This window comes from Arthrobacter sp. LAPM80, from assembly GCF_046736435.1.
Lineage (GTDB): Bacteria > Actinomycetota > Actinomycetes > Actinomycetales > Micrococcaceae > Specibacter.
Genome location: NZ_JBCHVD010000017.1, coordinates 1 through 57,266, shown reverse-complemented (window position 1 = coordinate 57,266; position 57,266 = coordinate 1). Strand labels below are relative to the sequence as shown.

Below are 57,266 nucleotides of genomic sequence, written 5' to 3'. Positions count from 1 at the left end.
GCTGTGGCCACCGGCAGGGTCGTGGTGGTTGACGCCGATCACGAGGCCGAAACGTCCGGCCCGGCCTGCTTCCACCCCCGCCAGGGCATCTTCGACGACAACGCTTCGGGCCGGGTCCACGCCCAACAGTCGGGCCCCTTCGAGGTAGCTGTCAGGGGCGGGCTTGCCTGCAAGGTGGCACTCCTTCACCACGTGACCGTCAACGCGCGCGTCGAAAAGGTCGGCTATCCCGGCAGCCTCAAGCGCGGCTGCCGTGTTCTCGCTGGCGGACACGACGGCGGTGGGGATCCCCAGCAAATTCAGCACCTTCACGAGTGCGATGGCGCCGTCATAGGCTGGGACCCCGCCGGTCTTGAGGGCTTGAAGAAGCAGTTCGTTCTTGCGTTTGCCGAGTCCGTGGACCGTGCGGGCGTCCGCAGCATCTCCGTCGGTCCCCTCCGGGACGGTGATGCCGCGGGCGGCCAGGAAGTTCCGCACCCCGTCCGCGCGTGGTTCCCCATCAACGTAGCGCTGGTAGTCCGTGCCCGGATCGAACTGGGTGAAGACCTGGCCGCTTCGGGTACCCTCGTCTTTGAGGAACGCGTCGAAGGCCTGCTTCCACGCGGCGGCGTGCACCGAGGCGGTCTTCGTCAGGACCCCGTCGAGGTCAAAGAGCCAGGCATCATAGGCGACAAGGTCCACTGGTGGGTGTTCTCGGCCCTTGGCTGTTTCCGGATGCGCAGTGTTCATGGCGTTTCTTTCCATGTGGTGGTCCTGCCGTGTTCACGGCGGGGGAGTGGTTCGCGGCCTGTCGGCTGGGTGGGGTGCCCGGCTTCGCCCGGCAGCGGCCGGGATGGCGAGGTCGGGTGCGATACGGGATTTTTCATAACGGTGACTTCCTCGCCGAAGTGGAGTATCTGCAGGGTGTCACCGACCAACAAGCGGTAGTTGGTGGCGTCTGGTGTGGTCTCGACCTGCAGGCACCGTCCGCGAAAGAGAAGGCGGAAACAGAGCCGGGTAAGGCCCTCGGGCAGGCGTGGGGCGAAGCTGAGGGAACCGTCCCGCTCGCGCATGCCGCCCAGGCCGGCGACCAGGGCGATCCAGGTGCCGGCCAGCGAAGCGATGTGGACGCCGTCGCGGGTGTTGTGCTCCAGATTGTCCAGATCCATCAGGGCTGCCTCGGCCAGGTAGTCATAGGCTAGGCCCAGATGGCCGACCTCGGCGGCCATGACCGCCTGGGTGCAGGCGGACAGGGAGGAGTCGCGCACCGTGAGGCGTTCGTAATAGCGGAAATTCGCGGCCTTCTGTTCCGGGGTGAAAGCCTCACCGCGCAGGTGCATGGCCAGGACGAGGTCCGCCTGCTTCACCACCTGCTTGCGGTAGAGATCGAAATACGGGAAGTGCATCAACAAAGGGTAGTGTCCGGGGTCGGTGCCGGCGAAATCCCATTCCTGGTGCGCGGTGAAGCCCTCCGCCTGCGGATGGATCCCAAGTACCTCGTCGTAGGGGAGCATCATGTCCCGTGCGGCGTCGCCCCAAGCCGCCATCTCCTCATCATCGATTCCCAGTTCACGGGCCCGGTCCGGATTTCTCTTCGCGATGGCGACGGCGGAGGCCAGGTTGTGCTGGGCCATCAAGTTGGTATAGGTGTTGTTGTCCGCGACGGCACTGTACTCGTCCGGTCCTGTGACCCCGTCAATGCGGAAACGGCCCTGGTCATCGTGGTGGCCCAGGGAGCGCCAAAACCGTGCGGTCTGGGCAATGAGTTCCAAGCCGAAGGTCCGCTCGAAGTCCGCGTCTCCGGTGGCACCCAGGTAGCGGACGACGGCGTCGGCGATATCCGCGCCCACATGGAAGGCCGCCGTCCCCGCCGGCCAGTAACTGGAGCATTCGGCTCCTGCGATGGTGCGCCAGGGAAAGGCGGCCCCCTTCATGCCCAGCTGGGCCGCCCGTTCCAGGGCCGGCCCCAGGGTGGAGTGCCGCCAGGTAAGGGCATGGGCGGCAGCACCTGGCACGGTGTAGGTCAGCACGGGCAGCACGAAGGTTTCCGTGTCCCAAAAGGCATGGCCGCCATACCCAGTCCCTGTCAGGCCCTTGGCCGGAATCGCGCGGCCCTCGGCCCGGGCCCCGGCCTGCAGCACGTGGAAGAGGGCGAAGCGGACGGCCTGCTGGATCTCGGCGTCGCCGTCAACCTCGACATCTGCCCGTGCCCAAAAATCATCCAGATAGGTGCGTTGTTCGGCCAGCAATCCGTCCCAGCCGCTCTGGCGCGCCCCCGTCAGTGCGGCGTCAACCTGGTCGCGCAACGCCTGGCGGGTTCGTACCTCGGACCAGCCATAGGTGACGAACTTGACCACGCGCAGCCGATCGCCCCGCTCCAGGGTGACGGTCAGGCTGACCCGGCCCAGATCGGGGAAGCTCTCGGCCAGCACCTGCGTGGAAGCCGGGCCGTCCACCAGATGGTCCATGCCCGCAGCCACGCACAATCCGCTGCGCTCGGTGCGGTGCACCAACTCCGCCCGTGCGCCGTCGCTGGCGTACATCTCTGACCGCAGCGGAGACTCCAGCACGGCCGCCACCCGGGGGTCTCCGTTGGCCGGGGGCAGCGGCTCGTTAACGACCAGCTCCGACTGGACCACCAGGCGAACCGGGCCATCGACCGCCTCCACCTGATACTCGATGGCCGCGACCGAGCGCTGCGCCAGTGACACCAACCGGGTCGATGAGATGCGGACCGTGCGCCCGGCTGGGGAGGACCACAGCGCGCTGCGGCGCAGCACGCCGGCCCGGAAGTCAAGGACCCGCTCGTGGCTGTGAAGCCGGCCGTACCTGACGTCGAAGGGCTCGTCGTCGACCAACAGCCGGATCAGCTTCCCGTTGGTGACGTTGATCATGGTCTGGCCCGATTCCGGATAGCCGTACCCGGCCTCCGCATATGGCAGCGGGCGCAACTCATGGACCCCATTGAGGTAGGAACCCGGCAGCTCGTAGGGGGCGCCCTCATCCAGGTTGCCCCGCCAGCCGATGTGGCCGTTGGACAGCGCAAACACCGACTCGCTCTGCGCCAGCACGTCCAGATCCAGACCAGTCTCGCGCAGGCACCACGGCTCGCAGCCAAACGCCGGATGCGAAATCACGGGGACGTCGGATTGTTTTGGACCAGATCAGCCAAGACCGCGGCTTCGCTGATGTCCACCTGCCTGGTGGCGGTCAGCAGCACCAGGTTTCCATGCCGTGCCAGGGCCCGCAGGTGTTCAAGGGTCCCGGCGCGTTCAGGCTCTTCAAGTTCGGTCCGGTACCGGCGGCCGAATTCTTCGAAGCGTTCCGGATCGTGGTCGTACCACTTGCGCAACTGTGTTGAGGGGGACACCGTCTTGCACCACTCATCGAGATCCGCTTTTTCCTTGCTCAGGCCGCGCGGCCAGATACGGTCCACCAGCACACGGGAACCTTCCCCATACACCCTGGCCTCGTAGACGCGGCCCGCCTTCACTTTGTGAACATCTGCCATGATCCCGCCTTTCCTCGCCTCGGCACCAGTCTCGCAGTTCCAGACACCCGTGGCTAGGGAGCTTGTTCCAGTGCCACTGTCCCGCCGCCAGCCAAGGACAACAGGCAGCGTGCGTCCCCAGGGACGATGAAGTGATCCGGGATGTGAATGCTGTGGAGTTCATCGCCTCATCGCGGCGTTCTGCGATTGTTCCGTGCCGCAATCATCAGCGGCACGCGCCGTCTACTCGCGCAAGGGCGGCCCTCTCCATCAGGCTGGGACCCTACCGCAAGCTGTCCAAGTGATGTGAGCAGTAGCCGAACCACGACGGACCCGATGCGGCGAGTGAAAACTCGTTGCAGCGGGGCCGTTGTCATGTGTCCACCAGGGAGTACCCGGGTGAACGGTTTGGATACTCGATAGTATGGCGTATGGCGTATGCGTATGGCCTCTGGTGGTAGTGTCCGGCTGGCGTCCCTGGATACCTGAACATCCGTTCCGGCGGGCCTGCCCGCAATGCCTGACCGATCCCGGCAGACAGAGTCTGTTGCTGATGTGGTAGTTGTCGCTGCTGCTGAGCTGCCCGGCGCACGGGTGTCTGCTGGAGTCGTGCATCGGATTCCTGGAATCTATCTTGAATGGGCAGACGGGAACAATGTTCCACACCCCGCGGACGAGCAGATCCGCGCGATGGACCAGTTGACCTGGTAGGGTCTCGTGACCGGGAAGGTCCGGTTCCCGCCGCGCCGGAGCGTTCATGCGGGACTCTGGTTCCGCCTGCTGCGCAAGGGGCAACCCGAAACCAAGATTGGGGATCTGTGCACAGAACGTGGTATCACTCGCCAGACCCTCTACCGCCATGTCTCCCCAACAGGGGAACTACGGCCCGACGGTGAGAAGGTCCTGACCCCAGAATAGCCACCAACTCGGAAATGAGCCTGGGTGTTGAGATCCGCTGATGGTGGTTTCTTTGGTGCTCAGGTTTCTGGGAGGAAGATGTCTTCGATCGTCTGGTTGAAAGTCCGCGCGATCGCAAACGCGAGGGGCAGGCTCGGGTCGTATTTTCCGCTTTCAATGGCGATCACGGTTTGTCGAGTGACATTCAACTTCGCCGCCAGCTCAGCTTGGGTCAGATCGTGTTCGGCGCGCAGCACGCGAAGGCGGTTCTTCATGGGCGGTACCTCTGATTGACGACTACGGAGCCGATGGCCCAGCACACCCCGTAGGTTGCGAACGCCCATATCCAGGACAGTGTGGGTGCACCGAAACTGTCTAGGAGGCCATAGCTGAGGACAAGGGCCGACCCTGCAGAGAATCCGATTGCCAATGATTCGGTGAGTTGGCGTCTGGCGAACTCGTCGGCTTCTCGACTGAATTGAATGGCCGACCAGGCAAGGAAGAGGACTGCCGGGATGGGGATGAGTCCCAAGAGAACGCGTTCCGGACCCTCGGCTACGGTATGGGTGATAAGCAAGGCAATTGTTAGCAGAATCATGTAGCTCACCATGCCGATGGCGAACCTCACGGCATAGCGCTTGCGAAATTGGGGTTTCATTTCTCTCCTGTTCATAGCGGTTGTTGCAACTGGCCATCACGAGTAGGGAAGACCAGGAGGGATATTATCGGTCAGCCAGTGAGCGTGATCAGCTGGCGGACGCGTTCACGCCGGAGGTAGAGCGCACCGAGCAGCACACCAACTAGGGTCATGGTGATCACGCGCGTAGCTGCGGCCTGCGGTGAAACGAGGCTGGATGCCCGTGCTGCAGTCCAAAGAAGCGCCGTGCGAAGCATCAGGAGTCGGAACAGCAGTGCACTGGGCGCGTTGGCGGCTGCGGACGAGTAAGGTGTGTCCGCGACATGGACGGTATTGACGGTGCAACTCTCATATCATCATTGTAAATGATACTTTACTAAAAGTATAGTAACCTATACATAAAGTACGATACTCTATACATATAGAGCTCCTTCGGAACGCAACGAATGCAGTCGAACAGGACGACGGTGAGCTGGCAGTTGAGATCCAGCGATGCGTAGACCGCCATCGCATCCCGGAGGAATTCGACACCCCACGCGAGTTGGATAGTCCTCGTTCGGCCTGTCGGCGCAATGCCCCTGTGTCAACTGCAGCAGGAACCCACCCGTCACCTGCATCGAAGCTGCCACCGGTCCGTAACCCGGACGTCCGGTCACGGATGGGCGAGCCGACGAGTGTTGCCGCCGTTGACCCCGGGTGGGCTGGCGCCTCAACAGAAGCGATCTACACTCCGGACCCGATGCCCAATCTTGGGTTCGTGTCACCTAATGCAGTCATCGGACTGGCCATGACGGAAGTCGGCGCCATTGACGCACGGCTGGCCGGATAGCAACGGGGTCTTGGCAGTAAAGGAACAGAAATGAACGGTAGCTCCGTATGTCGGTTTGGGGTGTACCCGAGAGAACAGGTCGAGACCGCTACGGAGTTCCGTCTATCATGGTCTGGTTCGGCTATGGTTAGACATAACTGACGGAGGGTCTAAAGTATGGCTGGACACAAGGGGCAGGTGGTGGGTTACGTGCGGGTCAGCGCCGCCGACCAGAACGAGGCACGGCAACTCGAAGCACTCGGCCCCGTCGACAGGCTGTTCTCCGAGAAGGTCAGCGGTAAGAACACTGACGACCGGGCACTGCTCCAGGAGATGCTCATTTACGTTCGTGATGGGGATACGGTCCGGGTGAAGTCACCTGACCGTTTGGCACGGTCCACGACAGACCTTCTCGCTCTCGTGGAGCAGCTCAATATCAAGGGCGTTGCCTTGGAGTTCATCGACAACCCGGCCCTGAACACTGATACACCGCAGGGGGAGTTCATGCTCACGGTGCTGGCCGCCATTGCGCAGTTGGAGCGCAAGACCATCCGTGAGCGTCAGGCCGAGGGCATTGCCATTGCCAAGAGGAACGGTGTCTACGACCGGGTCCCGAAGCTTGCACCGGAACAGATCCAGCTCGCACGCGAGCGGATCGCCCAGGGCGTACCCAAAGCCAAGGTGGCCCGGGACCTTGGCGTCTCGCGGCAGACGCTGTACGCAGCACTAAACGGCAGCGGTAAGTACGCCGATTTCAGCTTATGAACGACGGTGATGGAGATGCGCCCGATCCCGCTGCAGGAGCCGGTTGAGGCTGTTGAACCGGGTACATTCCTGACGCTGACCGCTTACAGTACACCAGGATTGAAACCGTCAGTATGAGATCCGAGACCCGCGACAACACCTGTCAATAAATTGAAAAGGACTTCATTCTGACGGGTTGGAAGGCATCATGCCTGACGTGTGTTTGGGTACACCCCAACCAGAATCACAGAGCTAGCGTTCAATCCTGTTCAGTTACTACCCCCCCCGTTTCATTGATAGCTACCCCGATAGGCGGGGTAGCTATCAATGCAACGGGCAGTTCACACCTTCGGCAGCCCGGGGATAGCCCTAAAGTTCTTTAAGCGCGGTAGAGCGTTGTCTCCCGGCTCTCGCCATAAGGCACGGTTTCGTCGAGTCGGAGCGTGTATCGGTTGGAGTCGTGACGTGTCACCATGATGCCTCTGAGGTTCTGAGAGTCCGTTCCTGCGAGCCTTTGCGCTTCGATCGCCGAGCGCAGAACTGCTTCGGCTTCGTTCAAGAGAGCATATTTATCTTCGGAAGGGTCAACGATGACTTCCAGATTTTGGCGAGTAGGTTGAGGCATTGCGGTATTCCTTGTCGAGTGGGTTCTGAAGTATTCAATTGGGAATGGCGGAGTGCACATTTTCCTCGTCGTTGGCTACGATGAGATTTCTTGGTGGCTAGTGGATTCGCCTGGATTTTCCGGGTGGTGTCATCGGAGCGTGTATTTGACCAGTGCCTGTTCTTCGATGAGTTCCCAGTCCAGGTCTACGCCCAGTCCGGGCTTGTCTGATGCCCTGACAAGTCCGTTGGAATCTATGCGGATCGGGTCTAATGCGGCGTACTCCATTGGCTCCAATGGCATGGCTTGTTCAAAGTAGCGGCAATTGGGGTATGCGAGCATGAGGTGAAGGTTTGCAGCTTGGGAGAGGGTGTAGCCCCAGGACTGCAATTCGACATTCATTGAGTGTGCTTGTGCGGCGGACATGATGCGTTGGGCTCCGGTGATTCCACCGGCGAGGGTGGCGTCGATGCGGGCGTGGTCCCAGCTTCCCATGGACATGCCGGCCTGAACTAGGCCCAGTGTCACCAGCTCGTTCCCGGCCGGGATGATTTCGATGTCCAGCTTGCTTCGAAGCCAGCGATAACCTTCCAGATCATTGTCGGGCAGGGGCGCCTCGAACCAGGTGTATCCGAGTTCTTCTAGCCGGCGGCCGACCCGTAGGGCTTCGTGGCGGGTGTAGCGCCCTTCAACATCGAGCATCCAGGTGACATCCAGATCACCGTATTTATCTGCGACGGCGTTGACCAGTTCGAGGTCCTTGTCGGGGTAGCACCAGGTGTGGAATTTGATGGCTTGGTAGCCTTGGTCCAGATGCTGGGCGACCATGTTCAGGTATTCCTCGATGGTCTCGAAGAAGGGGGTGCTCGCATAGGCGGGGATTTCATCGCGGTGGCCACCCAGGAGTTGATACAGTGGTGCATCAAAGGTCTTGCCGGCTAGGTCCCACAACGCGATGTCCAGGGGCGCTAGGGAAAAAGGCAGCATGGAGGCACACCTGTTGGACATCATCTCGTGGAGGAATCCCCGGTTGAGTGCGTTCTGGCCGATGAGGGAGCTTCCAACATGTTCGATGGCCCTCCCCAAGGACGTGTCCACTCCACCTTCGGTCCAGGAGATGGCCCCTCCGACGCCGAACGTGTCGCCTGCGTTGATGCGCACCACCGTGTTGGTGATCTGCAGTTCGTCGTAGTGGGCAGAGGTCCTGTACCTCGCCTCGGGATTTGTTAGGACAAACACGTCCACTGAGTCGATCCGCAGGGATTTCATACGGGGCTTCCCACGGACATTTCCACCCGATATTTCGCAATAAGGTCCTCATCAAGTTCAACGTTCAGACCGGGGACATCCGATACCGGGACCTTGCCGTCGACCAGGGTGATGGGATTGGTGACAAGGTCAAGGGATAGGGGACTGGTGCTTTGGGAGAATTCGATGAGTTCTCCGCCGGGGATGCTGGCTAAAAACTGCACGGTGGCGGCCATGAGGATGCCGGTGCTGAAGCCATGGGGGACCAGTTCGGTGCTAAAGCTTGTGGCGATGCCGTGGATTTTTCGCATCTCCGTGATGCCACCGCAACGGGTGATGTCGGGTTGGATGATGTCCGGGCGTGATTCGCGGATGAATTCGGAAAATTCTGCCACGGTGGAGAGGCCTTCGCCGCCGGATATCCGGGTCCCTGAGTTTTCCGCCAAACGGCGCAGGCCCAGATGGTCGTCGCTGGGCAGCGGCTCCTCGATCCAGTCCAGGTTGAATTCTGTCATCCGTTCGCACTGGGTTTTGGCGTAGCGGTAGTTCTTCCACTGGTACACCAGGTCGATGGCGAGCCCGGTATCCTCGCCTGCGGTGTCTCGGACCACCCGCATGACCTCATGGTCATGGTCCGGGTCGGCGCCGAACAGTCCTCCACCCAACTTTAGGGCGGTGAATCCTGAATCGAGAAGCCCTTCGACAAGATTCGCATTGTCCCTAGGGCTGTCCTTGGGAATGAAGGTGCCGTAGGCGGCAATCTCATCACGGACCTTGCCGCCCAGGAGTGTATGGATCGGCACACCGTAGTGCTGGGACGAGATATCCCACAAGGCGATGTCGATCGCGCTGATGGCATGGATGGCTGCCCCGCGCCGACCCATGTAGGAGGACTCGTGGTACATCTTGCGCCATAGCCGGTCAATGTCCAGGGGGTTTTCCCCCAGCAGGATTTCCCTCAGTCCGCGACTTGTCGAATGCGACGAGGGAGTCTCAACCATAGCCTTGAGCACGGCAGGGGCACTGTCGGATTCGCCAATTCCAGTCAGCCCGGTGTCGGTGTGGACCTTGACAAGAAAGGCGTCTTCACCCCATTCGCACTTTTCACTGAACGAGGGGACTCGCAACCAGATTGCCTCGATGTCGATGATTTTCATGGTCAGACTAATCCCTTCGGGGTCACTGTAACTTCCGACTGTTTGGCATTGACAGGGATCAGCAGGCCTGTTTTCATGTCGATGCGGTTTGAGTCTTCCCGCAGCCAGCGGATCAGTCCCCAGACTTGCACGACCAGCAAGAAGAGGAATGGCACTGCCGTCAAGGTCAGTCCGGTCTTCAGCGTGCCCAGGTCGGCGTTGATGGCCAGCATGGCCATCGGAACGGCAGCCAACATGACAACCCAGAACAGTCGCAGACTGCGTGCCGGATCGGTCCCGTGCGGCAGGTTGCGGGTGCTGACGGCAGCGACGGTGAACGAGGTGGCGTCCATGTGCGAGGCGAGGAAAACTAACATGATCAGGAAGTACACGATGGAGAAGAACCCACCGAAGGGCAGGGTGTTCAGAAGATCGGCAACGGCGGTGTCTCCGCCCTTGCCAGCCAGGACCTGTGGGGCGTTGACGGTCCCGTGGTTCATCTGGTGGATGGCGTAACTGGAGAGAATGCCGAAGAAGAACATGGTGCCTGCGCATCCGCCCACCATCAGGCCAAGGACGGTCTGTCGGATGGTGCGTCCCTTCGATACGCGGGTGATGAAGATGGCTACCCCGGGCAGGTAGGAAATCCAGTAAAGCCAGTAGAAGACCGTCCAATCCCGTGAGAACGAGCCCCCACCGTTCGGGTCGGTGAACAGGCTCATATGCACGAAGTTTTGTGCCTCCAAACCGGCGGCGTTCACGATGTTGTCCATGATGAATTCGGACGGGCCAATCAGGAACACCACGGCGGCAAAGACGAAGGCAGCCACGATCGCGGTTTTGGCCAGTTTCTGCAATCCCTTGTCGATACCAACGAAGGAACTCAGTCCGTATAGGACGGTGGACACGGCGAGAATGAGGGCCTTTAGCCAGAATGCGTTCTCAATGCCTAGGAGCCCGGCGACTCCGGCGGAGACGGTGTTGACCGTCACGGTCACGGTGAGGATCAACCCGCCAAAGGTGCCGAAGAGGAACAAGAGGTCAATGATGCGCCCGCCGACGCCGTCGGCCTTGACCTTCTTGGTCACAGCCTCGATGTTGCCCGCGTAGCTGAGGCGCTTGCCCTTCCGGACGTGGAAGTAGTAGGCCATTGAAATTCCAGCGACGACGTACATGGCCCACGGGATGGGACCCCAGTGGAAGAAGGTGTAGGACATGCTCACATCCAGGGCCTCGCGGGATTCCGGTTGGATATTCAGTCCGGGTGTCTGGAAGTAGTATGCCCATTCCATGAAGGCCCAGTACATGGTGGCTGATCCCAGTCCTGCGGCAATGAACATGAAAAGCCAGCTGGAAGTTGAATACGCGGGCTTGCCTTCGCCGAGCTTGATGCGTCCGAACTTGGAGACGGCCAGGAGGACTGCCAGCAGGAAGCACCCCAATCCGAGGACCTGAACGGGCGCCCCGAAAATCCTAGTGGAGCCGTCGAACAGGGCGCTTGCTGAGGACTGCGACTGGCTGGGCCACAGTAGAAGGGCGGTCACGACAATGGCAACAACTATGATCGCACCAATGACGAGCACTTTATCGATGCGAGGTTTCGGTGGTTGAATGCTGCTTTGCGCCGTGGTGGCGGCCTCTGTCTGAATCATCCTGGCTCCTTTGTCAGTGAAATTCTTTTTGGGGGTGTTGCTAGTGGTTTTCATCGAGCAATCTCAGATGGGGTGTATTCGTTTCGGTGATGTGGGATTCGATGGCGGCGACGCTGGCAGGCACGTCTCCCGTTCGAAACACGTCAACAAGTCGCCGGTGGTCGTCGAGGAATTCCGCGAGGGCGCCGGTACGTCCTGTTTGGAGCGCGAAATGCATCCTTATGCGCGGATGGATGGAATCCCAAATGCCTCGCGCGGAGTCGATCGGACAGGCGTCGACAATGATCGCGTGGAACTGCATGTCGGCCTCATTGAAAGCTTCGATGTCTTCGTGGTGAATCGCTTGTTCCATTGCGACCAGTACGCGTTCAAAGGATTCAAACGTGTCCGCGTCGAACAGCGGCATGCCCTCCTTGAGTGCGTACTGCTCAATGTGAATGCGTATGGGGAGGAGCAGCTCAGATACCTCGGTACGGGAAATTGAGGCCACCTCGGAACCCTTGTACGGCGTAGAGACTATGAGTCCCTGCAGTTCCAGCACCAACATGGTTTCCCGCACCACCGCACGGCTGACACCGTACTCGTCCGCCAGGTCCTGCTCCGTAAGGCGGAAATGAGGAGGAAGGGCGCCGGAGAGAACCTTCCGGCGAAGCTCCGCGGCGAGCCGATCCTTCATAGAGATTCGTTCCAATTTGGCCACAATCCAACTCCCTAATCAATAGTCGATTGTCGACAGTCTACCACAAGTGATTTTTCTTACATTTCCAGGACAATTTTCCCTTCGTAAACTTTCGAGCCCCCGCGTTTCAGAGCCCTTCCTGATATGGGCAGTTGCCCATCGTTCAGCGGCCGGTTGTGTGCTCGTGGCCCAGTGCTGAAAATGGTTAATGCGGACTCGCACGGCTCAATGGGGCGGACCATCGGTACAGTGGTTGGCGCTAAGGGTGTGACCGTGGTCCCCAATGCCGAATGTCGTACCGCAAGTGCAGAATTACAGGGTGAATAAGTTTGATCCCGATTCAGTCGCATTCATGCTTGCGCTGGACGCCGCCATGGCCGATCACCCCGAGCCAGGGGCTGGGCCATGGCATCGGTTCTCAATGTGGGCAGAGCCAGACGTCATGGTGATGGTCGTAGGGGACAGGCTGTGGCCTACACACGCAGCTTTGGCTTGATGAGAATTGCCGACAGAGACGGCAATTCTGCACTTGAATGGCACCCGGCCCAGAAGATCGAATGAGTGAACCCCACAACTTAGCTTCACGGGGCATACGACAGGCAACGTACACAAACAAAGGGCCGGCCAATTGGCTGGCCCTTTCTTTGTGCCTGGTGGTGGTGAAGATCCGCGGGGGAGTCGGGGTTGAAGGAGGCGGGGTACTCGCAAGCTCCCACCCCGCTATTGGCCGACCGCTACGCGGCCGACTCTTTCTACGTCTGCGCGTTTTTTGGTTGCTGTCCTTATGTTGTTGGTGGGTGGTTCCGCGGCAATTGTAGTGTCGTTGCTACCCGGGGAGCGGGTATGGCTGTGGTTGCTGTGCCGGACGATCTGTTATGGCTTCGAAGGATTGGCCGCCCGCTCCCACCTGGATGACTCGACCGCTGAATGAGAGACGCGACATGGTGATCGCTGTATAAGGACCTGACGGCGTGGTTATCCGCAGGGTGCACCTATTGGCGAGACGATTGGAGGCGGCAATGCCGCAGATATGGGCCGGAATTGATGCCGGCAAAGCTCATCACCACTGTGTGGTCATTGATACTGAAGGGACCCGCCTGTTGTCCCGGAAAGTGGCCAACGACGAGGTGGAACTGCGGGGGGTGATTGCCGATGTTGTGAAACTCAGTGACGGTTCTTCCCTGACGTGGGCGACGGATCTAAACCATGGCGGATCGGCGCTGCTGATCGCGTTATTACTCAATCATGAGCAGGTACTGCTCTACATTCCTGGCAGAACGGTCCATCACGCCTCGAAGTTGTACCGCGGTGACGGAAAGACCGACGCGAAAGACGCGGCCGTGATTGCTGATCTGGCCAGGATGCGCCGTGATCTGCAGCCGTTGCGTACCGGGGATGAGACGAGTGTTGGGTTAAGAATTCTTACCGCGCGGCGGGCTGATAAGGCCGCTGACCGGGTCCGGGCTATCAGCCAGCTCAGGGCCCAGCTGTTGGAGTTCTTTCCCGCTCTTGAAAGATCTTTTGATTACAGCCGTTCCAAGGCTGCACTGCTCCTCTTGACGAGGTATTGCACCCCGGACGGGATACGTAAGGCAGGGCAGAGCAGGATTCGCACCTGGCTCAAGAAGCACGGCGCCAGATCTTCCGCTGCCATCGCCCAAGCGGCCATCGACGCCGCGAAGGCGCAGGTCACCACGGTGCCAGCGCAACGCATCGGGGAACGGATGGTCCAAGCCCTCGCTCAGGACGTGATGGACCTAGAAGTAGCGCTGAAGGAACTGGATGTACTCATTGGGCAAATGCTGGCCCAACACGCACACGCGAAAGTGCTGTTGAGTATGCCGGGGTTCGGACCCGTGCTCAGTGCCGAGTTCTTGGGGGCAACGGGCGGAGACCTGTCGATCTTTGAGAGCGCTGACCGCTTGGCGGGTGTTGCCGGGCTTGCACCGGCGCCCAGGGACTCAGGACGAATATCGGGCAATCATCACCGCCCACGACGCTACGACCGCCGGCTCCTACGAGTCTTCTACATGTCTTCAATGTCGAGTTTGAAGAGCTGCACAGCATCACGGACCTACTACGACCGCAAACGCCTCGAGGGAAAGACTCACATTCAAGCGATCTTGTCCCTCTCCCGGCGCCGCCTGAATGTCCTGTGGGCCATGCTCCGCGACGGAGCCGTCTATACCGGAGCCTGACCTCCACGGGACCAGCCGTTGGCGCCAAGCCAAAACTACTGGCGTGGGGGTTCATGGGAACAGTACCCCGTAACACGCACCATCACCGGACGGACCACCGAACGGGTGAAACGGGACGGTCGGCAGCCAGCGTTGGTAACGACGCAGATCAGGGGCGGGGTTGTCCGGTTGCGGACCGACTTGCGGGATATCTGGCTAAGGCCAAAATACGGCCGGGAATGCTGACTAACAGCACAACGCACAGGAAACACACAAAGCGTGTGCGGTGCCCACCGGAGGATCGGCTTCGGGGTGGCTCCGTGTTCCGAAAGATGTTCCCGCTAAGGACAGGCTCTGGGGGATGTCCATTGGCAAGGTGTTGCGATGACCGCTTGAACCTGATGTACGATTTATGCCGTTTTCTGCGCCGACCCCATTTTGTGCCGGCCAGCAGACCCGAAAGCTCGCGGGGCGGACAAGGAGTGCGTAAAGATGCTCTCAACTTGCCCGCCCCGTGTTACCGGTGTTGCTCTGGCCCTCTCAAGCTGTCCGAGGACCAGATGTTGCTGGTATTGCTGTGTCCGCCTCCTCCTGCTTGACGGTCCGGTACTGCTGCTACTGCTGCTGGTGTTGCTCTGGCCCTCTCAAGCTGTCCGACGACCAGGTGTTACTGGTGTTGCTGTGTCCGCCTCCTCCTGCTTGACGGTCCGGTACTGCTGGTACTGGTACTGCTACTGCTGCTACTGCTGGTGCTGCTACTGCTAGTACTGCTGGTACTGCTACTGCTGGTGTTGCTCTGGCCGTCTCAAGCTGTCGACGGCTAGGAATTACTGGTACTGCTGGTGTTGCTCTGGTCCTCTCAAGCTGTCGACGACCAGATTTTACTGCAACGGTGCTTCCCCCTCTAGAAAAGCAACTACAACCACTGTGGGCGGGGGAACTTCCGTTCTCTATTTTCTTACGAGAAAAAATATAGCCACTCTCTGAAATCTCGTCAAGTCAACATGGGGCGGTCTGATTTCAGTTGCCTTTATCGTTGGCACGGTACCTACCTGGTGGCTCGCAATCGCTGGGCGGCACGTCATCGAAGCCCTCTGCCTTGCCGGTTGGTCCCGGCCCCGCCCTCGTTCCTGGGCTGCTAGCGGCTCCGGCCCTTATGCAGGGGTTTTCACCGCACCGGTTCTCCCGCGCGACTTGCATGCCCTGGATGTCTTCCCGGAGGCCTTGACCACGACCGCGCTGGGCAAGATTCCTTGGCCTTGATCGGCACTTAACCGCTTTCTGTAACAGCCTCCCCATTGGCCACCCCGTCGAGACAGGCAGACAGCCCTTCACCTCGCACGGCCAGATCGTATTTGAGGCCAGCCTCATCACGCAGCGCTTCGCATCAGCCTGTTTTCTTCGGCCGCGTTCTACTAACAGCTCTGGTCTCCCGGACGGCTTCAACCACCACCAGGGTTGCCCGCCTCGTTTCCACCCATCCCGCAGAGCGTTCCCCAGTGGAACTAGTTGTATCCAGGGTTTCCGCCGTTACCTTCGTTGCCTCCTAAACGTCGTTTGTCGTACCAATTGGCTCCGGCGTAGCGCCTCATGCTGGAGCCCCGGAGTGGAGATTTCCTGCTACCGCAGGTAAGTAATCTGCACAGATCGTGGCTTGACAACATCATTGAGATTCCTTCGGATTCTACGTGTCCGCTCCACGCCGTCTAGCCCCTCCTTCGTCGGGGCCTACGGGTAGGAAATTGTGTTCCGGCGCTTCGCTTATTTCCTCCACACAATTCCCCGCCCTTGCCCTGGCGGGTAGACAGGGCTCCGTCGGCCACGGCTACGCAAGCTTCGCCAGCAACCAAAAAACAACGGGGAAAGAGAAAAGGCAGCTGGCAAGATTACGCGGCTCACTCACCCCACATGAGGACAAGGAAAAACGACGGGTTGACACAGCAATTTCTGGATACGGCAAACAGGGTTCTCGCACGGTGACGCCCCCAGCCCGTCACCTAAATTGTCCCGGCGCCAGCATAACAACGCCGAGTATTGTCCACTACTGACCGCCAAATCCGCGGACACCTTGACTACGCGCGGTCTGGAAACGCTGCCTCAAAACTCAAGCCTGCTATCGCGTGGAGTCTGAGGTGGCTGAACAAATGGCACGCCGGGTGCTGGCGGTCGACAAACGCCACCTGTTCGAGGCGGAGATGACGGAAACCCGTCGGACCCGCGGGCTGGCACATCATGAGGCGTTGGCGATGGAAGGGCTCGGCTCCTAAGACGATTGAGCGATCTGGGGCTTGTTGATCTGCTGGCTGGGGGCCGTCAGGAGTCGAGGATTTCCTCGAATGCTTCCTTCACCTTGGATACGAGCAAAGGGTTGGGCGTGTCTGCGGCGTAGATGAGGCTGACGGTCGAGGTGGCATTGGTGTCCTTTATATCCAGGTAGACCAGTCCGGGGATGGTGAAGGCGCGCATTGATTCGGGTACGACGGCTATGCCCAGGTGGGCGGCCACGAGGCCGAGGATGGTGGGGAACTGGACGGCTTCCTGTGTGATGGTGAAGTCCACTCCTACGGCGTGGAGCAGGGCCGAAATGTGGTCGAAGAGGGATGAGATGCGGCTGCGCGGGAAGGCGATGAACGCTTCGCCCTTGAGTTCCTTCAAGGCGACATTGGACCGGCCGGCCAGGCGGTGGTCGGAAGACACGGCGACCACAAGGGACTCGTGCCGGAGCACTGTGGCTCCGATACCTGGCACGGTCCGGACTTCTCGTGCAATGCCCGCGTCCAGCATGCCGGTTGCAATGAGTTCCAGCTGCACATCCGTGGTCTCCTCGCGCAGCTGCAGCTCGATCCCCGGCCACTGGGCGTGCAGGTGCCGGACCAGCCCCGGCACCATGGAGATGGCTGCCGAGGAAACAAAGCCCAGCCTTAACCGTCCCAGTTCGCCATTTTTGGCGTGCGCGAGGGCGGCTTCCATGACCGCGTACTGGGCCAGGACCCTGCGGGCGTGCTCCAGCAACACTTCGCCTTCGGCAGTCAGTTCAACGTTGCGTGAATTGCGAATGAACAGGGCCGTCTTGCATTCTTCCTCCAGCTTGCGGATCTGCTGGCTCAACGGCGGCTGTGCCATGTGCAGGCGTTGGGCCGCGCGATTGAAATGCAGCTCTTCGGCAACAGCCACGAACAGTTCAAGGCGTCTCAGGTTCATGCAATCAAGACTAAACGCATATTGAATCACGTCAAATAAATATTTCACCTCACCACGTGACACGTCTAACGTTGTTGGTGAGAGAAGTCACAGTGTTGAACGCAGCAAAGGAATAAAAAATGCCCGTCATGACTAAGCCCGCCAGCAGCTTCATCAATGGATCCTGGGTGGAGGGGTCCGGAGAGTTCGTCTCCCGCTATAACCCGGCAGCGCCGGAGGAAGCCGTGACCAGCTACCACCAGGCCGGTTCCGCAGAGCTGCAGAAAGCTGTTCAGGCCGCGGCTGCCGCAAGCGCCGCCTGGGACGGACTGGGCATCTTGGCCCGTGGCAGGGTATTGGCCGCCGCCGCAGCCGCCATCCGAGAGCGGTCCGAGGAAATTGCCGCCGTCATGACCGCCGAACACGGTAAGACGATTGCTGAATCCCGCATGGAGGTCGATGCGTCCGCGGACACTTTTGACTACCATGCAGCCTCTGCCCGTAATCCTGTGGGCACTGAATTCCCGTCCAGCCACCCGGAGGAACGGATCCTGACAGTGCGGCGTCCGCTGGGCGTGGTCGGAGTGATCACCCCGTGGAACTTCCCGCTGCAAATTCCGGCCTGGAAGATCGCACCGGCCATCCTGCACGGAAACACCGTGGTGTGGAAATCGGCCAGCAACACCCCCGGGGTTTCTGTCCTGCTGATGGAGGCATTGGCGGCAGCGGGCCTCCCCGCCGGGGTTGTCAACTTGATCCTGGGTCCCGGCCCGCTGGGCTCCGAGCTGGTCTCCAACCCGATGGTCGGGGGAGTGACCTTCACCGGATCCGTGCCTGTGGGCCACCACATCCGCGGGATTGTCTGCGGGCGCGGTGCGAAACTGCAGCTCGAACTCGGCGGACACAACGCCACACTCGTCCTGCCGGACGCGGATGCCGAGCTGGCTGCCACCAGCGTGGTGAACGCGGCCATGGGGTCCACAGGCCAGAAGTGCACGGCCACACGCCGTGTCATCCTGGTCGGCGGCGGACACGAGGACTTCCTGGCGAAGGTTCAGGAGAAGGTCTCGAAACTGGTTCTGGGACCGGGCACCGATGCCACTGTGCAGATCGGCCCCGTCGTCTCGCCCGGAGCCCGCGACGAAATCAATGCTGCGATCGAACAGGCCCTGACGGAAGGCGGTGAGATCCTGGCTCAGGCGGCCCTGCCGGCGGGGGAAGGCAGCTATGTTGCCCCCACCGTGCTGACCGGACCGCGCTCCATGACCATCTGTCAGGAGGAGGTCTTCGGCCCCGTGACCACCGTGTTGCGCGCCGACACCCTTGAGGAAGCCATCGAGCTGGCCAACAGCACGGCCTTCGGCCTCACCGCCGCCGTCTTCAGCAGCGACGAACGTTCCATTCGCCGCTGTGTTTCCCAACTGCAGGCAGGCCTAGTCAAGGTCAATGCCCCGACCACAGGCTCGGAGCTCCATGCACCGTTCGGGGGCATGAAGGACTCCACGTTTGCCGGTCCCCGCGAACAGAACAGTGCCGCCGCCGCCACGTTCTTCACTCACGAAAAGACCGCCTACCTGCGCCTAGCACCCAAGAAGGCATGACCATGAACCTCATCAGCGAAAAAACCCGGTGTGATCTGCGCGCCCCCGACGCCGTGCTCTGCGGCTCGGACATGAACGGCGCCTGGGGCACCCGCCACAGCTTTGCCCGGACCATGCTCCGCCGCGCGGCGTCCCACCAATGGCAGGTAGCCAAGACCCGCCTAGACCTTGATGACCTGGGCCGGGGGACCGCGGTCTTCACCATTGACGCCGAAGGGCATGAGCTGAAGTTCATCGCCTTCTGCCAGGCGCTTGAAGAAAGCGAACGCACCGACAGGGTCATCGCCCACGCCTGGGACGTCACTGCGGCACTTATCGAGGGTGAACTGACCCCGGAACGGGAAGAGGAGCTTCGGCGCAACGTCACCGTCCAGGAACTCGGCCGCACCGACCCGGAAACCATCATCATGACCCGGGCCAACCGCAGCGCACGCTTCTTTGACTATGTCAGCGACGCCCTGGCCGCAGGGACGCAGCCCGACGTCGCAACCATCGGCCCGAGCCCCTACCTGATCCGCAGTACCGCGTTTTACGGCAACGGGAAGTTTGGGCTCAAGGAACTTTCCATGTTCCCGGCAGGCCACCCCTTATCCGTGCCCTACCGTTCGCAGATGCTTGCCGCCTGGTTGATGCGCGAGCTCAGCATGGACCTGGTGGAGCATGTTGCCAGGGCCAAGGCCCAGGCTGCCGGGACAGTGGCGGTCCCGCTGGATACCGCATGGGGCAGATATTTTGGGCTGGGCAACGCCACCGGGCTGGGCATGGTGCCGTTCTTTGTCAACCACCCTGGCTACCTGGACGCCTGGTGCAAGCTCCGCGAACTGCCCCTGGCTGCAGGGCTTGCCGCCTTTCACGCACCGGAGCACCCCGATCTCGAGCGAATTGCAGGCCTGCTGGAACGGGCGGACAGGCACTTGGCCGAAAAGTCGGCGCTGAAAACGGTGCCGTTCCTTTCCACGGAAGCGATCCGGCCTCAGCTCGCCCAGCTGCGGCGCGAGCTCCAGGACTTCCGCAACTCCGCCAGGAAGGCAGAACCGGTGCTGGCGCGCCTGCACGAACTGGCCGCCGGCATGAGCCCGGAAACCCGCGGTCTCTTCGCTTCGATCGTCATTGAATTGCAAAGCGACTTCGATGCCGAGGCCGAGGACCTGCTCACCGTGCCAGCCACAGGCCCGTTCAATCCCGCCATGAGCTGCGGCGAATTAGGCGAACTGCTGAAACAAAACTACGGCTGGACGAGCAGCTACGACTTTGCCGCCCCTGAATGCTCGCGCTACTACTGGTACACGTCAGCGGACAGTGAAGAGCCACGCCGGGAACAGCGGGCCAAGATGCCCGAGGGCACGGTGGAGCACTCCACCGACGTGGCACGGCGGACCAACGCGCTGGCCGCTGACCTGGCAACGTTTGGCGCCGAGGCAAGTGTGGCCGAATTCCTCTTGGTCCACCCAAACCACCGCTTCGCTGCCGGGCGCGTCCAGGAGACCAGCCACTACCATTACGGCGACCTGCAGGACAACCTTCTGGATGCCCAATTCCTGCCGTTGAGCACACAGCGTTTCCAGCTCGCCACGTATGGGATGAACAACTTCAGCCCGCAGTCCACCGACTGGGTGCGCGTCACCCTGTTCAGCGGGGCCCCACGGGTTGCGGAGGTCATGACCGGACACGACGACGACGACTGGCTGTTTCCGCTGGCCCCCGAAGGAGAAAGCAAATGAACGTACACCAGCAGGCAACCGTCGTAGATGGGCTGCAGATCAGCAACTGGAGCCGTCCGGTCCTTGAAGAACTGCGCACCGGCGGCGTGAGCGCAGTCAACGCCACCTGCGCCGTCTGGGAAAACGCGGCCGAAACCATCCGTTCCATCGCCCAATGGCTCGAACTGGCCAACCGCAACCAAGACCTCTTCTTTCTGGCCGGAAGCGGCTCCGACATTGAAAAGGCAAAGCAGGAAAACAAGATTGCCGTTTTTCTTGGCTTCCAAAACACCAGCCCTTTCGAGGATGACTACCGTTACGTGGAACTTTTCCACCGCCTGGGCGTTCGCATAGCCCAACTGACTTACAATAACCAGAATCTGCTCGGTGGGGGCTGCTTTGAAACCGAGGACTCCGGGCTCACACGCTACGGCCGTGTGGTGGTGTCGGAAATGAACCGCGTGGGCATGCTGATCGATCTCTCCCACGTCGGCTACAGGACCTGCCGCGACGCGATCGAGGCCTCCAGCGTCCCCGTCGCCATCACCCACTCGAACCCGCTGTGGTTTTTCGACACCCCCCGCAACAAACCTCACGACGTGATCCAACCCCTCGTGGACGGGGGCGGTGTGATCGGCTGCTGTCTCTACCCGACAGTCAGCGGCGGCGAACACGTGACCATCGATGGTTTTGCCGCCATGGTCTCACGCATGGTGGACCAATACGGGCCCTCCCATGTGGGACTGGGCAGCGACTGCACCCGCGGATGGGACCACGAGTTCGTCGGCTGGCTCCGCAACGGACGATGGCAGCCCACGGCACCGGAAGACTCACCCACGTGGCCGGCATGGCCCAACTGGTTCACCGGGCCCGAGGATTTCCCCCGCCTCACCGAGGGGCTTGTGGGCGCCGGACTCACCGATGACACCATCGCAGCGGTCCTGGGCGGCAACTTCAGCCGCCTCTTCACGGAGGTCATGGACACCAGCAAGGAGAAAGCGCATGTCTGAGAACACCACGGCCATCGCCGGTTTCACGGAGCGTGAGCGGGACACCGCCCTCGCGTCCGTCCAGCCCCGGGAGATCACCGAATCAGCCTTCCGCGCACTGTGTGCGGCAGGCGCAGAACCCGCCGAGGCCCGGGAGGGGTCGCTGGCCGTACTCCGAGCCGAAGTCGACGCCCGGAACGGGCTGGCCCTTTTGGAACTGCTGCTCGACGCTGCCTGGGCCCAGCCGGTGAGCACCGCCGCCACCAGGTCCACCGAGTGGGCCGGTGTTACGGTCCATGAGCTGGACTGCCCGGATCAGCCGACGTTGCGCTCGGCGCTGGAGCTGATCGACCTTGCCGTCAGTGGCAGCCCGGGAGAGACCCGGGTCAGCCGGACCACCGCGACGGGGATACCGCGTGAACTGTGGAACGATCTGCTGATGCGGCGCAGCGCCAGCCTGGAGCGCACCATCATCGTCGCCGTGACAACTGCCGCCGGAACCCAATACCTGAGCATCGACGACGGCGCCGTCGCCTCGGCCTCCGCACCCCCCAGCACCGCCATGGCCGCGTCCCTGCTCCCACACTCCGAAGGTGACAACACCGTCGTCGTGGTCCTCCCCGGGACCGCCGCGCTGGAGACACTGGATGCCAATATTTCCCAAAAACCCCTGAAAGTACGTGAAAACGAATGGCTTCGCATGTACCAACTCTCCCGGAACTACCTCATGGCGGACCAGTGAGCGAGATTAAGCGCACCCAATTCTCCGACGGCAAGCCCCGGCCCTACTCGGCGACGGCGACCGTCAACGACATCATCTTTGTCTGCGGCCAGGTTCCCACCCGTGCCGACGGCACCACCGCCGTCGACATCGCCGACCAGCTGAACCAGGCCTTCGACAACCTCGAAAGTGCCCTGCTGGCAGCACATTCAGACCTCTCTAGCCTTCTCAAGCTTACCGTTTACCTCGCCGATCTGGACGAGTTTGACGACTATAACGCCGCCTACCTGACCAGGCTCAGCGGCCATCCATTGCCTCCGCGGACCACGGTGCAGGTTGCCGGTTTCCGCGGAGAAAAGCGCATCGAAATTGATGCCGTCGCAGCCGCAACAGCCTAGCCGACCCACGGTCGCGGATCTGTTGGGCAACCACCGTCGCTTTCCCTTAGCTCAGATCGGAACCATCATGATCTCCCACTCACCAGCCCCAACACCAGTTCCCACACCCGCCGGGCTGACCATTGATTCAGCCCCCTTGAATTCGTTCCACAAGCGCCTGACCCTGTTTAGTTCAGGAGGGCCGTTCCTAGACGGTTACATCCTGGCCATCATCGGCATCGCCCTGGTCCAAATCATTCCCCAGTGGCACATGAACGAATGGTGGAATGGACTGATCGGTGCCTCCGCGCTGATCGGTGTGTTCGTCGGCGGTCTGGTCTTTGGCAACATCACGGATAAAATCGGGCGCAAGCTCATGTACACGATCGACCTGGTCGCGATCATCGTGTTCTCGGTCGCGCAGTTCTGGGTCAACGAGCCATGGCAGCTTTTCACCCTGCGCCTTCTCATCGGCATTGCCGTGGGTGCCGACTACCCGATCGCCACCGCGCTGGTGGCCGAGTTTGTTCCGTCGAACTGGCGGGCACGGCTGCTTGGCGGCTTGAACGCCATGTGGTTTGTGGGTGCCACGGTGGCCGCGTTCGTCGGCTACTGGCTGTTGTCGATCCCTGACGGCTGGCGTTGGATGCTGCTCTCCTCCGTGGTTCCGGCCGTCCTAATCCTGATCGCCCGGGCAACCATACCCGAATCCCCGCACTGGCTGGTTGGCAAGGGCCGCCACGACGAGGCCCTGGCCATCTTGAAAAAGACCATTGGCGAGGGTGCCACGTTGGAAGGGATCACGGCTCACGATCCCAATGCCGTGAAGCTCAGCAGCAGGAAGGCCTTTAAGCTGGTGCTGACCGGCGGCTACCTCAACAGAGTCATTTTCATCTCCATCTTCTGGACGTGCACCATCGTGACGCTGTTCTCCATTTACGCCTTCGGGCCCCAGATCCTGGCCTTGTTCCACCTTGAATCCGGAAACGCCGCCAACATCGGCTACGGGCTGATCAACTTGTTCTTCCTAGTCGGCAACGTGGTGGCACTGCTGGTCGTGGACAAGCTGGGACGTCGTCCCGTCCTGATCTGGGGATTCATCCTCTCCGGAGTCGGTCTGCTATTCCTGGCCATCTTCCCCACGGCGCCGTTGGGCCTGATTGCCCTGGCATTCGCCTTCTACGCCATTTTCAACGGCGGCCCGTCCATCCTGGAATGGATATACCCCAACGAGCTCTTCCCCACCAGGGTCAGGGCCACCGCCGTCGGACTGTGCACCGGCACCAGCCGCATCGGCGCAGCCATCGGCACCTTCGCCACACCGCTTGCCCTGACCCACCTGGGCCTCTCGGGCACCATGTGGATCGCCGCCGGCATCGCGCTGGTCGGGGCCGGAGCCAGCTACTTCATGGCACCGGAAACCAAGGGCAAAAACCTCGAAGACGCCGCTTCATTGGAGTACGCCTAAAAAACTCTGACTTGATGCAAGTTTGATGCAAGCCACCCGATCATCCACAGAGAAGGAAACACCATGACGTCACCGAACGTCACCGTCCATGCCGAGGGCACAGACGCCCCAATGCAAAAGGGAACCACCACCGGGACTTCTTCTGCCACCAGTACGGCGCCAGTCCCGCGCTCCGCCGGTCACATCATCGTCGACTCACTGGTTGCCCACGGCGTACAACGGGTTCACGTGGTCCCGGGGGAAAGCTACTTGGAAGTGTTGGACGGCCTGCACGCATCGCAGATTGAGACGATCGTCTGCCGGCACGAGGGCGGTGCCAGTTACATGGCGGAGGCCGATGGGAAGATGAACCAGCTTCCGGGCATTGCCATGGTGACCCGGGGCCCCGGGGCGGCAAACGCCCATGTCGGACTGCACACGGCCTGGCAGGATTCAACACCAATGGTCCTCTTCGTGGGTTTGATCCCTTTTGGGCACCGGGACCGGGAGGCGTTCCAGGAATTCGACATCAAGGCCTGGTTCGACACAGGAGCCAAGCGTGTCATGGTCCTGGACCATGCCGAACGAGCTTCGGAAATCGTCGCAGAGGCCATGTTCGCGGCCATGAACGGCCGTCCCGGACCCGTCGTCGTTGGCCTGCCCGAGGACGTCATCCGGGAACACGTCAACCCCACTCTGCACCCGCCCATCCCGGTCGCGGCAGGTGGCATGACCGGGGAGGACTCCAACGCCCTGGCGAAGGCGCTGGCGGCCTCGTCCCGGCCGTTGTTCGTCACCGGGGGCAACGACTGGACCCAGGAAGGGGCGGATAAGTTGACGCGGTGGCTGGAGCGCCACCACATCCCGGCGGCGGCGGAGTGGCGAACGGAAGGCACCGTTCCCTTCGATTCCCCGTCCTATGTGGGGCCAATCGGATACGGCCGGCCCCGGCCCACCCATGACCTGCTGGAAGAGACTGACTTGCTGGTCTTTGTCGGCACCGTGCCAGGAGACGTCATCACGGACGGCTTCCTTAACCGCCAGGGCTGGAATGAGCTGAACTTCATCGTCACCATGGATCCGTCCCTGCGTGGACGCTCCGGGGGAGTGTCGCGCCAGATTGTTGCCAAACCGGATGCCTTTGTCCGGGACCTGGAGCGGATTGAACTGCCCGTCAAGGACGAATGGATCGCCTGGACGGCCAAGATGCGGGCGCAACAGGAACAATTCGCAGCACTGCCCGAAGCCAAGCCCGGAGCCGGTGCTGCCCGGATGGACACCCTGATGGCTAATCTGGTGCCAACGCTTCCGTTGGATGCCATGGTCACCTTCGGCGCCGGCGAACACACCAACTGGGCCCACCGCTACTTTCCCACCCACGGCTACGCCTCCATGCTCAGCGCCCGCAACGGTTCCATGGGCTACTCCGTCCCGGCCGCCGTCGCCGCATCCCTGGCCCACCCGGGCCGGCGGGTGGTAACGATCGCCGGAGACGGCGAGTTCCTCATGAACGGCCAGGAATTGGCCACCGCCGCCCAATACGGGGCCACTCCCTTGGTGATCGTCATGGATAACCAGGAATACGGCACCATCCGCACCCACCAAGAACGACACTATCCACACCGAATCTCCGGCACCCAGCTGAAAAACCCCGACTTTGCCCTGATGGCCCAGGCCTTTGGCGGGTACGGAGTCAAGGTCACCCACGAGCGGGACATTCCCGCAGCCCTCAGTGCGGCACTGCAGGCCATCGACGAGGAGAAGGTATTCGCGCTCATCCATCTCGTCGTGGAGCAACGCGTGAAAGCCTACTGAGACCAACAATGTGTCCGCCCCGGGGCACTGCGAACAGCCCTGCCCGCCTCTCTGCCTATCCCCATGAATGGAAGAACCGCATGCCTGTTTCACTCAAGGACGAAGACCGATTGTTGTCCACCGTTCCAGCTGGCTTGCTGATTGATGGCAGCTGGAGACCAGCCGCTTCGGGGAAGACTTTCGACGTCGAAGATCCCGCCACGGGGAAGTCGCTGATGGCTGTTGCTGACGCAGGCCCCGAGGACGGGCTGGCAGCCCTGGACGCGGCCGCCGCCGCACAGGGGTCCTGGGCACTGGTCCCGCCGCGGGAGCGCGGGGAGATCCTGCGCCGGGCATTCGAACTCGTCACCGAGCGCGCGGAGAACTTCGCCCTCCTGATGACCCTGGAAATGGGCAAGCCCTTGGCCGAGGCCAGGGTGGAGGTCAAATATGCGGCGGAGTTCCTGCGCTGGTTCTCCGAGGAAGCCGTGAGGACGTTCGGGCGCTATTCCATCGCACCCGAAGGCGCGTCCAGGCTGCTCGTGACGAAGAAACCCGTGGGCCCGTGCCTGCTCATCACGCCTTGGAACTTCCCACTGGCCATGGCCACCCGCAAGATCGCCCCGGCCGTGGCCGCCGGCTGCACCATGGTCCTGAAACCGGCAAACCTCACCCCGCTCACTTCACAGCTGTTCGCAGCTCTCATGCAGGAAGCCGGGCTTCCGGCCGGAGTTCTGAACGTCATACCCACCTCCACCGCCGGGGCCACCACCGGGCCGCTCGTCACGGACCCCCGCCTGCGCAAGATTTCCTTCACCGGCTCCACTGATGTCGGGCGCCGGCTGATGGCCAACGCCGCCGAGACGGTGCTGCGCACCTCCATGGAGCTTGGTGGCAACGCCCCCTTCGTGGTGTTCGAAGACGCTGACATTGACGCCGCCGTCGACGGTGCCATGGCGGCGAAGATGCGCAACATGGGAGAAGCCTGCACCGCAGCCAACCGCTTCATCGTCCACGAAACCGTCGCCAACGAATTCACGGAAAAATTTGCTGCACGCCTGTCCGAACTGACCCCGGCCCGCGGCACCGAAGCACATTCAACACTGGGGCCACTGATCGACGCCAAGAGCCGGGACAAGATTCACCAGCTCGTCACGGCCGCACTCGACGCAGGTGCGATCGCAGTGACCGGCGGTGCCGCCGTCGAGGGCCCCGGCTACTTCTACCAGCCCACCATCCTCACGGGGGTTACGGCAGGCGCCCGGATCCTTTCCGAGGAAATCTTCGGCCCGGTGGCCCCGATCATCACCTTTGCCACCGAGGACGACGCCATCCATCTGGCCAACAACACCGAATACGGACTCGCCGCCTATGTCTACACCAACGACTTCAACCGAGGCCTGCGCATGGGCGAACGCCTCGAGACCGGCATGCTCGGACTGAACACCGGCGCCATCTCCAACGCCGCAGCCCCCTTCGGCGGCGTCAAACAATCCGGACTGGGCCGAGAAGGAGGACTGGAAGGAATCCACGAATACCTCTACACCCAATACATCGCCATACCCGACCCCACGAAGGTCAACTAGCCAGCCGTGTGTAGGCGACGGTGCCTGGGCGGTGCGCCACCAAGGAAAGAAAACGGACACCCGACAGTCCACGGGTCAAGAACGGCCATGGCATCTCGCCTCCGCGCGGGGAGATGCCAACAGGCATCCACCGCCCCACCAGCTCTCTGCCAGGGTCGGTGACGATGCCGTCGTACAGCGAACGCAACTTGTTGCCGCCCGCTCTGAAGTCGTCGAGGAATTCGAGCAGGTGGAGGGAGTCGCGGCCGAGCCGACCCAGCATCTTGTCCAGACCGGGGTCGACTGGCCGTGGTCCCGGAGATCCTAAGGTGGGGATAAATTCGTTCGCAGCCGACGGCTCCCAAGTCTCTGATCTGCAATGCGGTGTCCTAGTCAGCGACGCTGACCCGGGCGAAGCCAAACCGGGTCCTTCGGTTCCCGGCCACCATCCCATCCAAGGCTGATACCCAGTGATGATGAGAATCTCCGGGTAAGACACATTGGTGAGACAGGCTGGAGGTCCGCACGCCCCTACTCGGGGCCCAAAGTGGCGACGCCCGGTCGTCCGGTCAAAGGTTCCTTTGGTGGGATTGGCTGCTGATCCTGGTTTAGATGTCGTGGTCGTCGGGCCCGTAGATGAAGGCTTTGGCGTAGTCGACTGCTTTTTTGAAGGCTTGGTTGCGGAGGATGACGTGCTGAGTTGTTGGGGATTCCAGATAATCGGTGCTGCCGGGGCGGAGCAGCCAGATATCTCCTGCTGGTGGCAGATAGAAGGTAGCAAAGGAGCGGTTGTTTTCATCGTCGGTCCAGACGGGGACCACGGCTAGTGCTGCGCCGGTGTCGGCGTTGATCCATTGCGCCCGCGGGAGGGGTTGTGCGTGTATTTCAGGATCAAGGAAGGGTGCTGTGCCTTTGCCCCAACGTTGTTCAAAGCGTTCGTTAAAGGCTGGCAATAAGGGGGAATCGTAGCGGCGCCAAGCACTCATTTAACTGCACCTCCTGGGCGGTGGTTCCCACTGCAACGGACCGACGCGTAGCGGGGGTTGAGCGTGGGTGGATGTGAAGCGGGGCTCTCGCACGGTGTTGACGCGTGCTGGTTCCGGCGAGGATCGCTGTTGTTGTTGGTCGTAGCAGGCGCGTTGGGCTGGGTCGGAGAGAATGGCATAAGCGTCCATGATCTGCTGCAACTTTCTCCGATCCGCTAAAGCATCGATTGGTACGGCCGTTCTGGACGGGAGAGTGTCAGGGTGGTATCGACGGAGCAGAGCCCTGTAAGCCCGGCCAACGTCAGCGGCTGTAGCTTCCGGGACAATATGGAGTGTCGCGTAGAGATTCGGTGCTTCTTCCATGACGCTTCGCTCTTCACTCTCTCGGCCCCTTCCTCTTGCTCGCGGTAGTAGTTGAGTGTGAGGATCCCCAGCCGCGTGGCCGGGGATCCTCACACGGGGAGGAGTGTAGCGGCGATGTTTGTGGGTGCGCACGGTCCGCTGTGGCGTACTGGCTTAGCGTCCCTCTATCACCGTGGTCACTGCCTCTGCACTGATGTACCGCTCCGGGAAAGGAAACAATAGATTCTTGATTGCTCTTGATTGGTTAGGCGTTGATGGCGTCGCGCTCCTTTTCGGTGGTGGCGATGGAGATTTTGCGTGGTTTGGCTTTCTCCGCAACCGGGATGCGCAGGGTCAGCACGCCACTGTCATAGCTGGCTTGGATGTTCTCCGTGTCCAGATTCTCACCCAGAACCAGCTGGCGGCTGAACACCCCGCGTGGCCGTTCGGATGCCAGCATTTCCAGCTTCCCGTCCAAGGCTGGCCGTTCGGCCCGCACGGTGACCACGTTGCGTTCTACATCCAGGTTGATCGAGTCCGGGCTCACACCGGGTAGGTCAAACTCAACTTCGAAGGTTTCCCCGTCCCGCCAAGCATCCATGGGCATCGCTGCGGGCCGGTTGGCGGTACCCAGCACCTGCTGGGCGAGCCGGTCAAGTTCCCGGAACGGATCTGTACGCATCAACATGGTTAGTCACTCCTTGTCAGTGTCACATCATTCTTCGTTTATAACCCCCCGCGATGATCTGTGTAAGCGGGTATAGATTTTTTATAGCATGACTGTCAAACTGATGCAAGAGAAGTTCTCATGAACCACCCAGTACCCATAAGAAAGGACCACGCGCATTGACGGAACACCAACGAGACCCTAAGAGAGGGACTCGTGCAGTGCCCGAGCAGCCACGAGCCCGCGGCGTGTACGGTATCTCCGTCGCGGCCGAGATCGTGGGGATGGGTCAGCAAAACTTGAGACTCTATGAGCGCAAGGGGCTCTTAGAACCGCACCGCACTGATGGCGGCACCCGCAGATACAGCGAAAATGATCTTGCACGACTGCGCCGGATTGCCGAACTGCTCGCGTTAGGACTCAACCTCTCCGGGATCCGCCTAGTCATAACGCTGGAAACCGAAAACGCGACCCTCAAAGACGAACTTCGGCACCACCGTGCCGGGCCAGGAACGTAAAACGCACCTCGCCCGGCAGAGACACGGTTAACAGCGCTTTCTCATAGCACTCAAGCCATCTGAAGTTCTCGTTGGCGTCACTATGGGAGCGGGGACGGTCTTTCCCTCGCTCCCTCGTTGGGATGGCTGCGCATCCGCCGCGTGAGCCCTGCAAGCGTCAGGATCTTTGGTGGAATCCCATCGTTCAGGAGACTGGTTATGAGTGAAGTGATCGAACCTCTGGACCCTGCGGACGCGGCGGCCATTGCCGAAGGGGTGATCGCCCCCCAGGACGCCCGGTTCGTGGACGAATTCGGCACAGACACCGACCTGGACAGTGAACGGTTAGTGCTCCTGGACGACCGTGACAGCACGGAAGTGGGCTCGGTGGGAGATTCCGAGAACGATCTGGATCTCCATGGCGACGGACGCTTCGGATCATTAAATTCCCACGACACCCCCATCCGGGTCAGCCCTGAGGTATCCGTTGCGGCGTTCGCTGGACCAACTAAAAAGAACGCAGCCGTTCAGTAGCTATGGAGCCCCCGGTGGGTGTGTGCGCCGGCTCGTGAGGAACGCCCAGTTGCTGGTCCTCGGGCCAGTTCACGCCTACCTGCCATAGCAGGAAACAGGGCACAGGCAGGCTCTTGCGCGCTACAAGCCCTGCATGTAGCGCTGCTTCGCGCCGCGTCAACAGCAACCCGGGCGGCTTATTCCGGGGAGGGAAAGATTGTTCCATCGGGACTCATCCAAGATCCTCGTCTATACCCCCTATTGACGCTGCGTCGCTGAAAGCTATGCTGAAGGCATCCTGGCGATAAGGACCGGCAGGACTAGCAAAGGGAGGTGCAACATCATGGGATTAGGCGACAAGATCAAGCACACCGCCGAAAAAATCGGAGGTAAAGGCAAGGAAGCTACCGGTAAAGCGACCGGCAACGACCAGTTGAAAGCCGAAGGTAAAACGCAGCAGGTCAAGGCCGATTTGAAGCAGGCCGCGGAGAAAGCCAAGGACGCTTTCAAGAAACATTGACACGAAACTGGCCTCCAGATCCGGCACGGCGGGCACTGTTGCCCGGGTAGGCATGCGATTAAACGCGGCCCCCGGGCAACCTCGCCCCGCCGTCCGGCCTCTGTATCGACGCTAACACGGAACAAATGTGTGTTGACGATCCGTGAACAAGTGAAATATCAGATCTACTTTCCCGGAACGATAGCTTTCACACTGGATCCCAGAGCAGGAACTCGGTGTCGGTGACCGTCCGATGGAACAGCCGTCCAGCAAAGGTTGTCGGAACGGAAATGTGGTTGCCTTGGTAAAAGATTCTTCCCTGTTCCCGCATCCCTTCGATGACCATCTGATTCGGTGCAAGCCCCGCGGTGGGCGGCGCACCCAGGATGTCTACGTCAAGGATTTCTCCGGTCTTGGATACCGTGATGTTCACCTTTCCGAGCTCGGCCCGACGCATATTGCTGACCCGGCGGTATTCCCATGCTTTTGCCTCAAGGGCGGCCAGCGGTAGCGGTTCGATGGCTGGCGTGCGTTCCAGCATGTCCCAAGCCATTTGGGAGGTGGATTGATTCAGGGATTGGTGCGGCCGGCGCCGGTTGTAGTGTTCACGGTAGTGCTTGAGCCGGATCTGCAACTCGGCAAGGTTGTGGTGTTTATTCGCTTCGAGGAAGCGTTGCAGCATCTGATGAGAGTGCTTATTTTTGCCTTGTGTAGTGCGTTTTCCCGGCAGTCCGCTGATCGGCATGGTGCCCTTGGAACCTAAGAAGATCTCCACCGATCCGATGGATCCTTGCCGCAGCTGGTTGAACGCCAAGGAGTTATCGCTCAGGACCTCAAGGGGCGCCCCGTGGGCTTCGATTGCCCGCGCGAGCACGTCCTGGGCATCCCGCTGTTTTCTTCCTGCTGGTAGATGGTGGCCACCGCGGGGACTTTCCCGCCGGGGATTATTTTCATCCTTCCGCGTTTCACCAAGGCCATCCAGGCGCCACTGGTAGCGATCGTCGTCGTCATTGCGATCGTCATCATCGCCCACCTCGTCGTTCCGAACGTCACCGACGAGGGCCTTCTCACCGCGAAACTCGTCGACGAAATCACTGACACGCCCTCGCACAAGGGCCGCGAGTCCTGGGCCTTGGGCTTATCGAACATCTTCGCCGGGTTCTTCGGCGGAATGGCCGGCTGCGCGATGAGTGGGCAGACCGTCCTTAACGTCAAGACCGGCCAGGCACGCACCCGCATTTCCACATTCGTGGCCGGGGTGTTCCTTTTGGTCCTGGTGACCGGGCTCAGCTCGATCATGGGACAAATTCCCATGGTCGCCCTCGCCGCGGTCATGATGGTCGTCGCAGTCACCACCGTCGACTGGCACAGCGTGAAACCCTCCACCCTGAAGCGGATGCCCATCCCTGAAACCATCGTCATGAGTGTCACCGTCGCCGTGGTGGTCGTCACCGGCAACCTCGCCTACGGAGTCATCGTCGGCGTCGTCCAGTACGAGGTGCTCGGGCCGCTGTTCCTCGGGAGCAGCAATGACCTCGTTGACCAGTTCTCCTACGCCGATGACCCTGCCTCCGTGACCATCGACCTCCGTCGTGCCCAGATCTGGGACGCCCCGAGTGTTGCAGCACTGGACTCCATCGAGACGAAATACCGTCACCATGGCGCCACAGTGACGATTACTGGTCTCGACGAACGCAGCACCAGATTCCACCGTTGCCTCACCAGCCAGTTCGGCACCTGACAAGGCGCGACGTCGTCCGTACGAGCCCAGGATCGGCATCAGCCCGCGGATCACGGATGCGGAAGTGATGACGCTCGCCTTTTTACAAGCCCTGCTCGGGTTCACCTCCGAGGTCAGGTGGCTGCGCTACGCGAAGGAATACTACCAGGGCATGTTCCCTTATTTGCCGGGCCAGTCGGGTTACAACCGGCGCCTGCGCCGGCTCGGGCAATGCATGAACTGGCTCGTCGCCGCCCTCGGAGAATGAACCGACGCGTGCTGCGCCTCGCATCCACGCTATTTATGGGGTTGCGCCTGCATCTGGTCTGCACGTTGCGCGGCCTCCCGGTCGGGTACGCACTGACCGGTGCGAAAGCCGATGAACGCCTAGTCTTCCTGGACGTCCTCGCCGGCACCCCAGCCATGAACCGGCTTCAGGCTGACGGCCACCGCCAGGTCATGATTGGAGACAAGAACTACTTCGGCGCGGACTTTGAGGAGACCGTGGACCAGTCCGGGGTCGAGCTGCTGCGCTCTGCGCGTAAGGGCGAGAAATCCCGTCCCGAGGCCCGGTTCTTCAAGCCTTTGCGGCAAATTATCGAGTTCATCAATGACACCCTGAAGGGCCAGCTTGACTTGGAACAGCACGGCGGCAGAACCCCGGCAGGTGTCATCGCCCGCGTCATCCAGCGAATGCTTGGGATGACCGCCTACCACCACTAACCCCTTGGAATTGCGCATCTAGGTATCCGGATGTCTTATGTCCTTTCCACTAACCGAGCAGGTCCCCTGAACCCGGGAAATTCTCCGGCGATGTTCAACCTCAAGGCGCCGATTGAGATGCCCCCTCGGCCCCAGACGAAGGTGCGTGTGGAGACTCCTCAGGCAAATCCTGTATCCAAGCTGGAAACACTGCACGAGGTTGCGCAGCCCGGACTATCAACGCCGCGAAGAAGTACTTCGTCTCGAGTGCCTTGGACAGGGTCGATTGGAACGCAGAGTTGGTGCGCGATGGCGGAACTTGGGCTCATCGATGAGTACGAATTCGTGGTGCAGCCCAGCTGGCAGGTCATGGTCCGAGGTTGCTCGCCGGGCTGTCGCGGCATATCGAGTTGAGACTCGTGAGTAGGCTGGATTTCAGCTCAGAGCCCGCTGAATCGACGTCAAACCCCCTTGTTTTTTGCGACGGCCGGTGTGTATCGTTAACTATCGTTGTATATCGTTCGCGATCCAAAGCAGGGAGAGCATGATGCATAATTCATTTCCGGTAGGCGGATTCGGTGGCGCCAACATCGACGGCGTGTGGCAGGCCGTGGAGGACCTGCGTTCACGGTTTGAGAAGCGCTCGGGCACCCGTGCTGGTCGAGGAGAGGTACGCGTGGCGGTGCTGGCCCTGCTCGCAGAGCGGCCGATGCATGGCTACCAAATTATCCGTGAAATCGAGGAGCGCAGCGGAGGCAGTTGGAAGCCGAGCGCCGGCTCCGTTTATCCAATGCTGCAGATGTTGGCCGATGAAGGGCTCATCACTGCCGAGGAATCCAATGGTCGCAAGATCTACTCGCTGACCGAAGCTGGCAAGGAGGAGGTTGCAGGCTCCGATGCGTCGGCGCCCTGGGACCCAACAGGTCCGACGTCGGGCGGCGGCTTCGCGGCGTTGCCCAAGGCCGGCGTCGAGCTCGCCCAGGCTGCAGCCCAGGTGGGCCGGACAGGTACCTCGAAGCAAGTGCAGGAGGCTGTCGCGGTACTCGACGAGGCCCGGCGTCGGCTGTATTCGATCCTCGCCCAGGATTGACGGCGGTGCCGCCGGCTCATCGGGACCGAGCCGTTCCGGTGTCTGGTGCGGGGGACACCCGGGCCCGCTACCGTCGCATCTTGCGCTTTGCCGCGTGGAATCTCGCGGTGACCTGGTGGTTTGAGTTGTTTCTGCCCCGCGTCGGGCTGGGCAGGATTGCCCAACACAACCGGACCAAGAGGATGCGGCACGTCGCGCAACGGTTCCGTGTGCTCGCGGTGGACCTTGGCGGGTTGATGATCAAGGTTGGCCAGTTCCTGTCGTCCAGGCTCGATGTGCTCCCGCCGGAAATCACCGCCGAACTCGAAGGGCTGCAGGACGAGGTGCCGCCCGTCCCGTTCCCCGCACTCCGGGTCCTTGCCGAGGCCGAGTTGGGTGCTGCTCTGGAAAAGGTGTTCGTCTCGGTGGAGGAGACCCCGGTGGCCGCCGCGTCGCTCGGGCAGGCGCATCGAGCGCAGCTTCTTCCCGGCGATGCTGCAGATACAGGGCTGCAAAGCGTGGTGTTGAAGGTTCAGCGACCCGGCATCGACGCGATTGTGGACGTGGACCTGGCCGCGCTGCGCAAGGTGGGCGGCTGGCTCAGCCGGGTGCGTTTCGTCTCCAAGCGTGTGGACATGCCCGCCCTGGTGGAGGAGTTTGCCCGGACCAGTCTTGAGGAGATCGACTACCTGCACGAAGCTGCGAATGCCGAGCGATTCGCCGCAGATTTTGCCGAGGACGAACGGGTGACCGTGCCCGAGGTCGTTTGGGAGCGGACCACCCGCCGGGTGCTGACCCTCGAAGATGTCACGGCGATCAAGATTACCGACTCGAAGTCGCTGCTTGCCGCGGGCATTGACCCCGTCCTGGTTGCGCCGGTTTTCGCGTCCGTCATGTTCGAGCAGTTGTTCACAAACGGTTTCTTCCACGCCGATCCCCACCCCGGCAACATCTTCATCACCCCAGTCGCCGATACATCCGCCGAGCGCAACTGGAAGTTGACCTTCATCGACTTCGGCATGATGGGCGAGGTGACACCGGGTACGCGCAGCGGCCTGCGTAAGCTGCTGATATCGGCGGCCTCTCGGGACGGCAAGGGCTTGGTGGATGCGATCAGCGAGGTGGGGGTGTTGGTGCCGTCGGCCGACACGGCCGAGCTTGAGCGGGCAATGTCGCAGCTTTTTGCGCGGTTTGGCGGGATGGGCTTTGCGGAGCTTCGCGACGTGGACCAGGGGGAGTTCCGTGAGTTTGCGGTGGAGTTCGGTGACGTGGTGCGTTCGTTGCCGTTCCAGCTGCCGGAGAACTTTTTGCTCATCATCCGCGCGATGTCATTGACGTCGGGCGTGTGCAGCTCACTAGACCCCAAGTTTAATCTGTGGGATTCGATCGAACCCTTTGCCGGGCAGCTCCTGCGGGATGAGCGCGGCAACATCGTCCAGGATGTGGCAAAGCAGGCGCTCGACGTCGCTTCCGTCGCGTTGCGCCTGCCCAAGCGCCTCGATGGACTTCTCTCCCGCATCGAGGGCGGTCCGCTGCCGGTGTCCAACGCCCGCCTCGAACGGCAGGCGGCCCGGCTTAACCGTCTGGTGCAGCGGCTTGCATCATTGGTGGTGTTTGGCGCGCTGCTGATCGCCGGTGCCGCAGTCCGGGGAAACGACATGGTGCTCGGCAACGTGTTGATGATTGTGTCGGGCGTTCCTCTGCTTCACGGGCTGTGGGTGGGGCGACGGCGCCTCTAGGTTCCCAAGGAGCACGGGCCCCGTGCCGTAGCATCGGCGTATGATCTCTCGACTCGCGCAATTGTGGCCCGACGCGCCCGCGGCCTTTTGGCTGGTGCTGTTGGCCGGGCTGTACTACGTGGTGATGGCCGTGTGGCTGGCCGCCATCGACATCAAGCACCAGCTGCTGCCGAACCGCATTGTGTTTCCGTCCGCCGGCATTGCGGGGTTGCTGTTGCTGTTGGCCAGCCTGTTCATGCTCGACGGCGGCACAGCCGTCCGCACCGTCCTCGGGGGAGCGGCGCTCTGGGCAGTCTACGTGGTGCTGCGCCTGATCTACCCGGCAGGCATGGGCTACGGCGACGTGAAGCTCGCCTTTGTGCTGGGACTCTATTTGGGCTTTGTGAGCTGGCCGGCCGTCCTCTGGGGCACCTTCCTGGCATTCATCCTTGCCGCTGCATGGGGGCTGGCGCTGATGGCCGTGCGCCGCGGAACCGGCAAAACCCAGATCCCGTTTGGGCCGTTCATGCTTGCCGGTGCGCTGGTGATGCTGGTGGTGGGTTAGCCGCCGAGCGGTCCACCCTTGGTGAAGATGGCCATGATGTTGATGACTGCCGGGCCCATGATGATGATGAAGAGCGTCGGGAAGATGAAGAACAGCAGGGGAAACAGCACCAGCACGGGAAGTTTCATGGCTTTCCCCTCTGCGCGCTGCCGGCGGCCAAGCCTGAGTTGTTGCGCCTGTGTCCGCAATACCTTGGCAATGCTGATGCCGTAGAGGTCGGCCTGAATGACCGCCCGCACAAAGCTCTTCAGCTCGGGTACGGTGGTGCGATCCGAGAGCGCCTGGTAGGCGTCCCGCCGGGGCCTGCCCATCTGCATGTCCTGCAGCGTGCGCAGGAGTTCCTCCGCCGCGGGGCCCTTGCCGTTTGCTGCGGCCCGTGCCATGGCACTTTCGAAACCAAGGCCCGCCTCCACGGCGATCAGCATTTGGTCCAGGGTGTCCGGCAGCTCACGCTGGATGGCCTTTTGCCGTTCCTTGCCCTTGCTGATCACCAGGAGGTCGGGGATGAAGTAGCAAAAGACCGTCAGGAACAGTCCCAGCAGCACAGTGGTGGGTGCTGGATTGGCTGCGGCCAGGAGCAGGCACACGGTTGCTGCCGCCAGCGCCAGCAAGGGTTTGGCCATCAGCAACCGGGGCAAGGGAAGGCTGGCAGGCCGCCCCGCCTTAGCAAGGAGATGGTCCAGTTTTGCCACGTAGCCGGCGGGGGTGAGCCGGTGGGCCACGGCCAGCCAGCTTCTGTCGCTAAAGGCAGGCGCAGATTTTCCCGGCTCGGTGCTCCGTCCCAGATTGTGGCGGATGACAAGCAGCGACTTGGAATCGACGCTGATGAAGGACCATGCGAGGTAGCCTACGGGCAGGACAATCAGGGCGATGAAGATCCACGGGAGGACGGACATGATGGTTGCTTCCTCTCAAAACTTGATCTGGACGATTTTTCGCAGCCACAGGCTGCCGATGATCAACATGACGCCGCCCACCCCAAGCATCACCCAGCCCAGCGGATGGCTGGTGAGCACCCCCAGGTATGTCGGATTGACCACCATGAGCATCAATGCCATGCCGAACGGGAGAGCAATGAGGATATACGAGGAGAGCCGGCCTTCCGCGCTCAGTGAGCGGACCTGGGCCTTGATCTCACCACGTTCCCGGATGGTTTCGCCAACATGGTCCATCACTTCCGCCAGGTCTCCGCCCACCTCCCGGTTGATCTGGATGGCTTGCGCGATCCAGGAGAAGTCGTCGCTCTTCATGCGTCTGGCGGTGTCCGCCAGGGCATGCCCAAGGTCGCGGCCAATCCGAACTTCGTTGACCACGCGGGCAAACTCCTCCGATGACGGCGCCGGGGCCTCCTTAGCGCCGGAGTCGATGGCCGCCAGAATGCTGTGCCCGGCCCGCAGACCTCCGGTGATCAGAAGGAGGTTGTCGGCGAGCTGCTGGTCGAACTTGGACCGCCGCCTGTCGGCAAGCAGGGTCAGGACCAGCCACGCAAACAACGGCGTTGCCAAAGCCAGAAGAAGGGCCAGGGCGCCTCCGCTGAGCAACAATCCCAGCAGGGCCATGACCACGGAGCCGGCAATGACAAAGATCAGGAAGTTCGAGGGCTCCAGCTTCAGCCCCGCGTCCTCCAACCTCGACCTGTTGTACGGGCCACCGCCAACGGTTTTGTCCAACAGCCCAATGGCGGAGTCGCTGAAAATGCCCAGGGTGGACTTTCCGGTGTCCCCGAAGGGGCGCCGCCGTTCCACGGGGATCGATGAGCGCAAGGGGCTGAAGACGAAGAAGAGCGCCACAAGGGCGGCCACGATGCAGAGCCCAAGACCTGCGACGGGAATGATCAACGGCATGGCTACCGCCTCCCCGCGTTGGTGGGTTGCGTGCCAAAGATGCTGGCCGGGATGGTGATGCCAACCTCGGCGAAATGGTCAACAAAGCGTGGGCGAACCCCCGTGGGAACCGGCTTTCCCAGGAAGCGTCCGGACTGGTCCACACCGGCCGAGTAGTCAAACGTGAAGGCGTCCTGAAGTGTCACGACCTCCCCTTCCATGCCTTGCACCTCGGTGATGTGCGTCAACCGCCGTGTCCCGTCCCGGAGGCGGGTGAGGTGGACAATCAAGTTGACCGCCGACGCAATCTGCTCCCGCACAGCCCTCAGCGGCAGGTCCATGCCTGCCATGAGCACGAGCGTCTCCAAACGTGCAATGGCGTCCCGTGGCGAGTTGGCATGGACTGTGGAGAGGGAGCCATCGTGGCCGGTGTTCATTGCCTGGAGCATGTCCAGGGCCTCCCCGCCGCGAACCTCGCCCACAACGATCCTGTCCGGGCGCATGCGCAGGGTGTTCCGCAGGAGGTCACGGATGCTGACCTCGCCCCGGCCCTCGATGTTCGGCGGACGGCTTTCCAGGCGCACCACATGCAGCTGCTGGAGCTGCAACTCGACGGCGTCCTCTATGGTGACTATCCTGTCCTCCTCGGGCAGGAAGCTGGAAAGGACATTCAGCAACGTGGTCTTTCCAGTACCGGTTCCGCCGCTGACCAGGATGTTCATCCTGGCCCGCACGCAGGCGCTCAAAAGCTGGGCCATGTCAGGGGTCAGGGTGCCGTAATCGATCAGGTTTTGAACTGTCAGTGGAACCTTGCTGAACTTGCGGATCGTCAGCGACGGGCCGCTCACTGCCAGCGGGGGGATGATGGCATTGACGCGGGATCCATCCTCCAGCCGGGCATCCACCATGGGTGAGGACTCATCGATGCGTCGCCCGATCTTGGAAACTATCCGCTCGATGACCCTGCGCAGGTGCGCCTCCGTGGCAAAGGATGAGTCGGTGAGGGCAAGCTGGCCGCCCCTCTCGATGTAGATCTGGTCGGCCCGGTTGACCATGATTTCAGTGACGCTGTCATCGTCAAGGAATTTTTGCAATGGTCCGTAGCCCAGCACGTCGTCGCCAATTTCGCGGATCAGCCTCCGGCGTTCGTCGGGGGTGAGGGGAACTTGTTCCTCATCAATGACGACGCTCAGCTCATCCCGGGCCGCCTTCCGGAGAAGTTCCTCGGACATGTTCGGATCAGTCAGGCGCGCGCCCATGCGCTCAAACAGGGCATCGCCGGCACGCTGTTTAAGGCCGGCCAAGGCCGTTCCTGCCCCGCTGAGGGGGACAGCCTCCTGGGACGGCGTGGCGTTTTTGACACCAATGCCTGCCGGTGTTGTTTCGAAGCTCGGTGGAACCCCCCGGGCTGCATTGAGGCGTTCGGTAAGGTTCATGACACCACGACCCGTCGATGGAGCTTCTTGTTCTGTTGGGGACCCTTGGCCTGTTCGAACCGGTCCACCAATTTGCGCAGGTTCTTTGTGGCCGCGTTGCTGGCGCCTTCTTGCAGGAGGGGGACCCCCTTGTTTGTGGCAAAGGGCATGGCCGTTGACAGCGGGATAGTCACGTCCACGGGGATCCGCAGGGTGGCCTCGATGTCTTGGATGTTTAGGCCGGCGTGGCGGTTGGCGAAGTTAAGTACCAGATGGCGGCCCTGTGGCAGCAGGCCGAGCTCGTCAAGGACGCCCAACCCGGTGCGAAGTCCCTTGATACTTGGAATGTCCATGCCCACCACCCATACGGCGTCCGTGGCCTGCTCCAGAGTTGCCAGGGCAAGCTCACCCAGACCCGGGGCCGTGTCGATCACAACGTACTTGAACTCAGTGGAGAGTTGGGCGATCAGATGGCCCACATGTTCCGCCGTGACGAGGTCGGCCTCGTTCGGGGTGGTGGGGGCGCACAGCGCATAGATTCCGCCGGAATGGACCGTCAGGAACGCCTTGAGAACCATGGCGTCTTGTGCTGCCGCCCCTGTCACGGCATCGACAAGCGTATGTTCCGGGTCAAGTGAGAGGGCCGAGGCAACGTCGCCGAACTGGACGTCAAGGTCCACAATCACCACTCCCATGGGCGCCAGCTTGCCCAGTCCCATGGCCAGATTCGTTGCAACAGTGGTTTTGCCCACCCCGCCCTTGGGCGACATGACGGCAATGACACGGCCTGTTTCCTGTTCGGTATTGGTGGCCAACGACAGCCCGCGGCGCCGCCCTGCGGCGGAAAGGCATGCCCGTTCCAGCAGGATGCGCAGGGCCGCCGAATCCGCCCCCGGGCTGGCGATGTCGCGAACGCCGGAGCGCATGGCCGCAAGCACCAAATCGGGGGTGGTCTCTGCGGCGAGGATGATGCTCACTTCCGGAAATTGCAGATCCAGCAGCGTTGCCAATTTCAGGGCTTCCCCGGAGGCGACACCGGGACCGAGGATGATGACTTCCACCGGTTCCAGGTGTTCTTGGCGGATGATCTCCTGGGGTGCGGCATTGATGGCAGATTCCGGCAAGGTTTGGACGCCGCCGTGCAGACCGCCGGTGACTGCCGCCCGGAGCCGTTGGTCAAAGGCGGCATCGGATGTGATGAGGATGAAACGGCTCACTTGAACACACCGTCCTTATGAAGTGCGGGAACATCGGCCGTGCTTGCGTCGGCGTTCTCCTTGGAGAGGTAGATGGTGCCGAATTCAATGGCGTGGACCGTAGCGACTGCATCAGCGCCTGATTGGGCCAGCGTGACAAAGGTTGTGCCGGTTGGGCTGGGGGGTTGAGCCGGAGCGGTAGCCCCGGCGGAGGAATCAGCCGTATCGCTTCCGATCCTGGTCACCAGAACCTTGTGGAACTGCAGTTTGGTGGCAGGAACCTCTCCCGTACGCGGGGCCACCCCTGCGTTGTACGAGATGAAGACGCCCACGGTGTCGCCAGCTTTCAGCTTCCCGCCCAGAACCCGCTCGGGTGCCAGCTTCAAAGTCAATTCCTCAAGTCCCTTGGGTACAGCGACCTGATTGGGGTCTTGGAGGCTTTGCGGGGCCGCCAAACGGCTGGAGAGCAATTGTTCCCCCGGAACGAGGGCCACGGAGACCACTTTTCCGTCAAGGGTTTCAAGGTCCGTCACGGCTCCGTCGACGACTGCCGATTTTGGCAGGGACACCTCCTTCACCAGCGACTTCAGTTGCTCAATCGTGGTGCCGGCGGCAACGGGCTGTTGGACCACCAACACCTTGGCCGGATTCATGCCCGCCTGGGCACGCGAGTCTGCGCCCTTGACGTACGTTGACAGGAGGAGAGCACCCATGATCGCTAAAACCAGTGCCACAGCGCCCCCCAGAAGGCGTGTTTTCACTTGAAACCCCTAATCTAATTGATGAGTCTTACGCCCGTGCCGCCGGTACCCGGCTGCATGGCGATGTAGTCATTGATGGAGACATAACCGGTAAAGTATCCATAGAACCCGCGGCAGCTGTTTTCGCTCGGGCACGCCGGAACGGTGCCGGCCGGGTTGAGGTTTGGCGGATTGAATTGCCAGCCCGTTACATAAAATGCGCCAAATCCTGAAATCGTGTACTTGGCATTGGCGCCATTCGCCGTAGTTTGCGTGAAAAGCGGGATGAGCATTACCTTGTTCAGCAGGCTATCCGGCAGCGCGGAGCATCCTTGGGCGCCAAAGACCTCGTTGGAAGAATTTTCGGGCACCCCAGGCAACAGGTTGGAGGGGTCCGGTGGTGTGCTTGTTACTTGACACCTCGAATTTGGTTTAAGCCACCCGAACCCGCCGTTGGCATATCCGTCGCCGTTGCATCCGTCATAGCTGGCCGTGTTGTCTGAACGCAGGTAGAGATTCGTTGTATCGACGGTAAATGGCTGATTCGCCGCAAATTGTGATTGTTGCGTTGCGGTAAGCATCGCTCGGAACGAGCACTCGCCGAATGTCCAAGGAATTGTTGTCATGGCGTCCGGAGCCGGCCATGACGCCGTTGCGGTAGCCGCGATCGTTGCGTCCCTCATGCCAAAGATGTTGGCAAACGCCAGCTGGACCTGGTTCTGGTTCGCTGCATTCATGCTTGACACGTTGACCTTGACGGTCCTGTTGACCATGTCCACTGTCACTGCATCGGTGCTGGCCTTGCCGTCGTTGGCATTTGCACTGGCAAGCTTGCCAGCGACAATGGTGGGGCTGGTGCAGCCAGGGGAGGTGGTTGACTTCGCGCAGTAGTAGGCGATGCCCAGGGCGGCCGAATCGGCGCCGTTTTGCAACTGGGCACGTTCTGAATACATGATGCCCACATCGACGGAGATGGCGGCGAATCCGAGCAGCACCACCATGAGCAGGGCTGTGACCACGGCGGTGGCTCCACGCTCGTTGTCCGGGCCCCGGCTGTTTGAAGGATGGATTATCCGCCGCATTGCATGACACCCACTCCGCCGATCTGTGGCGCATCGAACGGGAGGAAGCCGAGCAGCCAACCCCTTGTTGCCGAATTCTGGACGGCCTCGATTTTCACCGTCACGGTGGTGCCCGTGGCGCAGGCCGCGCCGGCACTGTAGGTGATACCTATTGGGGTGACCATGTTCAATGTTGGTGCGGCGTCCGTGGCTGCTGTTTGGACGCGGGCTGCGGAAAACCCGGAATCTGCATAATGAACGGCAGCGTAGCGGGCTCCCTCGCGGGCGGCATTGCTGGCGGATATTTGCTGGTTGAAGAGGAAACCGAATTCCATGATGCCGATGACCAGAAGCAGCAGCACCGGCAGGATGAAGGCAAACTCCACGGCAGCGGCGCCGCGCTCGGACTTCTCATGCTGCATGGACAACCTCCCCAGATTGAGTATTTTTGCAAAAGCCGGAGGCGGCTCCAGCCGAAACTGAAGCCGCCCCAACGTGGTGGCCTGCTTGGCGCCTTACGTCAGACCCGGCAGTGCGGCGGAGAGCGTGTTGAACGCGGCCAGGATCTTCTTGCCGAGCGTTGCAACGACTGTGATGATGACTGCGGCGATCAGGGCGACCATGATGCCGTACTCAACCGCGGTTGCCCCGCGCTCGCTGTCCTTTGCGGTCTGGACACGGTCGACGCCGGCGATGAACAGGGTCTGCATGGTTACGTAGAACTTCAACATTAGGTTCCTGCTTTCATTTAGGTGACTGATGTGCCGATGTCCCTGGCTGAGCGTCACGGCATTGTGAAGGTGTGGCCTTGGACTTCGACGGTGTACCCGGTTGATGTTCCCCCCGGCTGACTACAACTAAATGCCATGTGGGGTAGGGGCTTCTAGAGTGGTGAGCACTCTAGTTTCAGAGCACTCGAATGTGTCGTTGAAATCCGCATAAACACGGCAGTTATACGCTGCCGAAAAAGAAAATTCGCCTATGCAAGGGCGCGTCATGGCCGGCGCCGGGCACTACTTGGTTTTCCCGTGACCTGTTTGTTATCACATCCAACAGGGTGGCCCTCTCACAGTGCCGGAAGAGAGGAAAACGTGTCTGGGAACAGCAACACATGGCGTGTGTGCGTCGCAATGGATTGCATTGGGGTGCTGCCTGAAGCCGCCCCGATTCCTGCTTTGAGACGGGTGCCCGTCATAATAGTTGGAGTCGGCGCGTCAACGTTGGAGCTCTCACCACGAACCTCCGCGGGGCGCGAAGGGTCCAGTAGACCCGGATCCACGAATTTGGCATGGTCTTGATCCAGAAGGACCACCAGCCGGGAAGTTATCAATGCATCAGAAGTACTGCTCCTTGGAGCGCCACAAAGCAGGATTGCCCAGACAGTCATCTCTGCCTCATACGAATGTATTCACCATCCCGCACAGCGGTGCGCCTACTTCCAGGCTGCCGGTGGGGGTGACAAGCAACCCGTGAGTGAAACTTCGGTAGTTGAGAAGAACGAACCCTCGACAGGGCCAGGCACTTCCAAGGGCAAGCGTAGCGGCGCCGCCTTGGGCATGGCAGAGAACGAACTTAAGCGTGGGCTGAGTAGCCGCCACCTGCAGATGATCGCGATTGGTGGGGCCATCGGCACAGGCCTCTTCGTGGCCTCCGGCGGCACCATCTCACAAGCCGGTCCAGGCGGTGCGCTGGTTGCCTACACGTTGGTGGGCCTGATGGTCTTCCTGCTGATGCAGTCGCTCGGGGAGATGTCTGCGAAGATCCCCGTTGCGGGCTCTTTCCAGACGTACGCAACCCGCTTCGTGTCGCCGTCGTTCGGTTTCGCGATCGGCTGGAACTACTGGTTCAACTGGGCCATCACGGTGGCTGCCGAACTGGTCGCCGCGGGAATCATCATGGACTTTTGGTTCCCGGGTGTGCCCGGCTGGATCTGGGCAGGAGTGTTCCTTGTCCTCCTCACCGCAGTGAACGCGCTCTCTGCCAAGGCCTTCGGGGAGAGTGAATTCTGGCTGTCGCTGATCAAGGTCGTGGCGGTAATACTGTTCCTGGTGGCGGGTGTGCTGATGATTTTTGGCATCCTTGGCCACGACTCCCCGGGGCTGAGCAATTGGCAAAACCGTGAGGACGTGTTCCACGGCGGCTGGGTGTCCATCATTTCCGTGTTCATGATTGCCGGGTTCTCCTTCCAGGGCACCGAGTTGGTGGGAGTTGCGGCAGGGGAGGCCAAAAACCCGCGGCGCGAGGTTCCCCGCGCGATCCGTTCGGTCTTCTGGCGCATCATGATTTTCTACATTGGTGCCATCTTCGTCATCGGTTGCCTGATTCCGTTCACGGATCCGAGCCTTTTGGCCTCCGGCGAGGCTGACATTGCGGCATCCCCGTTCACGTTGGTCTTTGAACGAGCGGGCATTGCCTTCGCGGCCGCCCTGATGAATGCGGTCATCCTGACCGCCATCCTCTCCGCGGGAAACTCCGGCCTCTATGCCTCAACACGCATGCTTTACGCCATGGCCCACGATGGCAAGGCACCGAAGATCTTCGGCCGCACCAACTCGCGCGGCGTGCCCCTGGCCGCGTTGTTGGCCACGGCGGCAGTGGGCCTCTTTGGCTTCCTGAGCGCCATCGTTGGCCAGGGAGCGGCCTACTCATGGCTGCTCAACGTTTCGGGGCTCTGCGGATTCATTGTCTGGGCCGGAATCGCGCTCTCGCACTACCGATTCAGGAGGGGGTTCCTGGCCCAAGGAAACAAGGTCAGCGACCTGCCGTACAGGGCTGCGTTCTTCCCTGTGGGTCCGTTGCTGGCCTTCGCCGTTTTGATCGTGGTCATTGCCGGGCAGAACTATGAGGCCGTCCTTGCCGGACGCGGAGCAGAAGTACTGTCCTCCTACATCGGCATCCCCATCTTTGTTGGCCTGTGGGTGGTCCACCGCATCGTCACTAAAACAAAGGTTGTCTCACTGACGGACATGGACCTGAGCGGGCCGGAGGATATCGAGGCGGACGCCTCCAGTGGTGCCGGCGCTGGAGGGCACCACTAGAAGCAGAGCAAACCACCCCGGCATGCTTACCGAACAATCCGGGGAGCCGCCAATTTTGCAGCCGTCCTCGTCGAGCACCGGGGGACGTTTGTGTGGCGGGTGTTGCTTCCATCCAGCTGTTGTCACTGCCTGCGCAGGCGTATCGTTTGGGCATGGACTGGAAACTTGAACTCGTGTTCGTCCCCGTGTCCGATGTGGACCGCGCCAAGGATTTCTATGTGAACAAGGTGGGCTTCACTGCCGACTTTGACGAGCGGCCCGGTCCCGGCATCCGCTTTGTGCAGCTGACCCCGCCTGGTTCGGCGTGCTCCATCTGCATTGGTGAGGGCCTCACCGATGCCCCGGCCGGAACGGCCCCCAACATGCAAATAGTGGTCAGTGACATCCAAGCCGCCCACGCGCAGCTCAAGACCAATGGCGTGGACGTCAGCGACATTGACGTCCAGGCATGGGGCCACTTTGTGACCTTCGCCGACCCCGACGGAAACAAGTGGGCGCTGCAATACATCCCGGGCCGCGAGCAGGCCTGAGGCCGGTCGGGGTCATTTTTTGGGACCGCCACTACCGCCTTCCGGGTCTTCCCGGCGGCGGTCATGGCCAGTGACGGAAAATCTCGATCCTGTCCTGCGAGTTCTAGCGATCGTTGCAACGCCGTGGGAATCCTAGGGAAAGACGATCATGACCAAGGCGAGACAGTGAAAGGCTCGCTAACAACAAGCCCGGGGTGCTCGACGTCGCCGATGCCCATCGGGCTGGTGGTGTAGAACTGTCGCAGATTTCAAGTCACGGACTCGGATTGATCAACGTCGGATGTGCGTGTGGTGCAGTCACTGACGTGGGCAGTTCCGGCGATTTCCCGCAGGGCAAATACGCAGTCCTGAGCTGCTTTTCGGGATTCGAAATCAGCAGATACTGCGAGTGTGTTTTTAAGATCATCGACCATTCGTATGTGGTAGAGCCCATTGATTTCCTGATGCAGTTCAATCCGCCCAGTCATTTTTATCTCCTCGTTGACTCATGGTTGTTTAGTTATTCGGGGACTGTATGCCGTGAATTAGCCAGCCCGGGGTTCTGTCACGACGGTTCATATCGACCTCGACGCAGAAGGGCCGTGGTGGCGCCGGCGTTGAGCAGCTTGGGTACCGGATGGACGGGGGCTTCGTGGCCTCGGAAGCAGCGCAGGCAAAACGAGGGTTCCGGGTGGAATGTCAAAGCCCGCGGCCGCACCAGGGGCAACGTCGATGCTTAAGGCAATGGAGATCCCACCCTGAGTGCAGATTGGATCCGGTGCCTCGGCCCGGTCGATTGTGCCAGGAAGACTCGCCGTTGGCGAGAAGGTCATGAGGATACCCCCTAGATAACGTCCCAAAAAGCAAGACTTCAATTGCCAGGCACTGGACGAAAACCCCTCCGCCAGCACCTACCCCTAAGAGTGTTCACGCTCCCCAGCGAATCATTCACACAATCATTAGTCTCGCATGTAATAATGAAAATGTGCATCTAATATGCAACTATTTCACCGAGTTGGACATATATGACCACCGGGCTAGCGCCCGCACGGCTACTCCGAAGGTGGCTTGGTCCAACCGCGGACGCGGCAGGAACGCGGCCCGTTCCCTGCCTGCGCGGGATGTCGCATCGGTGCTGTCAAGCCATCGCACCCACCGGTACATCACAGGATCTTTCCACATGGATACTGAATAGGCTCGGGCGGCTGATAGGACGGCTCCCTGGCTGTCCAGCGTTCTTGGGCACACAGAACCAGTCCGCTGTGCGGACCCGGATGACGGTGAACTAATCGTGTCTATACCTAGAGGAGTTCGGTGTTGCCAAAGGGCGGACCTGGCTGGTGTTTGCTCACGCGCAGCAGACCGGCAACAAGGTTCTGTGGGCTGGTGCTACGGCCTTCATGAAGACTGCGAGCCAGGTGGACACGGGCGTGTCCCTGTTCCGGGATCTGGTCCGCACCACCTGAGCAGAAGTGGAATCCCGCGTTGGAGGCCCGCCGGCATCAGCATCAGCGACACAGATATGAAAGCCCTGCCCGCAACTGGCCGCGACGTCCACGGCGAATGGAGCTACACCCTTAACCCCACCCAAAGGAGGGTTAGAGAAGCTCCGCACGCAGTTCCGCAGCCGACTTGGGGGACAGCAGGCCGGGGGCGACGTCGAACACGGTCTTTGCGCCGAATTGGCCGGACGCGTTCATGCGGTGCACTGCACGGGCGTAGGCAACGAGGACGCTGGAGGTGAACTCCGGGTTACTCTCCAGCGCCAGTGAGTACTCGATGACCTGGGCGTTCCCGTCGGTGGTGTTGCCGCTGCGAATCACAAAACCCCCGTGCGGCATGGCTGCGTGGTCCCGGGCCAATTCCTCGGCTGAAATGAAGTTCACAGTGGTGTCGTACTGGTCAAAGTAGTGCTCCATGCCCACAATCTCGGCGCGCACGGCGTCCTCGGAAGCGCCGTCCTCCAGCACCACAAAGCACTCCCGGGTGTGCTTTTGACGCGTCGTCAAAACCGGCCGTGAACCGCTGCGGACCTCTTCAATGGCGGCCTCTGACGGCAGCGTGTACTGCACACCACCGGCAACGCCGGCCACGCGGCGAATTGCATCCGAGTGTCCCTGGCTCAGGCCGCGGCCCCAGAAGGTGTAGCTTTCGCCGTCCGGCAGCAGCGCCTCGCCGTACACGCGGTTGATGGAGAACATGCCCGGGTCCCAGCCGGCGGAGACCAGTGCCGTCTTGGAGTTCGCCAACGCCGGTGCATCCACGGCCGCAAAGTACTCGGGGATCCGCGCGTGCGTGTCGAAGCTGTCGACCGTGTTGAACAGGGCAGCCAGTTCCGGCCCCTGCTCCGGCAGGTCCGACTTCGAGCCGCCGCACAAGATCAGCACATCAACGTTCTCCCCGTCCCCGCCCAGGGCATCCATGGAGAAGACGGGGACACCGGTGCTCAACGGCACAAGGTCCGCCGGGTTGCGGCGGGTGTAAATGCCCACCAGCTCCATGTCCGCGTTCTTGGCAACGGCAGCCTCAACGCCGCGTCCCAGGTTTCCGTAGCCGGCAATTCCAATGCGAATCGGAGCGCTCATTTATTCATCCATCCATATCCTCGGGCCCCCACTTCACGGCGGCCGCATTTTAACTACCGCCAACGGTACCGCCTGCCGCACTGCCGACGCACAGCGGAACCGGGACTACTGCGGTGCGAGCTGCTGCCCCAGGAACCCCAGGGTCTTCTCCCAAGCAATCCGCGCCGCTTCCGGGCGATACATGGAGGCGTTGCTGTCGTTGAAGAACGCATGCCCGGCCCCGGGGAATACGGTGGGGCGGAAGTCAACTCCCGCCACGGCCATGGCGGCGGTGAGATCCGGGAGGTCAATCATCAGCTTGGAATCCTCCTCGCCGTAGAAAGCCAGTACTGGGCAGGCAATGCCGAAGAGCTCGTTCCCCGCATGCGCAGCATGGCCATAGAAGGGCACTGCCGCCGCCAGCCGTGGCTCCTGCATCGCCAAGGCAAAGACGTAGCTGCCGCCGAAGCAGAAGCCGACGGCTGCCGTCCGGTCCTTTCCCTCCGGTGTGGCTTCTAGGTAGTCAAAAACCGCGGCAACCCCTGCCTTGACGTCCGCCGCCCTTTCAGGTGAGTTCATGGGTGCCATGGCAGCCCGGATCTTCGGCTGGACTTCGGCCCGCATCGCCGGATCGTTGCGCCGGGCGCCGAGCTCCGCCAGCAGCACCGCATCCAGCCCTGCCAGACCCATGAGATCGGGGGCAACCGCGAGGTAGCCGGCCGCAGCAAACCTGTCGGCAACGTCCCGGATGTGCGGAACCAATCCCCAAATCTCGTGAATCACCAGCACGGCACCCCGGGCAGGCCCGGACGGCTCCACACTGTACGCTTGAAATTCCTGTCCCGCCGCCGCAAAATCAATCATTGTTCCCATGGTCAAACACTGGCACGAATGAGCTGCATTTCCCAGAAGTATTTGATAACTGATCCGGCTGTGCCCGGGCGGTAAAATGGGGTCCGGGTGTGTTCTGTGCCCCGCCAATTTCGCAATACTAAAGGACCCCACCCATGAGCTTGATCCGGCTAAATGACGTCAGCGTGCGCTTCGAGAAGGTCCAGGTGCTCCGCGAGGCATTCTTCAAGCTCGAAGCCGGCGACAGGGTTGGCCTGATCGGGCGCAACGGCTCGGGAAAGTCCACCCTGCTCAAGCTCGTCATGGACCAGGTGGAACCGGACACCGGCACCGTCAGCATTGAACTGGGCACCAAGATCGGCTACTTCTCCCAGTTCTCAGAGCTCAACGGTGCCTCCACCATACTCGAGGTGCTCGAGGAGGTCTTTGCCCACGTCAAGGACGTCGAGGCTGAGCTTGCAGGCATCGATGCCGCGCTCGCCGTCGACCAGAATGAAGCAGAGATGGACAGGCTGATCCACCGCCAGTCGGAGCTGTTTGCCGACATGGACAGACTTGACGGCTGGGACTACCAGCGCAACATCGACAAGGTCCTGACCACGCTCGGCTTCAACGAGGCGCACCGGGTGTGCGCCATCGACGACCTCTCAGGCGGTTGGCGCAACCGTGCCGCCCTGGCCAAGATCCTGCTCGAGGCCCCCGACGTCCTGCTCCTGGATGAGCCCACCAACTACCTCGACGTGGCAGGTGTCGAGTGGCTCGAGGCTTGGTTCAAGAACTTCCGGGGTGCGGCCATCATCGTCTCGCACGATCGGAAGTTCCTCGACTCCGTTGTCACGCGCATCATCGAGGTGGAGAACTTCCACCTGCACGAATACCCCGGCAGCTTCAGCGAGTACGTCGTGGCGAAGCAGTTCAGGCTCAAGACCCTGGAAAGCCAGTTCATGCACGAATCCGAGCTGCTCGCCTTCGAGGCCGAGGGCATCTCCGACCGCCGCGAAGCTGCAAAAGCCGCCACCAAGGGCCTTGACTCCAAGCTGTCAAAAATCAAGAAGTCCCGTGCACCGCGCCCCGTGGACAAGATCATCACCGAGATTTACGGCGGCCTGCACGTCAAGGACGTGCTGTGCCGGGTCGAGTCGCTGACAAAGTCCTACGGCGAGCGAACCCTGTTCAGCGACCTCAGCTTCGAGATCCGGCGCGGCAACAGGATCGTAGTGCTCGGCTCCAACGGTTCGGGCAAGTCGACGCTGCTGCGGGCACTGACGGGGGAGGAGCCTGCCGATTCCGGTTACGTCACCTGGGCCAAGGGCGGCGGGCTCGTCTCCTACAACCAGGTGCTCGAGGACCTCGACCCGGAGGACACCGTCACCCACGCCGTCAACGCGATGCCCGACAGCCTGGCCCTGACAGCAACGAAGAAGTCGGTGAACCGCTTTCTTGCCATGTTCCAGTTCTCCGAGGCCGACTTGAAGCAGCGCATCGGCAACCTCTCCGGTGGCCAGCGCGCCCGTGTCGCCATGGCCCAGTGTCTGCTGTCGGGAGCCTCCGTGCTGGTGCTCGATGAGCCCACCAACCACCTTGACATGTCAAGCACCCAGGTCATGGAACGGGCGCTGCTGCATTTCCCCGGCGCCGTCCTGGTCGTCAGCCACGACAGGTTCTTCACCGACAAGATCGCCAACCGCCGCCTTGAATTCAGCACCGACCACCCCGGCGTCATCACGGTCCGCGGAGGGTAGGGCCCGACCAGGCCGCTACTCCTCGAACAGGCCCCTGACGTCGTCGGCCGTGAGGGCATTGGAGAACATGGCGTCGTCGTCAAGGACTGCTGTGAACAGCTTCGCCTTCTTCTCCTTCAGCGCCATGACCTTCTCCTCGATGGTGTCCTTGGCGACCAGCCTGTAGACCATGACGTTCCGGGTCTGCCCGATCCTGTGGGTCCTGTCGATCGCCTGGTTTTCAGTTGACGGGTTCCACCACGGATCCAGCAGGAAGCAGTAGTCGGCCTCCGTCAGGTTCAGACCGAAGCCGCCGGACTTCAGGCTGATCAGGAACACCGGGGCCGTACCCGACTTGAACCTGTCGATAACTTCGCCGCGCTTTCGGGTCTTGCCATCAAGGTACACATACTCGATGCCCTCGGCGTCGAGCCGTTCGGCGGCCTTGCCAAGGAACGATGTGAACTGGCTGAAGATCAACGCCCTGTGCCCCTCGGCCACCACGTCCTCCAACTGCTCAAGCAGGGCGTCGAGCTTGCTTGAAGGGATGCCGGCGTACTTGGCATCCACCAGCGACGCGTCAAGGCTCAACATGCGCAGCGTGGTGAGCGACTTGAAAATGACAAAACGGTTCTTGTCCATGTCATCGATCAGGCCCAGCACCTTCTGGCGTTCGCGCTGCAGGTGCCGCTGGTAAATGGTCCTGTGCCGCGGCGCCAGCTCCAACTCAAGGACCTGCTCCTGCTTGGCCGGCAGGTCCTTGGCCACGGCGTCCTTGGTGCGGCGCATGATCAGCGGCCTGATCCGGCGGCGCAGCTGTGCCAGACGCTGTGCATCCCCGTCCTTCTCAACGGGTTTGCGGTAGTAGTCGGCGAAGTGGGCGGCGGAGGGAAACAGCCCAGGTGCGGCAATGGCAAACAGCGACCACAGCTCCATCAGGTTGTTCTCCATCGGGGTTCCGGTGATGGCCAGCTTGAATGCCGCAGGGAACACGCGTGCCATTTGACTGGCCTTGGTGGCCGGATTCTTCACGAATTGCGCCTCGTCGAGGATGAGCCCGGCCCACTTCCTCCCCGCATAGGCCGCATTGTCCAGACGGAACAGCGTGTAGGAGAGAACCACGACGTCGGACCCCTCAGTCAGGCTTGTCACGTCGCCTCCGCTTTTGCGCAGGGTGTCCGAGACGGTGCTGACCCGCAGATCCGGCGCGAAGCGCCGGGCCTCGGCCGCCCAGTTGGGGACCACGGAGGTGGGTGCGACGACGAGGAACGGAAGTGCCGCCGTCGTTGATGCCGCTGCCTCCTCCGCTCTGGCCTTTGCATGGCTGATCAGGGCGAGGGTTTGCAAGGTCTTGCCCAATCCCATGTCGTCAGCGAGCACCCCGCCCAGGCCGTTTTCCTGCAGGAACACGAGCCAGTCGAAGCCCTCTTGCTGGTAGGGACGAAGGGATGCCTGCAGTGTTTTCGGGACAGGAACCGAGGGGACGGCGCCGAGGGTGAGCAGCCCCGTGACTGATGTCCGCCAGGCGCTCGCCTGCTCGGCCGTGGCCGACAGCTCCTCCAGCTCAGCCCACAGCCCCGCTTGGTAACGGCTGATCCGCAGCGGACCGCCGGGCTCCTGCAACGCCCTGGCCTCCTCGATGAGGCGCCGCAGCTGATGGAATTCGGGCTGGTCAAGGAGGAAATAGTGGCCGTTGGGAAGCATCAGGTGCTCCTGCTCGGCGGCCAGGGCAAGGAACAGTTCGGCAAAGGGGATGTCAGTGCCGTCGAGGGTGATGCCGACGCCAAGGTCAAACCAGTCGCCGTCGTCCGTGCCCTGGGTGCTGACACCGATGTGCGGGGTTCCCGTCAGTTCCGTGTAGTCAGGCGCGGTGCCGTCATTCTCAACCCGCACCCCGTCCACGGCGGCCAGCAGGGGAAGCGCCACTGTCGTGAACATGGCGGCGTCGATGCCGCGCAGCCGCACGGGTTCGTTGCTGCCGGGGAAAAGGCTGATGGTGTGCGGGAAGGGTTCGAGCACGGCAGCCGGGAACGGTTCAAGCACTGCCGCCACCGCGGCGAGCAACCCATTTTCGAAAGCCGTGTCCCGGTACTTGTCGCCGCCGTCGACGAGCGGGCGGCGCACGGCTGAGCCGTTCACCTGGTACTCCCAATGCCACAGCAGCTCCAGGCCGGGGCCCGGTGCCGGCGCGGCTGCGGTGCCCGGCGCGGACTTCCTGCCCCGGGCCGGCGAACCGGCCGTTGGCACGGGCGCCAGGTGGGTGGCGGTCAGGACCAGTACCGGGTCGAGGATCTCCGGGAGGATCGCGGAGTTGTCGCTCGAGGCCAATGGCATCCGCTGGCGCAGCTGCGGGTAGTACGTTTCGAGAAAATGGTTGCGAGCAGGTTCGGGGATGTCCACCGGCGTGCGGGCATTGACCCATGCCGCCAGGGCGGGATCCACCGGCGCGGACGTGGGTGCCAGGTGCAGGTTGCGGGTGGCCAGGCCAGCGCTGTTTCCAGCGGGCGCGTCCCACCAGAACAGGCCGTGGCCAGGATCGCCCAGCACCCCCATTCTGGCCGGGTCGGCCAGGGAGGACCCATGGCCGGCGGCGCCGGTGGTGTGGGTTTCGGCGACCTTCGTGTCGGCGACCTGCGTGTCGGCGACCTGCGTGTCGGTGACCTGCGGGACAAGGTGGAGTCCGGCGTCGGGCGTGGCACGCACGTCAAGGGTCAAGGACACAGGGGCATGCAATGTCACGGTGAAGGCCTTGCGCGCGGCGACGAGCCCGATCCCCAGACCCGCTGCCTGCTCCAACAGATTCCACAGCAGGGGTGAACCGAAGTCCTCAAGGAAGATCCACCGGGAGGAAAGGGACGTGCCGGCAGTGGCCGCGTACAGGCTGTGGAAGACATTCATCCAGTCCCTTTGTGCAGGGTTCAGATGCTGCCCCGGATAGCGGTACCTTAGCTGGTCCCAGGAGACCCCGCCGCTGACCCAGTTCCCCTTGTCGTTGAGGGTAGCCGGGCGCACTCCGAGCCGAATGGGCGCCTCGTTGGCCCGGGCGCCACGAAACCTCATGGCGTACTGGGTGGGCTTCTCCTGGCTCAGCTCACATTGGAGCGCCAAGGGCTCGAAGGCGGAGCTGGCGTACTGAAAGCCGTCGTCAGCCTGACCGGCGGAAAGGGCCGTGGTGATCTGGTGCTCCCACGGCAGCGGCGAACCGTGCATGCCGTACCCGCCATCCTTGGCTCCTGCGTGGAAATGGGCGTTGGCCGCCAGCGCCGCCGCCGCAACATGCTTGCAGTTCACCCTGACGGGGCACGTGCACCGCCCGCCCACCAGCCGCAAACCGGAGGGGGTCGGATTGAACCTGACCCGGGTTGCATAGACGAAGCCGCGGCTGCCTGTCACAGTCGCCGCCAGGACGTGGGTCTCGGAATCCCAGGCAAGGTTCACGGACTTCCCCTGCGCGGCGTAGGCCCGCCCGCGTTCGAGGGAGGTGTTGCCAAGAACTTCGCGCAGCTCGGCGGTTTCAACAAACGGGGGAGTTGCAGGATCCATGGCTCCATCTTAAATGGAGTTGACACTGCGACCTCGTCAAACCCCGCAATGTCCGGGTCGACAGCCTCCGCATGGGTAGGCTGGGGAAAACACCTACGTCAGGAAGTCCATGATCCGTCGCGTCACAACATTGCTCGCGGTCCTTGCGCTCACCCTCACGGGCACAGCCTGCACGCCGACCAAGGACGCCGGGGTGACAACCGCCGCGGCGCTCGCCAAGGCACTGTCCACGCACACTGTCGCCGGTGTGACTTTCGACCAGCCGGCGGCAACAATCCAGAAGGACCTTGACGAACTGGCCAAGGGCATCGACCCGCTCTGGCCCGCCGTGACGGTGAAGGGCATCGAAATTGCCAAGGACGACACCGCCAGGGTCTCGCTCGACTACTCCTGGAAGCTGCCGGGTCTTCCGAAGCCGTGGACGTACAAGACAGGCGCGGACATGAAACGCAATGGCGACGGTTGGACCATCACCTGGACCCCTGAAATGCTTGAGCCGAGCCTGAAACCCGGTGAGCGGCTCAAGCTGACCACCACCTTCGGGCAGCGGGCAGGTATCCTCGCCTCCGACGGCATGGCCATCGTGAAGGACCGCCCCGTGCACACGGCCGGCATCAACAAGGAAGGCCTTGACGACGCCCGGGCAGAGGCCTCGGCGAAGGCGCTCGCTGGCGTGCTCGGCATCGACGAAGCCGCCTACGTGGCCAAGGTCAAGGCCTACGGCCCCGTTGCGTTTGTCGACGCCATCACTCTTCGGGACGACGCCTTCGCCGCACTGGACATGGGCAGGCTCGAGGGCATCAAGGGCTTCCTTGCAACCGCGGGCACCCTGGCGCTGGCGCCTTCGCGCACCTTCGCCCAGGCCATTCTCGGCACCGTCCATGAGGCCTCGGCGGAGGACATTGAAAAGTCCAAGGGCACTGTTGTGGCAGGCCAGACGGTTGGCGCCGGCGGCCTGCAGGCAGCCTTCGACCCCGAATTGGCGGGCACTGCGGGTCTGAGAATTGTTGCCACGGCGCCTGCCCCCGCAACAACCGAGGGAGCGACAGCCAGCGCCGCGCCCTCCACGACGGATCCCGCCGCCACCACACCGCCGCGCGTGCTGTTCAACGTGGATCCAGTGAACGGCAAGGACGTGAAGACCACGCTTGTCACCACGCTTCAAAGCGCCGCCGAGGATGCCCTTGCCGGTGTGAAGACGCCCAGCTCGATCGTCATCATGAAGCCGTCGACCGGCGCCATCCTTGCCGCAGCCAACGGCCCCGACAGCAACGGTTACAACACCGCATTCCTGGGCCAATACGCGCCTGGATCGACATTCAAGATCGCCACCTCGCTGGGCCTGCTGCGCAATGGCATGACCCCCGATTCCACCGTCAGCTGCACCCCTGAATTCACCGCCGACGGCAAGAAGTTCTACAACGCCCCTGGCTACGCCGTGGAGGCGACGGGTGAGATCCCGCTGGGCACCGCCATCGCGCACTCCTGCAACACGGCTTTTGTCTCGCAGTTCACCAAGCTGTCTCAGGGCAAGCTGGCAGACGCCGCAGGCGCCCTGGGCATTGGCCTGACCAATGACCTCGGGCTCGATGCCTTCACTGGATCCCTGCCCCGCGACTCCACCGGCACCGAGCACGCGGCGTCGATGATCGGCCAGGGCAAGGTGCTTGTCTCTCCTCTGGCGCTCGCCTCGCTGATGTCGGCCGTGGTCAAGGGTTCGCTAGTGCCCCCGGTGCTTGTCGAGGGGCATGACGGCAAGGCCACCCCCGCGCAGGGCCCGGCCCTGACCGCCAAGGAAGCCGGGGATCTGCGCACCATGATGCGTGAGTCGGTCACCGATGGCTACCTGACCATCCTGGCCGACCTGCCCGGCGCCCCGGCGATCGGCAAGACCGGCACCGCCGAGTACGGCAATGACATCCCGCCGCGCACCCACTCCTGGGTCATTGCCGCTCAGGGCGACATCGCCGTGGCCGTCTTTGTTGAGGACGGCGACCTGGGTGCCGTCACGGGTGGCCCGCTGGCGAAGGCTGCCCTGGCGGCTGCCGCAGGGAAGTAACTCCAGGTTTCAGCACCGAAAAACTACGACGGCGGTTGGCGG

53 protein-coding genes (1 of these 53 running past the window's edge) are annotated in these 57,266 nt (G+C 61.8%); 25 read left to right on the top strand and 28 right to left on the bottom strand.

Going from position 1 to position 57,266, the window contains the following annotated elements; all coding sequences use genetic code 11:
- The 5 genes from AAGW05_RS15130 to AAGW05_RS15110 form a co-directional block, all read right to left on the bottom strand.
- A protein-coding gene (locus tag AAGW05_RS15130) for a beta-phosphoglucomutase family hydrolase (RefSeq protein WP_411805383.1) crosses the window boundary here: on the bottom strand, positions 1–729 show its 5' portion. The gene continues 558 nt to the left of window position 1, outside the view; 729 of the gene's 1,287 nt are visible here — the first part of the coding sequence; the start codon lies at positions 727–729; its stop codon lies beyond the left edge, outside the window.
- The gene (locus tag AAGW05_RS15125) at positions 726–3,116 is read right to left on the bottom strand and encodes a glycoside hydrolase family 65 protein (protein WP_411805382.1); all 2,391 of its coding nucleotides are present in this window, start codon (positions 3,114–3,116) and stop codon (positions 726–728) included. Before AAGW05_RS15125 ends, AAGW05_RS15130 begins: the two co-directional genes overlap by 4 nt.
- Positions 3,113–3,490 carry a DUF488 domain-containing protein gene (locus AAGW05_RS15120; protein WP_411805381.1) on the bottom strand — a complete coding sequence of 126 codons (378 nt, stop codon included), beginning with the start codon at positions 3,488–3,490 and terminating at the stop codon, positions 3,113–3,115. Before AAGW05_RS15120 ends, AAGW05_RS15125 begins: the two co-directional genes overlap by 4 nt.
- Positions 3,491–4,446: 956 nt before the next feature.
- Positions 4,447–4,641 (bottom strand): helix-turn-helix transcriptional regulator, encoded by a 195-nt coding sequence (locus AAGW05_RS15115; protein WP_411805380.1) that lies wholly within the window; start codon positions 4,639–4,641, stop codon positions 4,447–4,449.
- Positions 4,638–5,024 carry a hypothetical protein gene (locus AAGW05_RS15110; RefSeq protein WP_411805379.1) on the bottom strand — a complete coding sequence of 129 codons (387 nt, stop codon included), beginning with the start codon at positions 5,022–5,024 and terminating at the stop codon, positions 4,638–4,640. The genes AAGW05_RS15115 and AAGW05_RS15110 overlap by 4 nt, the downstream gene beginning before the upstream one ends.
- Positions 5,025–5,583: 559 nt before the next feature.
- Here AAGW05_RS15110 and AAGW05_RS15105 point away from each other — a divergent pair.
- Both AAGW05_RS15105 and AAGW05_RS15100 read left to right on the top strand, forming a co-directional pair.
- Positions 5,584–5,832 carry a hypothetical protein gene (locus AAGW05_RS15105; protein ID WP_411805378.1) on the top strand — a complete coding sequence of 83 codons (249 nt, stop codon included), beginning with the start codon at positions 5,584–5,586 and terminating at the stop codon, positions 5,830–5,832.
- Positions 5,833–5,988: 156 nt separating this feature from the next.
- Positions 5,989–6,576: a recombinase family protein gene (locus AAGW05_RS15100; protein WP_411805377.1), complete on the top strand. Its 588-nt coding sequence runs from the start codon at positions 5,989–5,991 to the stop codon at positions 6,574–6,576.
- Between the two features lie 358 nt (positions 6,577–6,934).
- Here AAGW05_RS15100 and AAGW05_RS15095 read toward each other — a convergent pair whose 3' ends face one another.
- The 5 genes from AAGW05_RS15095 to AAGW05_RS15075 form a co-directional block, all read right to left on the bottom strand.
- On the bottom strand, positions 6,935–7,180 hold the full coding sequence (locus AAGW05_RS15095; protein WP_411805376.1) for a hypothetical protein: 246 nt from the start codon (positions 7,178–7,180) through the stop codon (positions 6,935–6,937).
- A 129-nt stretch (positions 7,181–7,309) separates the two neighbouring features.
- On the bottom strand, positions 7,310–8,428 hold the full coding sequence (locus AAGW05_RS15090) for a mandelate racemase/muconate lactonizing enzyme family protein (protein ID WP_411805375.1): 1,119 nt from the start codon (positions 8,426–8,428) through the stop codon (positions 7,310–7,312).
- Entirely contained in the window at positions 8,425–9,564 is a 1,140-nt protein-coding gene (locus AAGW05_RS15085) for a mandelate racemase/muconate lactonizing enzyme family protein (RefSeq protein ID WP_411805374.1), read from the bottom strand. Before AAGW05_RS15085 ends, AAGW05_RS15090 begins: the two co-directional genes overlap by 4 nt.
- 2 nt (positions 9,565–9,566) lie before the next feature.
- Positions 9,567–11,195: a BCCT family transporter gene (locus AAGW05_RS15080; RefSeq protein WP_411805373.1), complete on the bottom strand. Its 1,629-nt coding sequence runs from the start codon at positions 11,193–11,195 to the stop codon at positions 9,567–9,569.
- Positions 11,196–11,235: 40 nt separating this feature from the next.
- Entirely contained in the window at positions 11,236–11,895 is a 660-nt protein-coding gene (locus AAGW05_RS15075; RefSeq protein WP_411805372.1) for a GntR family transcriptional regulator, read from the bottom strand.
- Between the two features lie 998 nt (positions 11,896–12,893).
- On the opposite strand from AAGW05_RS15075, the gene AAGW05_RS15070 reads away from it, so the two are divergent.
- Together AAGW05_RS15070 and AAGW05_RS15065 are read left to right on the top strand one after the other, a co-directional pair.
- Positions 12,894–14,072 carry an IS110 family transposase gene (locus AAGW05_RS15070; protein ID WP_411805371.1) on the top strand — a complete coding sequence of 393 codons (1,179 nt, stop codon included), beginning with the start codon at positions 12,894–12,896 and terminating at the stop codon, positions 14,070–14,072.
- Positions 14,073–16,183: 2,111 nt separating this feature from the next.
- Positions 16,184–16,318, top strand: a complete 135-nt coding sequence (locus tag AAGW05_RS15065; protein ID WP_411805370.1) for a hypothetical protein — start codon at positions 16,184–16,186, stop codon at positions 16,316–16,318.
- Between the two features lie 46 nt (positions 16,319–16,364).
- On the opposite strand, the gene AAGW05_RS15060 is transcribed toward AAGW05_RS15065, so the two are convergent.
- A complete protein-coding gene (locus tag AAGW05_RS15060) occupies positions 16,365–17,252 on the bottom strand; it encodes a LysR family transcriptional regulator (protein ID WP_411805369.1) in 888 nt (295 codons plus the stop codon).
- Positions 17,253–17,380: 128 nt separating this feature from the next.
- On the opposite strand from AAGW05_RS15060, the gene AAGW05_RS15055 reads away from it, so the two are divergent.
- From AAGW05_RS15055 to AAGW05_RS15020, 8 genes are all read left to right on the top strand, one after another.
- The gene (locus tag AAGW05_RS15055; protein WP_411805368.1) at positions 17,381–18,832 is read left to right on the top strand and encodes an aldehyde dehydrogenase family protein; all 1,452 of its coding nucleotides are present in this window, start codon (positions 17,381–17,383) and stop codon (positions 18,830–18,832) included.
- A complete protein-coding gene (locus AAGW05_RS15050; RefSeq protein ID WP_411805367.1) occupies positions 18,829–20,553 on the top strand; it encodes a hypothetical protein in 1,725 nt (574 codons plus the stop codon). The genes AAGW05_RS15055 and AAGW05_RS15050 overlap by 4 nt, the downstream gene beginning before the upstream one ends.
- Positions 20,550–21,542 carry a dipeptidase gene (locus AAGW05_RS15045; protein WP_411805366.1) on the top strand — a complete coding sequence of 331 codons (993 nt, stop codon included), beginning with the start codon at positions 20,550–20,552 and terminating at the stop codon, positions 21,540–21,542. The genes AAGW05_RS15050 and AAGW05_RS15045 overlap by 4 nt, the downstream gene beginning before the upstream one ends.
- The gene (locus tag AAGW05_RS15040) at positions 21,535–22,263 is read left to right on the top strand and encodes a hypothetical protein (RefSeq protein ID WP_411805365.1); all 729 of its coding nucleotides are present in this window, start codon (positions 21,535–21,537) and stop codon (positions 22,261–22,263) included. The genes AAGW05_RS15045 and AAGW05_RS15040 overlap by 8 nt, the downstream gene beginning before the upstream one ends.
- Positions 22,260–22,640 carry a RidA family protein gene (locus tag AAGW05_RS15035; protein WP_411805364.1) on the top strand — a complete coding sequence of 127 codons (381 nt, stop codon included), beginning with the start codon at positions 22,260–22,262 and terminating at the stop codon, positions 22,638–22,640. The genes AAGW05_RS15040 and AAGW05_RS15035 overlap by 4 nt, the downstream gene beginning before the upstream one ends.
- 67 nt (positions 22,641–22,707) lie before the next feature.
- Positions 22,708–24,087 (top strand): MFS transporter, encoded by a 1,380-nt coding sequence (locus AAGW05_RS15030; RefSeq protein WP_411805363.1) that lies wholly within the window; start codon positions 22,708–22,710, stop codon positions 24,085–24,087.
- 111 nt (positions 24,088–24,198) lie between these two features.
- Entirely contained in the window at positions 24,199–25,881 is a 1,683-nt protein-coding gene (locus tag AAGW05_RS15025; RefSeq protein ID WP_411805400.1) for a thiamine pyrophosphate-dependent enzyme, read from the top strand.
- A gap of 80 nt (positions 25,882–25,961) precedes the next feature.
- Positions 25,962–27,446 (top strand): NAD-dependent succinate-semialdehyde dehydrogenase, encoded by a 1,485-nt coding sequence (locus tag AAGW05_RS15020; protein WP_411805362.1) that lies wholly within the window; start codon positions 25,962–25,964, stop codon positions 27,444–27,446.
- Here AAGW05_RS15020 and AAGW05_RS15015 read toward each other — a convergent pair.
- From AAGW05_RS15015 to AAGW05_RS15000, 4 genes are all read right to left on the bottom strand, one after another.
- Entirely contained in the window at positions 27,439–27,708 is a 270-nt protein-coding gene (locus AAGW05_RS15015; RefSeq protein ID WP_411805361.1) for a hypothetical protein, read from the bottom strand. The genes AAGW05_RS15020 and AAGW05_RS15015 overlap by 8 nt on opposite strands.
- Before the next feature lie 325 nt (positions 27,709–28,033).
- A complete protein-coding gene (locus tag AAGW05_RS15010) occupies positions 28,034–28,411 on the bottom strand; it encodes a hypothetical protein (protein ID WP_411805360.1) in 378 nt (125 codons plus the stop codon).
- Entirely contained in the window at positions 28,412–28,774 is a 363-nt protein-coding gene (locus tag AAGW05_RS15005; protein WP_411805359.1) for a J domain-containing protein, read from the bottom strand.
- 244 nt (positions 28,775–29,018) lie between these two features.
- Positions 29,019–29,441 carry an Hsp20/alpha crystallin family protein gene (locus tag AAGW05_RS15000; protein WP_411805358.1) on the bottom strand — a complete coding sequence of 141 codons (423 nt, stop codon included), beginning with the start codon at positions 29,439–29,441 and terminating at the stop codon, positions 29,019–29,021.
- Positions 29,442–29,641: 200 nt separating this feature from the next.
- Here AAGW05_RS15000 and AAGW05_RS14995 point away from each other — a divergent pair, with 200 nt between their 5' ends.
- The 3 genes from AAGW05_RS14995 (at position 29,642) to AAGW05_RS14985 (ending at position 30,950) form a co-directional block, all read left to right on the top strand.
- Positions 29,642–29,938, top strand: coding sequence for a MerR family transcriptional regulator (locus AAGW05_RS14995; protein WP_411805357.1), 297 nt, complete (start codon positions 29,642–29,644; stop codon positions 29,936–29,938).
- Positions 29,939–30,136: 198 nt separating this feature from the next.
- On the top strand, positions 30,137–30,451 hold the full coding sequence (locus AAGW05_RS14990) for a hypothetical protein (protein WP_411805356.1): 315 nt from the start codon (positions 30,137–30,139) through the stop codon (positions 30,449–30,451).
- A 322-nt stretch (positions 30,452–30,773) separates the two neighbouring features.
- Positions 30,774–30,950 carry a CsbD family protein gene (locus AAGW05_RS14985; RefSeq protein ID WP_411805355.1) on the top strand — a complete coding sequence of 59 codons (177 nt, stop codon included), beginning with the start codon at positions 30,774–30,776 and terminating at the stop codon, positions 30,948–30,950.
- Positions 30,951–31,137: 187 nt separating this feature from the next.
- On the opposite strand, the gene AAGW05_RS14980 is transcribed toward AAGW05_RS14985, so the two are convergent.
- Entirely contained in the window at positions 31,138–31,743 is a 606-nt protein-coding gene (locus AAGW05_RS14980; RefSeq protein ID WP_411805354.1) for an integrase core domain-containing protein, read from the bottom strand.
- 96 nt (positions 31,744–31,839) lie between these two features.
- Here AAGW05_RS14980 and AAGW05_RS14975 point away from each other — a divergent pair, with 96 nt between their 5' ends.
- The 6 genes from AAGW05_RS14975 to AAGW05_RS14950 all read left to right on the top strand — a co-directional run bounded on the left by AAGW05_RS14975 (position 31,840) and on the right by AAGW05_RS14950 (position 36,703).
- Entirely contained in the window at positions 31,840–32,670 is an 831-nt protein-coding gene (locus AAGW05_RS14975; protein WP_411805353.1) for a SulP family inorganic anion transporter, read from the top strand.
- 64 nt (positions 32,671–32,734) lie between these two features.
- Positions 32,735–32,917: a hypothetical protein gene (locus AAGW05_RS14970; protein WP_411805352.1), complete on the top strand. Its 183-nt coding sequence runs from the start codon at positions 32,735–32,737 to the stop codon at positions 32,915–32,917.
- Entirely contained in the window at positions 32,914–33,372 is a 459-nt protein-coding gene (locus AAGW05_RS14965; protein ID WP_411805351.1) for a transposase, read from the top strand. The genes AAGW05_RS14970 and AAGW05_RS14965 overlap by 4 nt, the downstream gene beginning before the upstream one ends.
- 526 nt (positions 33,373–33,898) lie before the next feature.
- On the top strand, positions 33,899–34,441 hold the full coding sequence (locus AAGW05_RS14960) for a PadR family transcriptional regulator (protein WP_411805350.1): 543 nt from the start codon (positions 33,899–33,901) through the stop codon (positions 34,439–34,441).
- A gap of 182 nt (positions 34,442–34,623) precedes the next feature.
- Positions 34,624–36,159 (top strand): ABC1 kinase family protein, encoded by a 1,536-nt coding sequence (locus AAGW05_RS14955; protein ID WP_411805399.1) that lies wholly within the window; start codon positions 34,624–34,626, stop codon positions 36,157–36,159.
- A 40-nt stretch (positions 36,160–36,199) separates the two neighbouring features.
- Complete coding sequence (locus AAGW05_RS14950; RefSeq protein ID WP_411805349.1) at positions 36,200–36,703, top strand: prepilin peptidase; 504 nt, start codon at positions 36,200–36,202, stop codon at positions 36,701–36,703.
- On the opposite strand, the gene AAGW05_RS14945 is transcribed toward AAGW05_RS14950, so the two are convergent.
- The 8 genes from AAGW05_RS14945 to AAGW05_RS14910 all read right to left on the bottom strand — a co-directional run bounded on the left by AAGW05_RS14945 (position 36,700) and on the right by AAGW05_RS14910 (position 43,669).
- Positions 36,700–37,599 (bottom strand): type II secretion system F family protein, encoded by a 900-nt coding sequence (locus AAGW05_RS14945; protein ID WP_411805348.1) that lies wholly within the window; start codon positions 37,597–37,599, stop codon positions 36,700–36,702. The genes AAGW05_RS14950 and AAGW05_RS14945 overlap by 4 nt on opposite strands.
- A gap of 15 nt (positions 37,600–37,614) precedes the next feature.
- Positions 37,615–38,547 carry a type II secretion system F family protein gene (locus AAGW05_RS14940; RefSeq protein ID WP_411805347.1) on the bottom strand — a complete coding sequence of 311 codons (933 nt, stop codon included), beginning with the start codon at positions 38,545–38,547 and terminating at the stop codon, positions 37,615–37,617.
- A gap of 2 nt (positions 38,548–38,549) precedes the next feature.
- Positions 38,550–39,962, bottom strand: a complete 1,413-nt coding sequence (locus AAGW05_RS14935; RefSeq protein WP_411805346.1) for a CpaF family protein — start codon at positions 39,960–39,962, stop codon at positions 38,550–38,552.
- Positions 39,959–41,158, bottom strand: coding sequence for a CpaE family protein (locus AAGW05_RS14930; protein ID WP_411805345.1), 1,200 nt, complete (start codon positions 41,156–41,158; stop codon positions 39,959–39,961). The genes AAGW05_RS14935 and AAGW05_RS14930 overlap by 4 nt, the downstream gene beginning before the upstream one ends.
- Positions 41,155–41,898 (bottom strand): Flp pilus assembly protein CpaB, encoded by a 744-nt coding sequence (locus AAGW05_RS14925; protein ID WP_411805344.1) that lies wholly within the window; start codon positions 41,896–41,898, stop codon positions 41,155–41,157. Before AAGW05_RS14925 ends, AAGW05_RS14930 begins: the two co-directional genes overlap by 4 nt.
- Before the next feature lie 14 nt (positions 41,899–41,912).
- Entirely contained in the window at positions 41,913–42,896 is a 984-nt protein-coding gene (locus tag AAGW05_RS14920) for a pilus assembly protein TadG-related protein (protein WP_411805343.1), read from the bottom strand.
- A 50-nt stretch (positions 42,897–42,946) separates the two neighbouring features.
- Positions 42,947–43,360 carry a TadE/TadG family type IV pilus assembly protein gene (locus tag AAGW05_RS14915; RefSeq protein ID WP_411805342.1) on the bottom strand — a complete coding sequence of 138 codons (414 nt, stop codon included), beginning with the start codon at positions 43,358–43,360 and terminating at the stop codon, positions 42,947–42,949.
- A 93-nt stretch (positions 43,361–43,453) separates the two neighbouring features.
- Positions 43,454–43,669 (bottom strand): Flp family type IVb pilin, encoded by a 216-nt coding sequence (locus AAGW05_RS14910; protein WP_411805341.1) that lies wholly within the window; start codon positions 43,667–43,669, stop codon positions 43,454–43,456.
- A gap of 825 nt (positions 43,670–44,494) precedes the next feature.
- On the opposite strand from AAGW05_RS14910, the gene AAGW05_RS14905 reads away from it, so the two are divergent.
- Together AAGW05_RS14905 and AAGW05_RS14900 are read left to right on the top strand one after the other, a co-directional pair.
- Positions 44,495–45,976, top strand: coding sequence for an amino acid permease (locus tag AAGW05_RS14905; protein ID WP_411805398.1), 1,482 nt, complete (start codon positions 44,495–44,497; stop codon positions 45,974–45,976).
- Between the two features lie 152 nt (positions 45,977–46,128).
- Positions 46,129–46,506 carry a VOC family protein gene (locus tag AAGW05_RS14900; protein ID WP_411805340.1) on the top strand — a complete coding sequence of 126 codons (378 nt, stop codon included), beginning with the start codon at positions 46,129–46,131 and terminating at the stop codon, positions 46,504–46,506.
- 248 nt (positions 46,507–46,754) lie between these two features.
- Here the strand turns inward: AAGW05_RS14900 and AAGW05_RS14895 are convergent, their stop codons facing one another.
- From AAGW05_RS14895 to AAGW05_RS14885, 3 genes are all read right to left on the bottom strand, one after another.
- On the bottom strand, positions 46,755–46,973 hold the full coding sequence (locus tag AAGW05_RS14895) for a hypothetical protein (protein WP_411805339.1): 219 nt from the start codon (positions 46,971–46,973) through the stop codon (positions 46,755–46,757).
- Positions 46,974–48,083: 1,110 nt separating this feature from the next.
- The gene (locus AAGW05_RS14890; RefSeq protein WP_411805338.1) at positions 48,084–49,070 is read right to left on the bottom strand and encodes a diaminopimelate dehydrogenase; all 987 of its coding nucleotides are present in this window, start codon (positions 49,068–49,070) and stop codon (positions 48,084–48,086) included.
- A gap of 105 nt (positions 49,071–49,175) precedes the next feature.
- Complete coding sequence (locus AAGW05_RS14885; RefSeq protein WP_411805337.1) at positions 49,176–49,922, bottom strand: dienelactone hydrolase family protein; 747 nt, start codon at positions 49,920–49,922, stop codon at positions 49,176–49,178.
- Positions 49,923–50,056: 134 nt separating this feature from the next.
- Here AAGW05_RS14885 and AAGW05_RS14880 point away from each other — a divergent pair, with 134 nt between their 5' ends.
- On the top strand, positions 50,057–51,643 hold the full coding sequence (locus AAGW05_RS14880) for an ABC-F family ATP-binding cassette domain-containing protein (protein ID WP_411805336.1): 1,587 nt from the start codon (positions 50,057–50,059) through the stop codon (positions 51,641–51,643).
- Positions 51,644–51,658: 15 nt separating this feature from the next.
- Here AAGW05_RS14880 and AAGW05_RS14875 read toward each other — a convergent pair whose 3' ends face one another.
- A complete protein-coding gene (locus tag AAGW05_RS14875) occupies positions 51,659–55,165 on the bottom strand; it encodes an SNF2-related protein (RefSeq protein WP_411805335.1) in 3,507 nt (1,168 codons plus the stop codon).
- 109 nt (positions 55,166–55,274) lie between these two features.
- Here AAGW05_RS14875 and AAGW05_RS14870 point away from each other — a divergent pair, with 109 nt between their 5' ends.
- Positions 55,275–57,224, top strand: coding sequence for a penicillin-binding transpeptidase domain-containing protein (locus AAGW05_RS14870; protein ID WP_411805334.1), 1,950 nt, complete (start codon positions 55,275–55,277; stop codon positions 57,222–57,224).
- Positions 57,225–57,266 lie beyond the last annotated feature (42 nt).

Bases quoted from the DNA above. Each gene is read 5' to 3' on its own strand.
- AAGW05_RS15120 (WP_411805381.1), bottom strand. From the start codon at position 3,490: ATGGCAGATGTTCACAAAGTGAAGGCGGGCCGCGTCTACGAGGCCAGG.
- AAGW05_RS15115 (WP_411805380.1), bottom strand. From the start codon at position 4,641: ATGAAGAACCGCCTTCGCGTGCTGCGCGCCGAACACGATCTGACCCAA.
- AAGW05_RS15110 (WP_411805379.1), bottom strand. From the start codon at position 5,024: ATGAAACCCCAATTTCGCAAGCGCTATGCCGTGAGGTTCGCCATCGGC.
- AAGW05_RS15100 (WP_411805377.1), top strand. From the start codon at position 5,989: ATGGCTGGACACAAGGGGCAGGTGGTGGGTTACGTGCGGGTCAGCGCC.
- AAGW05_RS15095 (WP_411805376.1), bottom strand. From the start codon at position 7,180: ATGCCTCAACCTACTCGCCAAAATCTGGAAGTCATCGTTGACCCTTCC.
- AAGW05_RS15090 (WP_411805375.1), bottom strand. From the start codon at position 8,428: ATGAAATCCCTGCGGATCGACTCAGTGGACGTGTTTGTCCTAACAAAT.
- AAGW05_RS15085 (WP_411805374.1), bottom strand. From the start codon at position 9,564: ATGAAAATCATCGACATCGAGGCAATCTGGTTGCGAGTCCCCTCGTTC.
- AAGW05_RS15080 (WP_411805373.1), bottom strand. From the start codon at position 11,195: ATGATTCAGACAGAGGCCGCCACCACGGCGCAAAGCAGCATTCAACCA.
- AAGW05_RS15070 (WP_411805371.1), top strand. From the start codon at position 12,894: ATGCCGCAGATATGGGCCGGAATTGATGCCGGCAAAGCTCATCACCAC.
- AAGW05_RS15060 (WP_411805369.1), bottom strand. From the start codon at position 17,252: ATGAACCTGAGACGCCTTGAACTGTTCGTGGCTGTTGCCGAAGAGCTG.
- AAGW05_RS15055 (WP_411805368.1), top strand. From the start codon at position 17,381: ATGACTAAGCCCGCCAGCAGCTTCATCAATGGATCCTGGGTGGAGGGG.
- AAGW05_RS15050 (WP_411805367.1), top strand. From the start codon at position 18,829: ATGACCATGAACCTCATCAGCGAAAAAACCCGGTGTGATCTGCGCGCC.
- AAGW05_RS15045 (WP_411805366.1), top strand. From the start codon at position 20,550: ATGAACGTACACCAGCAGGCAACCGTCGTAGATGGGCTGCAGATCAGC.
- AAGW05_RS15040 (WP_411805365.1), top strand. From the start codon at position 21,535: ATGTCTGAGAACACCACGGCCATCGCCGGTTTCACGGAGCGTGAGCGG.
- AAGW05_RS15030 (WP_411805363.1), top strand. From the start codon at position 22,708: ATGATCTCCCACTCACCAGCCCCAACACCAGTTCCCACACCCGCCGGG.
- AAGW05_RS15025 (WP_411805400.1), top strand. From the start codon at position 24,199: ATGCAAAAGGGAACCACCACCGGGACTTCTTCTGCCACCAGTACGGCG.
- AAGW05_RS15020 (WP_411805362.1), top strand. From the start codon at position 25,962: ATGCCTGTTTCACTCAAGGACGAAGACCGATTGTTGTCCACCGTTCCA.
- AAGW05_RS15015 (WP_411805361.1), bottom strand. From the start codon at position 27,708: ATGCTGGGTCGGCTCGGCCGCGACTCCCTCCACCTGCTCGAATTCCTC.
- AAGW05_RS15010 (WP_411805360.1), bottom strand. From the start codon at position 28,411: ATGAGTGCTTGGCGCCGCTACGATTCCCCCTTATTGCCAGCCTTTAAC.
- AAGW05_RS15005 (WP_411805359.1), bottom strand. From the start codon at position 28,774: ATGGAAGAAGCACCGAATCTCTACGCGACACTCCATATTGTCCCGGAA.
- AAGW05_RS15000 (WP_411805358.1), bottom strand. From the start codon at position 29,441: ATGTTGATGCGTACAGATCCGTTCCGGGAACTTGACCGGCTCGCCCAG.
- AAGW05_RS14990 (WP_411805356.1), top strand. From the start codon at position 30,137: ATGAGTGAAGTGATCGAACCTCTGGACCCTGCGGACGCGGCGGCCATT.
- AAGW05_RS14985 (WP_411805355.1), top strand. From the start codon at position 30,774: ATGGGATTAGGCGACAAGATCAAGCACACCGCCGAAAAAATCGGAGGT.
- AAGW05_RS14975 (WP_411805353.1), top strand. From the start codon at position 31,840: ATGGTGGCCACCGCGGGGACTTTCCCGCCGGGGATTATTTTCATCCTT.
- AAGW05_RS14965 (WP_411805351.1), top strand. From the start codon at position 32,914: ATGAACCGACGCGTGCTGCGCCTCGCATCCACGCTATTTATGGGGTTG.
- AAGW05_RS14960 (WP_411805350.1), top strand. From the start codon at position 33,899: ATGCATAATTCATTTCCGGTAGGCGGATTCGGTGGCGCCAACATCGAC.
- AAGW05_RS14955 (WP_411805399.1), top strand. From the start codon at position 34,624: ATGCGGCACGTCGCGCAACGGTTCCGTGTGCTCGCGGTGGACCTTGGC.
- AAGW05_RS14950 (WP_411805349.1), top strand. From the start codon at position 36,200: ATGATCTCTCGACTCGCGCAATTGTGGCCCGACGCGCCCGCGGCCTTT.
- AAGW05_RS14945 (WP_411805348.1), bottom strand. From the start codon at position 37,599: ATGTCCGTCCTCCCGTGGATCTTCATCGCCCTGATTGTCCTGCCCGTA.
- AAGW05_RS14940 (WP_411805347.1), bottom strand. From the start codon at position 38,547: ATGCCGTTGATCATTCCCGTCGCAGGTCTTGGGCTCTGCATCGTGGCC.
- AAGW05_RS14935 (WP_411805346.1), bottom strand. From the start codon at position 39,962: ATGAACCTTACCGAACGCCTCAATGCAGCCCGGGGGGTTCCACCGAGC.
- AAGW05_RS14915 (WP_411805342.1), bottom strand. From the start codon at position 43,360: ATGCAGCATGAGAAGTCCGAGCGCGGCGCCGCTGCCGTGGAGTTTGCC.
- AAGW05_RS14910 (WP_411805341.1), bottom strand. From the start codon at position 43,669: ATGTTGAAGTTCTACGTAACCATGCAGACCCTGTTCATCGCCGGCGTC.
- AAGW05_RS14905 (WP_411805398.1), top strand. From the start codon at position 44,495: ATGGCAGAGAACGAACTTAAGCGTGGGCTGAGTAGCCGCCACCTGCAG.
- AAGW05_RS14900 (WP_411805340.1), top strand. From the start codon at position 46,129: ATGGACTGGAAACTTGAACTCGTGTTCGTCCCCGTGTCCGATGTGGAC.
- AAGW05_RS14895 (WP_411805339.1), bottom strand. From the start codon at position 46,973: ATGACTGGGCGGATTGAACTGCATCAGGAAATCAATGGGCTCTACCAC.
- AAGW05_RS14890 (WP_411805338.1), bottom strand. From the start codon at position 49,070: ATGAGCGCTCCGATTCGCATTGGAATTGCCGGCTACGGAAACCTGGGA.
- AAGW05_RS14885 (WP_411805337.1), bottom strand. From the start codon at position 49,922: ATGGGAACAATGATTGATTTTGCGGCGGCGGGACAGGAATTTCAAGCG.
- AAGW05_RS14880 (WP_411805336.1), top strand. From the start codon at position 50,057: ATGAGCTTGATCCGGCTAAATGACGTCAGCGTGCGCTTCGAGAAGGTC.
- AAGW05_RS14875 (WP_411805335.1), bottom strand. From the start codon at position 55,165: ATGGATCCTGCAACTCCCCCGTTTGTTGAAACCGCCGAGCTGCGCGAA.
- AAGW05_RS14870 (WP_411805334.1), top strand. From the start codon at position 55,275: ATGATCCGTCGCGTCACAACATTGCTCGCGGTCCTTGCGCTCACCCTC.